This window comes from Herminiimonas contaminans (assembly GCF_015645465.1).
GTDB lineage: Bacteria > Pseudomonadota > Gammaproteobacteria > Burkholderiales > Burkholderiaceae_D > Oxalicibacterium > Oxalicibacterium contaminans.
In genome coordinates, this window is the sequence record NZ_JADOEL010000003.1 from 285750 (window position 1) to 339678 (window position 53929).

The window sequence follows — 53929 nt, forward strand, 5'->3', positions numbered from 1 at the left end:
TTGCGTCCGGATAGTCGTATCGGCACTGAAGAAAGCTGGGATATCGCCGAGGAATCGCTGCGTTCCGCGCTGCGTGCCTGTGGTGTTGCCTGGACTGAGTTGCCGGGCGAGGGCGCGTTCTACGGTCCGAAAATCGAATATCACCTGAAGGACAGCCTGGGTCGCGCATGGCAAGTGGGTACGGTGCAAATTGATCCGTCGATGCCGGGTCGCCTGGGTGCCGAGTATGTCGCAGTTGATAACAGCCGTAAAACGCCGATTATGTTGCACCGGGCCATCGTTGGTTCGCTCGAGCGTTTCATTGGTATTTTGATCGAACATTACGCTGGTGCATTGCCATTATGGCTAGCTCCGGTGCAAATTGCCGTGCTGAACATCTCTGACGCACAGGCCGAATATGCACAGGCTGTTGCACAAAACCTGAAAAAACAAGGGTTTAGGGTGCACCTGGATTTGCGTAATGAGAAAATTACCTATAAAATACGCGAGCATTCCGTTCAGAAGCTGCCGTACATCATCGTAATTGGCGATAAAGAACGGGACGCAGGTACAGTGGCCGTGCGAGCGCGAGGCAATGTCGATCTGGGTGTAATGCCTGTCGATTTATTGGTGGAACGTCTCAAAAACGAGATGGATACCAAAGCCTAAGGGGCAACCCATAGCGCAAGAGCACGGCTTAATTATTTGATTTTAAAAGGAAATTGCAATAGCTACTGACAAGTCGCATCGGATCAACGGTGAAATTACAGCGCCTGAGCTACGTTTAACTGGTGTAGAAAACGAGCCGCTCGGTATCGTCACTCTGGCAGAAGCCTTCCGCCTGGCGGAAGAGGCTAATGTCGATCTGGTTGAGATTGCGCCAACTGCGCAACCACCAGTCGCACGCCTGATGGACTACGGCAAGTTCAAGTACCAGGAACAAAAGAAGGCGCACGAAGCCAAGCTGAAACAGAAGGTTATTCTGGTGAAGGAAGTCAAATTCCGGCCTGGTACCGATGATGGTGATTACAACATCAAGCTGCGCAACCTGATCAAATTCCTGGAAGACGGCGATAAAACCAAAATCACACTGCGTTTCCGCGGTCGTGAAATGGCGCATCAGGATATCGGCGTAAGAATGCTGGAACGTCTGAAACAAGATCTCGAACCATACGGCCAGGTTGAACAATGGCCGAAGATGGAAGGTCGTCAGATGATCATGGTTCTGTCGCCGAAGAAAAAGAAATAAGAATTTCGTGCGAATCGTCCGGCAACGGACGATTTACACAAAATAGCAGTGGACTTGATTCCGCTGCATAACAAGTGAAAGCAGGCATCCAAGCGTAACGAAATTGTTGCCACCTGCAATCATATAAAATGGAACTGTCCCTTAAAAGGACAGAGTGTGTCATGCCTAAAATGAAAACGAAAAGCAGCGCCAAAAAGCGCTTTCGTGTACGTCCGGGTGGTACCGTTAAACGCGGTCAAGCGTTCAAACGTCACATCCTGACCAAAAAAACCACCAAAAACAAACGTCAATTGCGCGGTGCTGTCGGTGTCCATGACACCAACATGAATTCCGTACGCGCAATGATGCCTACCGCTTAACCTCACACTCAATTATTAAGGAGTAATCATGCCTAGAGTAAAACGTGGGGTCACAGCACGGGCCCGTCATAAGAAAGTCCTCGACCAAGCCAAAGGCTACCGTGGTCGTCGCAGCAAGGTTTACCGTATTGCCAAGCAAGCAGTTATGCGCGCTGGCCAATATGCATACCGCGATCGTCGTAACAAAAAACGCGTTTTCCGCGCTCTGTGGATCACCCGTATCAATGCAGCAGCACGTGAACATGGCGTTACATACAGCGTGTTCATGAACGGTCTGAAACGCGCATCCATCGAACTGGACCGTAAGGTCCTGGCCGACATGGCTGTGATGGACAAACCGGCATTCGCTGCAATTGTGAATCAGGTGAAAGCAAACATCGCTGCTTAAGTGTTGTGATCGTATGCACCGTCTGCGGACGGTGCAGCAATATCCGAGCGGGGCAGGGTTCCATACCTATGCCCCGTTTTATTTTTGCTTTCCTTTTCGGCTTCCTTGCAAAGGACGAGAACAAACCGCATGAATCACCTCGAACAATTAGTCACCCAAGCCCAGACCGATTTCGCCGCCGCAGAAGATGCCGCCGCGCTGGAAAACGCGAAAGCGAAGTACCTCGGTAAAACGGGACAGATCACCGAACAAATGAAGAGCCTGGGCAAGCTCGCGCCGGAAGAGCGCAAGGCCCAGGGCGCTGTCATTAATTCCGCCAAAGAAAAGATAGAAGCAGCACTGACTGCGCGCCGCGATGCATTATCGAATGCACAGATGGAAGCGCGTCTGAACGCAGAAGCTATCGACATCACCCTGCCAGGTCGCGGTCGCGGCACCGGCGGCATCCACCCGGTCATGCGCTCATGGCAGCGCGTGGAAGAAATCTTCGGTTCCATCGGCTTTGACGTTGCCGACGGCCCGGAAATTGAAAATGACTGGACCAATTTCACCGCATTGAACAGCCCGGAAAACCATCCTGCGCGTTCGATGCAAGACACCTTCTACATCGAAGGCAAAGACACGCTCGGCAAGCCTTTGCTGCTGCGTACGCATACCAGCCCGATGCAAGTGCGCTATGCGCGCATGAACAAGCCACCAATCAAAGTCATCGCGCCGGGTCGTACCTACCGTGTCGATAGCGATGCTACCCATTCGCCTATGTTCCATCAGGTCGAAGGCTTGTGGATCGATGAAAACATCAGCTTCGCTGACCTCAAGGGCGTCTACCTCAACTTCGTCAAAGCATTCTTTGAAACCGACGATTTGCAAGTACGTTTCCGTCCATCGTACTTCCCGTTCACCGAACCATCGGCTGAGATCGATATCGCTTTCGGTAGCGGACCGCTGAAAGGTCGCTGGCTGGAAGTATCTGGTGCGGGTCAGGTTCATCCTACCGTGCTGCGCAATATGGGTTTTGATCCGGAACAATTCATTGGCTTCGCGTTTGGCTCCGGCCTCGAACGCCTGACCATGCTGCGTTACGGCATCAATGATCTGCGCCTGTTCTACGAAGGCGATTTGCGGTTTCTCAAACAATTCAACTAAAAGCAGTGACAAGCCGGAGCGTGCATGGGATGTGCGCTCTGATTCTTTCTGTATTTTTGTGACGTCTGTGGCAAAAGGTTTTAATCATGCAATTTTCCGAAAGCTGGCTCCGTACGATGGTCGATCCGAACATGACTTCGGACGAATTGGCACACTTGTTGACGATGTCCGGCCTCGAGGTCGAAGAAGTCGAACCAGTCGCGCCGCCATTTTCGAATGTGGTAGTGGCAGAAGTATTGGAAGTCGCCAAGCATCCGAATGCTGATCGCTTGAATGTATGCCAGGTCAATGTCGGTACCGGCACCATGCTCAACATCGTCTGCGGTGCGCCTAATGTGCGCGCTGGCATGAAGGTGGTCTGTGCGATGGCTGGCGCTATCCTGCCGCCTGGTGAAGACGGCAAGCCATTCGAAATCAAGGTCGGCGCATTGCGCGGCGTTGAATCGCAGGGCATGTTGTGCTCGGCACGTGAACTGAAACTGTCGGACGAGCAGGGCGGCCTGATGGACTTGCCTGCTGATGCACCAGTCGGACAAAATTTCCGTGATTACTATCAACTGAACGACCTCAAGTTCACCATCAAGCTGACCCCGAACAAGGCAGACTGTCTGTCGGTTTTGGGCGTGGCACGTGAAGTGTCGGCCCTGACCGGTACCGCGTTGAAAGTACCGACCTTCCAGCCGGTTGCAGCGACGATTACCGATGTATTGCCAGTCAAAGTATCGGCACCTGATTTGTGCGGTCGTTTTGCTGGTCGAATCATACGCGGCCTGAATGCCAAGGCGCAGACCCCGGACTGGATGAAGCAGCGCCTTGAGCGCAGCGGCCAGCGTCCGATCTCGGCACTGGTAGATATCTCCAACTATGTCATGCTGGAACTCGGCCGTCCTACGCACGTATTCGACCTGAGCAAAATCCACGGCGGACTGGATGTACGCTGGGGCAAAAAAGGTGAGTCGCTGAAACTGTTGAATGGCAATACGGTTGTCATCGATGAGTGGATAGGCGTCATCGCGGACGACAAAGAAATCGAATCGCTGGCCGGCATCATGGGTGGTGATGCCACCGCCGTATCGCTGGATACGCAAGACATCTACCTCGAAGCTGCATTCTGGTACCCGAATGCAATCCAGGGCCGTGGCCGTCGCTTTAACTTCTCTACCGATGCAGCCCATCGTTTTGAACGTGGTGTCGACTTCGCGACCATCGTTGAGCACATGGAGCGCATCACCGCGCTGATCGTCGAAATCTGCGGTCAGAAAGAGCAGACCCAAGTCGGTCCTATCGATGACCACGTAGTGAACCTGCCTAAACGTGAGGCCGTCAGTGTGCGTACTGCACGTGCAGTCAAAGTCATAGGTGTACCGCTGACAGATGAGCAGATCGCTGACATCTTCACACGCCTCGGCCTCAGCTTCACGCACAAGGATGGCGTGTTCTCAGTAACGCCGCCGTCATATCGCTTCGATATCGAAATCGAAGAAGACCTGATTGAAGAGATCGCACGCGTCTACGGTTTTGAAAACATTCCGGCCTTGCCACCAGTTGCGGCCAGTGCCATGCGCATCCCGCCGGAAAACACCCGCTCGCTGTTCACGATCCGTCGTCAACTGGCTGATGCGGATTACCAGGAAGTGGTCAACTTCAGTTTCGTCGAACAGGAATGGGAAGCGGATTTCGCCGGCAATACCAATCCGATCAAATTGCTGAATCCTATCGCCAGCCAGATGAGCGTCATGCGCTCTTCGATGATAGGCAGCCTGATCGCCAACGTGCGTTACAACCTGAATCGCAAAGTCAGCCGCATCCGCCTGTTTGAAATCGGTGCGATCTACCTGCGCAACAACGTTGAGCAAGATGGTCCATTGTCGGTGGCCGGTTTCGACCAGCCTAAACGTGTGGCCGCGATTGCATACGGTTCGGTGGCTGAAGAGCAGTGGGGCATGGCCTCGCGCAACGTCGACTACTTCGATGTGAAGGCGGATCTGGAAGCCTTGTTTGCGCCGCAAACCTTAACATTTGTCAAAGTTGAGCATCCGGCATTGCATCCGGGACGCTCTGCCAGTATTTTGCTTAATGGTGAAGTAATTGGCTTTATCGGTGAATTGCATCCGCGCTGGCAGCAAAAATATGACCTGCCATTGGCGCCGGTATTGTTCGAAGTTAACGCCAGCGCATTGCAAAGTGTGGGCGTACCTTCCTACAAGGAAATTTCGAAATTCCCTGCGGTAACACGCGACCTTGCGCTGGTGGTCAAACAAGCGGTCCCCATGCAAGACCTGATGGATGCTTTTATTTCCGAAAAGAAATACAATCCAGTTTGCAATATTCTGCAAGTGGTTGTTTTATTTGATGAATATCGCGGGAAAGGTCTGGAGTCGGATGAAAAAAGCCTTGCTTTCCGCTTCACCTTACAAGATACTCAATTAACCCTGCAAGACGATTTGGTTGATGCCGCAATGGCCGCATTTGTTGCTGCCGCCACTACGAAGCATGGGGCCAAATTGCGTGCATAAACAGGCAGGGACTAACGATATGAATGACGTGAATTCAGCCGAACTCCAATCCGTATTAGCTGCTGATCTCAACCGTGCGATGTTGGAGGCACAAGTACGCTCACAAGCGGAAAAAAACCTCCCTACATTGACCAAGGCTGAGCTGGCGGAATTGCTGTTTGAACAAGTCGGTTTGAACAAACGCGAGGCCAAGGATATGGTCGAGACTTTCTTCGACGAAATCCGTAACGCACTGGAACGTGGCGAATCGGTCAAATTGTCCGGTTTCGGCAATTTCCAGTTGCGTGACAAGCCACAGCGTCCTGGTCGCAATCCGAAGACCGGGGAAGAAATCCCGATTACCGCACGCCGGGTCGTGACTTTCCACGCCAGCCAGAAGCTCAAGGGCATGGTGGAAGATTCCAGCCAACAGCCGCTCGTGCAAACAGCCTGATTAGATGAACGAACGGATCCAGAAACCAGAATTGGTTGCGTTGCCGCCAATTCCCGCCAAGCGTTACTTCACCATCGGTGAAGTCAGCGAATTGTGCGGGGTGAAGCCACACGTCCTGCGCTATTGGGAGCAGGAATTCACGCAACTGAAACCAGTCAAGCGTCGTGGTAACCGTCGCTATTACCAGCATCATGAAGTGCTGTTGATACGTCGCATACGTGAACTCTTGTACGAACAAGGTTTCACCATCAGCGGTGCACGTAACAAACTCGATAGCCGCATCCTGGAAGCAGGTGGCGATGATGATGTGGTGCCGGACAGCGGACCTACGGTAGATGCGGATGAACTCAGCGCTATTCGTAATGAGCTGGTTGAGATACTGGCGCTGCTGAAATAAGGCGGATGGAAGAATAAAACGGCTCGTGTATAACTGAGCCGGAAATGAAAAAGGGTTGTCAGCGAAATGCTGCAACCCTTTTTGTTTTTTGGTCGGGACGGTGTGATTCGAACACACGACCCCTTGCACCCCATGCAGGGCTTTTTCGCGCTAAGAGCCTTTGTTTTCAACGCTCTTTCTGTTCACTGTCTAATATACAGTGGTTTATAAACGATGCTGCAACCCGCATGGCAGCGTGTTGCATATTTCGATATTAGACAGTTTTTTTGCTATCCAGCCAGGGTAATGGCAGGTCAATTGCTGACCTTTCTGGTACCGATTCTTTGATGTAAATCTCGGAAGTTTTGCCGGACGTGTGAGCAAGCCTGGTTTGAATGGCTTTCATATTTTCGCCAGCTTTGGCTGCATCGGTTGCACCCAATGCGCGCAGGTCGCGGAACTGGATCCGTTCGTCTGGAGATGAATCCTTGTCGATTCCAATGCGATCGCGTGCCCGGTCCCACATCGAGAACAAGCCGCTTTTCGTGTATGGCTTGCCGTCACGCGTAGGGAACAGATAAGGCGTAATCAGGGGTTGCCCCTTGACCTTGTATTCCTTTTTAATTTCCCGCGCTCTATCAAGCACCTCGGCGATCTGGGGCGTAATGAAAATATCCACCGTCTTACCGCTGGACTTCATCGTCTTGCTTGGCTTGAAGCGGATATAGTCGCCGTCAATCTGTTGTTCTTTCAGCGTCCGGACATCGATCGCACGTTGCCACAGCAGGTAAGCAATATCGACCAGGCAGCCAAACATAGGGCCGCTTGCAATGGCAAAGCTTTTGCCGGTGTTCTTGTTTGGCATACTCATCATGCCGGCGGCTCTAATACGCTTCACCTGGTCATGAGTGGGCAGCACTTCGCGTCTGGTGGTCTGATAGCCGGAAAGGTCGATCTGATCTATCGGGTTGTCCTGACGCAGACCAAGCTCGGAAATGATGAACTTGAATAATCGGCGTGCCAGTGCGGTGTACTTTTGAGCGGTGTTCTGCTTGTCCGCGAAATTGTCGCGCAGGAATTCAGCCCATGACTTAGTTGTCACCTGGGCCGCGCTGAAATCCTCGAATGCCGTGGCGATTGTGTCTAGGTAGTTACGATATGTCGCTTGTGTCTCTGTGCTGTAGCGCCCGAGTTTGATCAGTTTGAACTGGTTGCACACGTCCGGCATGCTACCCGCTATTGATTTCTTGTCTTGCAGAAGCTGGCCCAGCACCTGCAGCATTGCCGGTTCACCGTCGGCAACTGACCCGAGCCTGATCCACTTGCGCGGGGTGCCGTCTTTGGGGTCGGGAATCGGTTCAGGCGAGACGAAGTGATACGCGCCGTGCTTAATGTACACGCGGCGCGGCAATCCTTTTCCGGTCTTTCTGGCTCGGTTCATTTGCGTATTGGCTTGAGTTTTGGTTCGTCTGCAGCCGCTACTGTAGTAGGGTGCACCATGTGCATACGCAGCACCAGGACGCTGTTATCTGGCCTGCGGCGTGCCGGTATGCCTAAACTCTTCAAGACTTCCAGCTGCTTGGTAGGGCGCGCGTAGCCGGTAATTTCGTGAATTTCGATGTCTGAAAGGGCAAGGTCTGTCATGATTTTTCCTCGAAAAGATCGCCAATCGCCTTGCGTTCTCGCCTTGTAGCGCGTGCGTTCATAGCATGGTGTGCTGCGTCGTAACGCAGATGGCAGCGCTGGCACCAGGCGCGCAAGTTTTCCGGTTCGCAGTTCTCTGGAGTGTGGTCAAGGTGTGCAATCGTGAGGACGATGTCCACGCCTTTCCAGTCTGTTTCGTAGTCGGTCATGTGGCATCTGCCGAGCGCTTCGCCCGTATCTGCACAAAATACTCTGCCATCTCCGAGCATGTATGTGTCGGCGTCATCACCTTTGCCGCGCACAATTCGTTCGCCGTTCTTGACGAAACAATTTTCGCAGCAGTGACCGGCACGCTCAAGGATGCTAGCGCGAATCTCCTTCCAGTTGGCCGGGTACCGCGCTTTGTTTTCTGGTTTGATCGGCATGGTTATACCTCCGTGGACGCTTCAATTCTCTGTGCTGCTTTCTTGATCATGCTGTTGAACCAGCGTCGTATGCAGTACGAACGGGCAATCGATATTGCCGTGTATATCAATCCGAGTTTCAGGTTTGTGGCTGCAGATAGCTGCCAACCGAACAAAGGGAAAATCAGGGCATTCGCCGAAAAGTTGATTGCGAAACCGATCAGTACATTAATAATCGCCTCGATCAAAGAACCTCGTTTCGTCTGGCTCATGGCTTCACCCCATCGGCTTGCGGTTGCGCGGTAGGGGCGGCAGACTTCAGGGCGCGGATGTCTTCAGCAAGTTCAGTCATTTCCCCGACATAAATTTCGCCATCGCCCGGGAACTCCACTGCCCCCGTGTCGCGATCATAAATTCCATGGTCGTCAACATAGTCTTGAACCTTTTGCTCAATCAGCTTCGCAGCTTTCTCGATGCCTTCTTCCAGCGCAGCATCACGCACTGCCGCCACATCAGCCTGTGCCGATGGTTGCGAGGCGAGTAGGGCGCGGGCTTGCCATGCTTCCCAGCAGCTCAAAGTGTAGCCATCAACATATACAGACCCATCGCCATGCCATTTATTGGTGCTGTAGCCTTTGCGAACGCACCATTGTTCAAACGCTGCGCGCTCATCCGTCAGCGCCTTGGCTTGTACTGGCTGATTGGTGGATGCGTAGCGACGACCAGCAAGCCACCCATGACGCGCCATATCTATTTCAGAAACCTCGCCTTCAACTGGCGCTTCTTTTTCGTACCACTCAGCAAAGGCTTCGTATTCGTCTTGCGCTGGCGTCAAATCTTTCAGCGCCTTGGCTTGTACTGGCTGATCGACCGGCACTGAATAGAGGGTATTCAGCCCCGGGCGCAGTAACGTGTCATCCGGCACGGTGCCAGATATTTCCCAGCACTTACGACCACGGTTCATGTAGACCTGAACCTGCTCGACTGGCTCACTACTGGCGGCTACCTCCTGTTGAGGGGTTGCGGCCAGCAGTTCAGTGATCTGCATGATCAGCGCGCGCTCTGGCCGTCCTGGTATCTTCTTCCAACGGTTCGCCAGGTATTCAAGGCAATCGTCCAGCGTCATGTCGTCGCGCTCATGGCGGTGATAGGTCAGCTTTTCGAGGATGTCTGGACGTGCTGCCTGGTCGGTCTGTATGGTGGTCATGTTAGGATGCCTTTCTCACTACTTTGGAGGCTGAAATGTCAAATGAAATTCGCGAAATTTGGACAAGATTCGACGAGTTGATCGCAAAGTCGGCAAATCCCGATACCAGTGCGGTCGTACAGGCGATCAAGCTGCAAACCGAGTTTATGAACATTCGCCTTGCGCAGATGGAGCAGTCACTGGCATCGATAGCAAGAGGCGTAGGAAAGTAGCTCTTCATACGACCCTCGCAATCTCTTGAATGATGTCCCGAGCCACCAGCGGCACGACTGCGTTGCCGAGCATGTGCATGGCTGTGCGCTTGTTTTCTGGCAGCTTGTAGTCGGTTGGGAAGCCCATTGCCGCACGGGCTTCCTGCACTGACAGCATGCGCATACGGTCACCATCGACTATTGCGTGTCGGTCGCGGGTAGTGATTGTCCCGATAGGGCGGTGGAGCGATCTGCCGCCTTTTTCATTCCCGTAGTAGCTGCTGATGAATCTGTCACCGTGTACACGACGACCGGCGGCAATGCGTGAAAGTGTGGCCGTAGCGCGCCCAGGCTTTTCGATTGGCTGCCAATTACCAGCATTGAAATCCACGAAGCTGCTTGCCGGAACGTGTTCCCGCTTTTGCAAATTCAAGACGAGCGGGTGCTTAGCCCTAACCATCACAATAAACAGCCGTTCCCTATGCTGTGGCGCGCCTTGGTCGGCCGCATCGACAATGGTAGGGGTGAGGCAGTAGCCCATTGATTCCATTGCCTGGCGCCACGCGGGAAATAGCGTCCAGCGCATGAACTCTGGCACGTTCTCAACCACAGACAAGTACGGACGATGAAATTCCGCCGACGAAACCACCGACCAAGCTGTAGACCGGCTTGCATCGTGCTGCGGGTTGCCGTCTTCTTTGCCACGCGCCCGGCTATGTCCCTGGCAGCACGGCGAGGCAAGCATAATGTCGTGCGCCGGTACTTGCTCCCATCGGGCTTGATGCAAGTCCTGGCAAACGTGCTGCGCGCCCGGATGGTTTAAAGCGTGGGTATTGACCGCATCCTGCCAGTGGTTTGCAGCCCATACGACTTTGCATCCGGCCATTGTCGCGCCGGTGCTGAAACCGCCTGCGCCTGCGAATAAGTCAATGGCATTCATGCTACGATCCCTCCCAAAATAGGGAGAGAAGAATGAAGAAGTCGTTTTACGAAACTGCGTTCGGTATTGGCATAGCAGCAGCCCTTTTTGTTTCCGGTGTCGTCTGCGCATACATATTCCGCGCACCAGTTCCTACCGACTGGTGGTCGCCTGTTGCTGCGCTTTCCACCACTGGCGCAGTTTTTGTGGCGTTGTGGACTACGAATCGACAAAGTGCCGACACGATCAAAAGAGAAGTAGATGCCGACGCGGCAATCTTGCTGGGCTTTCAGCAACTGTCGAAGGAACTGACTAGGGCCTGCTTTTTGGCTGGCTATCAGACCGATTCGGAAGAGAACGAGACTCTCTATGCAGACATTTCTGCAGAATTCGCTGAGATTGCAAAAATGCTGTCTGATTTGCCTATGGAGATACTGGCAAAACACGGGCAGATTCCCCGATGCATGCACTTGCGTCGGATCGCAAATGAGAGTTGCCTCTTGTGGAAAGGCGTGACAAAACGTGATGGTTCGTTCTATATGAATAATCGAACAAAGCTCACTGATCTCGAGCGCCGGGCGCGCAAAGAGAATATTGCGATTGCTGAGTATCTTGAAAAACTGTCCCCGACTCTTTATCAGCGGCATAAAGATTTGATTGAGAAAATGTAGTTTCACGCTGATTCCTTCTGCTGTTGCTCACTCAATTGGCGCTTGAGTTCCACAATCTCGGCCTTCAGGCGGTCTATCTCTGGCTGTCTAAAGGCTTTGCCTTCTTCGTACGCCTGGCGAATTTTTCGGGCTTCGGTTGTCATTGTCTCAAGCGGCTGTTGTAGGGTTGCCGGTTACGTCTCCGGCGCGGGCTTTCACCGCCGTGTTGCACTCCAATGCATGGCTTTGCTTTTACGCGGAACTGTGTTGCTCCATGCTTACCCGCGTGTTGGTGGCCGGTACTGACTTCTTCCGGCCTGCTGGTAACACATGCTTGAGTTCTTGAACCCGCTACACTTTGCGGCGGCTGGACTATCCAGTTACAAGCATTCGCGCATCAGCCTGCGCATTCACCAACACAGAAACGGTCTCGACATGCAGGTGCGCGTCACCCATCAAGACCTTGCTACGCGCTTCTGTTTTGGTGCTGGCCTTTAACGTCGCCAGCGCGGACGGTGCAGGGTTTAGCTATCACCAATCCCCGGATGTCCAGCCCTGCAAAGCTCTCCGGTTAAGCCATCCTCATTGGCTCCCTGTTGGCATGGATGACCTACCAACAGTTCAACGCCCTCTGGGGTATTCTTGCCGTCTGGATCACCGCCCGGCCACGGAATATGAAGAGACCCCGGTCCAGTGGGGAATTTTGTTACTCGACCGGTGCAGGCTTTCCGCTGAACTCCGCTTCAGCTTCGGCGCGGGTGGTTTTCTTGCTGCTCTTCGCACCTTTCAACAGGTCGTCTTGTTCCTGCGGCTTCGGTGGTTCGATAACCAGGTCGATGTTTTGCTGGATGCGATCACACAACAGGCCGACGTGCGCGGTTTCCGGATGGACGATGGCACGGAACATGACCAGGACTGTGCCGCCGTTCTGTGGCATGAAGCTGAACTTGTCCAGCTTGGTATCGGACAAGGTGATGTTGCTTTCACCGCCGAGGCCGTAATCAATCACCAGCTTGTTGCCGGTGGTTTCATAGTCCCATTTGAAACCGGACATTTTCGGAAAGCGTGGCGATGTGGCTGCGTCTGGATCCGCTTGCTCGGCCAGGTCAGGGTCGTCCGGCTTTTTGTAGAGCAGAGCGGCCAGATCCGGGTCGAAGTGGGCCAGCACGGAAGCTGGACATTGCGCTTCAAACTTGAGGTCAAATGCGGCTTTGCGTTCCTCGCCGTGAATCTCTGCGCGCGGATTGACCGACGCGAGTTTTACTTGCTGGTTGATTTTAAAAGGTTGCATCTTTGGTTTCCTTATCGGTCAGGTAGTTGGTGTACGGCAGGCGAATCATTTGGTGGAACAGGTGTTCTGCTACTTTGCTGGTGTCGATTTCTCGGCGGGATTGCACGTCGCACATGGCTCTGACGGCGCGAACTGCAGTGCGCTCGTCAGATACCCCCAGAAACTGTTGGAATGCAACTTCCTTGCAGCGGAGGGCAAGCCATGTGCTTATGCGCTTCATTAGGCGGCGATCTCGAAACGGAACTCGCTGGCAACCGCTGAAATGTGTTTGCTGATCGCCAGGCAGATGCTGCCGAAGTCGTCTTCGTGGTACAGCTTTGCGCCTTTCTCGATCGTGGCTGTAAAGCCCAGCCCGGCCAGAAATTCGGCATTGACGGTGAAGCCGAGGCGTTCACAGATCTGGCCGAGGCGCAGAGTCGGTGGGGTGGCTATCGCTGTGGCTTGTGTCGGCTGTTTCACAGGCTCCGACTTGACCGCAGCGGAAACCGGTACCGGCGTGGCCACTGGTTCTGGTTGCGCCGCAGCTGCTTTGGCCTCTGCCTTGACACGTTCTTCTTCCGCAATGCGTTCACGTTCAGCAGCAAGGCGCTTTTCTTCGGCTTGTTTGTGTTCGCTGATACGGGCAGTGATTACCGCCTGGCAGTCATCTGCAGCCTTCAGCACCAGCTGGGCGGTATCGGAAAACAGGAATGCATAGTCCTTGGCCTGGTCGCGCAACGCTTTCAGGTTGATTTCGATCTTGTCTGCAGTGGCGTTGGCTTCGATCTTGGCTGTCGCAAGTGTGGTGCTGACGGCATCGCGCAGGCTGGTGACGGTTTTCTTGCCGCGCATAGCGCCAGCAAAGTCTGCCTGTACCGTGGGCATGTAAGGCTTACCCAGGCGGTCATTCAGGTGCGCAATATGGTCGCGCAAGGCATTCACACCTTCGTTATAGATGTCGGTGCGTACCTGTTCCTTACGGGCTTTGACCAGCTTGTCCAGTTCAAGACGCGTGTTGCGTGCTTCGGCGGTGATGTCGTCGATCGCCTTGAACAGCACATCAATCGATTCCGTTTGGCTCAGTGCGTGCGCCTTGGCAGCTTTCAGACGGTCTTCGACATCGCCGCACCATTTGACGGTTTTCTCAGCATCGGCAAAGTCCTGATCTGTTTTCAGGTCGCGATTGATACCGGCGAACACTTCCAGCGCGTGTTCCTTGAACTGCGCCAGGTTACTGGCGGTGACCATGCCGGTAACTTCGATGCGCAGGGACGGCAGCGATTCAGGTGTGCGGCCTACAGATTCGGCTTTCACATCTGGCGGCGTGTATGTTTCAAGGTCTTTTTCGAATTGCTCCCAGCCTGTGCGGATTCGTTCGAACCAATCAGGCGACGGCTCAACTGCTGTCAAAGCGCATTTATCTGGTGTGCCATCCGACACGACAAAGAACACTTTTGTGCAGCCGGTGACCATCATGATTTGCTGGCACTGCGGCATGTATTCGTCTGGCACGATTCCACGTGTTACAGAGTCGCCCAGTTCTTCATTCCATAACTTGTGCTCAAATGCGATGTCTTCGCCCATCGTCAGGCCGTCACACGATGCCGATAAGATGCCTTCCGAGCAAGTGACTGGGAACAGATCTTCACCGAGCAAAGATTCAACGTGCGGACGTGCGGCGGCTTCGACTTCGTGGCCTTTGTCCAGAATTCTTTCCTGAACAAATTTGCTGAATTCCTTTGCATTGCCTGTCCACTTCATGTGCAGCAGTTCCGAACGTTTCACCTTTGGCGACAGGCCGAGCATGGCAGCGGCTTCACTGGCACCAAAGTGATTCAGTCGGAATTCGTCCCACTCTTGGGAGCCTTGTACGAGGTCGTGCGTGATCATGGGTTTAGCCTTTCGTGAGTCGTTCGAGGTTTGCTTTATAGACTTCGGTCAGAAATTTGACGTCGTCAGGGTCGTTAATGCCGCGGATCTGGTCAGCCAGCGCATGCAGGTCATCTTCGTTTTCCGCGTTATCCATCTGGGCTTCCAGTGGATGCTTTTCATGCGTTTGCTCGGCTTCGTTCTCAATGACAGTGGCTGGCTTGATGTTGAGAATCTGCCGCTTTTGGTCGTCCGACAGAGTCGCTTTGCTCTGGACGGTTGCGATGATCTGGTCGGGCGTTTTCTTGCCATCGGTGATCAGCTTCGTCCAAGCCGGGAGATTCTTTGCAAACTGGTCGGCTGCATAGGCTGGCCGCTCCGTGCGTGCCGCGCTAACTTCCTGAGCGGTACCCATTTCACGCGTGACCGGGCCAGCGTCGACCAGCTCATCGTCGGTATAGACCCCGAGGATTGCACCAGGGCAGTACAGGCGCGCCCAGTTCTTGACCTGCAGATAACCCAACTGCTGTTTAGGATTTGATTTCCACAGCGGTGAGTTTTGGGTTGTAACGTCGATTTTTCTCAGCCATTCGCCCCAGGTGACTTCGGTGTTACCGTGAAGGACGGCACCGACGCGGCATTCCAGGTTATTGGCTTCGCCCTTGTATTCGTACTGAAAGGCTCCTTTGATCGCGCCGGAGGATTGAATAACCGCATTCACCAGCTGCGCTTCGTAGCCCAGCACTCCATTAACCAAGTGCGTTTTCTGCGCGACGGCAAAAGGATTCATGCCCCATTGCGCGGCCTGCATCGAGATTGCCAGGCAGTCGGCTGGCTTACCTTGCAGGTGCTTAGGGACGGTGACGGCAGATTTAGCCATCATTTCCGAGAACGAAACCAGCGCGCGCATATGCTCTGGATTCATCATCATTGCCGCTGAAGCAACGGCAATCGGGTTTTCTTGAGTGGTGGTAGTAAGTTGACTCATTGCTTTTTGCTCCAGTTGTTGACGATGTTTTGAACGGAAGCCAGCTTTTCCTGCTGCTGGCAGTGTTTGCAGTTGCACGTTTGCGAGATACGCAGCCGTGCGGCCGATGCCGTCTGACGCGCAAGCTCGAGCGGACTCAGCGGCGGGAAGCCGAATTGATTGCGGCTGATCTCGGACATGGTTCGGGTGGTTTTCATGCTGGCCTCAGAAGGTAGAAGAAATGAGCAGCAGCACCAGCAGGCCGGCGAGCGGAATCCACTGGTGACGATCGAGCAGGGCGGTTAGGCGGGTCATTGGGCACCATGATTGGTAAGTGCCGCTTGGCTGTAAGTACGTGCCCAGAGAATCCGGCGTTGAACCAGATCCTTGAGGCGTTCGTCCTGAGACTCGGCAAGTACGTCAACAAGTCCTTCGATATACGCCGCTTCGAAACACATATCGGCTTGCCGGTGCTGCTCGACCAAGTTTGCGATCTGGTCTTCCAGCGTGGCAATGCGCGCCTGCTCACCGTAATGCGCGAGAGTTTGCGATTTTGCGCAAGTTGCGGCGCGCGCTTCCAGCATGGCGTCGGCGATCTCGAAGCAGAGTTTTGCCGTGAGTTGGGCGTTTGGCGTTTCACCACCGACGAACGAAGCCAGCCAGCCTTGCAGCGCGCTCTGCGCAAACGTATCCCGCAGCTGCACGCGCTCCAGTTCGATCAGTTCCTCGATCTCGGCAGCGGCCTGCGCCTGGGTCAGGCTCCCGTGTTTCAGGGACATCAGGATGTTCAGGACGGCGCTCATGCTGTACCGCCTTTCAGTTCTGACGGGTACCAGCCAAAGCGCATCGCGGTGTACGTCGCGTTCTTCGCCCACTGCCAGAAGACTGGGCCAATGGTGTCGCCAACCGATGCGACGTCCTTGACCCATTGCTGCGCCACAGCCACGTGCATCGCGTATTCAGTCGAAGCCGAGCGCGGCAGGGCACCCAGATTGTTTTCGAGGAAGATGTCTTTATTAGGGGCTGCTACCAGTTCAGCGATGAAGCGCTCGACCTGCTGATCCGCTGCGTAAGTAGTAGGGAAACGGCTGGTGTGCGTTTCTTTGTCGAATTCGATTTCGTCCTTGCGGAAGAAGATCGCTGCGTCGCCTGGTTCCTGGCGGTCGTACTTGCTTTGTTCGGTGGCTAGTGCGCTCATGGTTGCCCTTATTTATTAGCAATGCTATGAACATAATTATTAGCTACGCTTTTTAATAAGTCAAGAGCAATGCTAATAAAAAATTCTAAATAATTTCAAAGGGCGAAAAAAAACCCGCCGAAGCGGGTTGTTTCTGCAAAGAGCGGCTATTTCACGTTCGGCCAGCGCTTATAGGAGAATATCCAAAACGCGATGATATTCACAAGAGGGACAAGCAATAAAAAAGACCACCATCCAGAATGCCCAGTGCGCGTCAAAATGCGCCAGGTGGGTACGCCGAAAATCACAAAATAGATGATTAATACTAGCCAATGCCAAATTGAAAAAGACCCCATATTTAACTCTCCCCAAAAAAGATTGATTGTTCTGTGGATCAAGAAGCGGCGATGGCACCAATTGCAGACAAGTGGTTTTTACTTGAGTGCTACGTTTTTTGTAATGATTTTGCCTTCGCGAAGTAATTCCATTGATATCTTTTCGCCGGTCTGGGCCCGTGCTATATCCATGAATTGTTGTGCTGAATAGATCGGCGATTGGTTTATTGCGGTGAGAATATCGCCTTTGAAAATGTCGCTATAGAAAGCCGGTGAATCTTTGACTACCGCCGAAATCATCACGCCTTTATTTGTACCGATTTCACGTCGCATTTCACCTTTGATCTCGTCTACATATATTCCGAGCCGTGGTGGCTTCGTCTTTGAATAATAAACTGCCAAATGATCGCTACGATCTACCGAGTAAGGGACATATGTCGTCTGGGTACCGTAAGTCGTGGTCTGCGCAACTCCGCTAAAAGGGCGGCCATAAGAGTTTCCGTTTACATATGTGTTTGATGTCGACGTGGTCGGCGTAACCATGGGCATCGCGCCAGATACAGTATTTGTGTAGCGCGAATAGAGAAGCACCACCGCAGCATTCACCTTCTTAGCTTGCACTACCGCACCGTTTTCATTCACTTTTCCAGCGTTGAAACTGGATTCGCCAATCTTGTCGAAGCCGTTTTCTCTCATCCGGACAAGATCTTCCAAAGGAACGCCTCCTCTTTGGACGACTGGGTCTCCGTTGTACGGCACAAATCGAGGATTATTGACAACGCCGACTCCGCCAGTGCTGTCTCTATAGAATTCTGAATAAGGTGCCGCGCAACCAGTAAGAGCCAACGTGAATAACGCGGAAACAAGAATTTTCAATTTACTTCCTCCGGTATTTTTTTCGGTGTTCAACCATCACCCCAATGATGTATAGCGGCTGTGTGTCACTACGTAAAGTTGGGTAATCCTCGTTAAGCGGAGCCAGTTCAAATATTTCATTGCCAGCAGCATCTATTCCTCGCGGACGGTACTTTTTAAATGTCGCTTCTTGTTCACCATTCTTTGCGGCCACAAAATCACCTGGCTGAGGACGCAAATCCGGCTCAATGATCACACGATCGCCGGGGCGGAAATCGGGCAGCATTGAATCGCCGTTGATTTCAAGAGCAAAAGCCCATTTCGATAAATCGTCGTCAGAGTAAATGATGTCGGTGCCTGCGCCTGGTGGATATGGATCTGAGATCTCTTTTAATGCTCCGGCCTGGATAGCCGAAATAACCGGAATTGCTTTGAGTCCTATCGGCGCCGGTTTCACATTCGGCTCATACGACATCGCACTATCAATTTTCTCGGTCAACCTTGGGCTTATGGTTTTCGGATCGGCTTGAATGACGCGACAGACTGCGAGAAGGGCATCAAGATTTAGCGGTATTACAGCCCTCAAATACTGGCCAACTGCGCCTTGAGTACCTAACCCTGCTTCAGCAGCAAGCCAAGTTTGATTTGCGCCTTTGTTTTCACCCTTGAAGGCAAGCCAAGCTGCGCTTAAACGCTCAGCCTCTGCTTTTTCTTCCCTGCTTAATTGTCGTCTGGTAGCCATACCGAATTCTATTAGCTTGCCTATTTTATGTTGAAACTACTTGAAAAGCACTGCTTCTAATGTAGAATAAGAGCATTGCTAATTAAAAAGGTGTCCCATGCACTTACAGCCGTTCCTCAAGGAAACAGGTATCTCGCAAGGCGATTTCGGCAAAAAGCTGGTGCCAACCGCCTCGCAAGGACTTGTTAGCCAGTGGATCCGAGGAATTACTCGGATCACTCTGGACTACGCACTTCAGATCAATTCAGTAACTGATGAAAAAGTGACGCCCCAAGACTGCGCCGATATGTATAAGGCCCCTGAATCTGAGCAGGTCGCGTCATGAATATCCGAAAATTTATTCTGGCTTTAGTCGGCTCATCAGATCGCGCCAAGCGTGGTGCGCAACTCCATCCGGTGTCTGGTGGCCCTTTAAGTGTCCTTTCAGCTCTGCGCAGTGATCAACCAGCGCAGCAGTTGCGAGATCACTCCTATCCGAACCTAGCATCTGCGCTTGAGCGGCGGATAGCTGCAAATCAAAGTGGGCTTCAAAAGCTTCCGGATCAGGGTGCGTCCGAATTAGCGCCGACAGTGCGCAATAGTGAGCTTCCATGAGACCGAAGAGAACATCAATTTGCCATTCGACCGGCGGTTTGGTTGGTTTTGGTTTTTCATTTTCCATGCGCATTCCTTTCTTTTCTACAGTTGATAGGGGTCAGATTCTCGATTGTGGCATGACTGCGAATGCGCACCAATTTTCAGAGGTACTGCCGTGAGCACAGAAACAGTTTCGCCCGAACAGATCGCAAGCACACGCAAGATCGCTGCATCTATTGAAAGCGACATATTGCGTCGGCTTGCAGAGGTAACGCAGGACCGTGCAGCGGCTTTCATGGACGTTTCACCCAGCACGGTGAGTCGCATGCGTGAACGCATCAGCGAGATCGCTTTGTTGATGGCTGCGATTGGTTGCCAGACTACCGGCGCGGATTCGATGGTGGTGAGTCAGAACGAACTCGCCGCGTTGAAGCTCCTCGGCTACAAGTATCTGCAGACGCAGATCGAACTCGACCGGCTGCGGGGGTAGAACTCATGGCACGCATACGCACGATTAAACCTGAATTCTGGACCAGTGAGCAGATCATGGAATGCTCGCCGCTGGCTCGACTGCTTTTCATCGGTATGTGGAATTTCTGCGATGACGACGGTAACCATCCGGCAAGTGCAAAGCGTTTGAAGGCTCAAATCTTTCCTTCAGACGATATTGCCTCGACAGATGTTCAGGTACTACTCGACGAGTTATCGTCGAATTCCTTAATCGTCTTGTACACCGCACTGGGTAACGATTATTGGCATGTGACTGGCTGGGTTCACCAGAAAATTGACAAGCCAACCTACAAATATCCCCGCTTTTCTGACGCTCTTGTGAAACCAGCTAGCGGAGGCCTCGACGACTCCTCACCCCCGGAAGGGAAGGGAATGGAAGGGATAGGTAAAGGAAAGGATGGGGAAGGGAATGGAAAAGAAAGGTCGTCTCATGCCTCAACCTCAGTAGGCGCGAGCGCGACCGAAAAAACTGACGACGACGGCCAAAATCAAAACGGCGAAAAGCCAAAATCTCGCAACGTCGCTGTGGCAATCCTGCTGCGATCGCTCGACGTCAAGCCCATGACTTCCATGCATCCGAACTGCATCGAATGGGCTGAGAACCCGCGCATTACCGATGAAGTGCTGACGGCTGCTGTCGAGACAGCACGGCAGTACAAGCCAACCGGCGATATCCATCCGAACTACCTGGCACCCATCGTCACCGAACTGCTGCAGCCAAAGCGCGACGACAACAGCTGGAAGCGCAGCAACGAAGGCATTGAGCGCAAAGGGCGTGAGCTCGGCCTGTTCGCCACCCGGAACGAGGATTACAAGGGCTTTGCTGATCGCATCAGCAAGGAAATCGACAAGCGAAAACGTGATGGAGGTGCACCAGCATGAACGATCACACCGTAGACCCAAGCCGTTGCGCTGCATACGGCTGTCCATGCCTCGGAACCACCACCAACAGCACCGGCGGTAGCGACAAGTGGTTTTGCGGCTATCACGCCGGTACCGATGCCATCTCTTGGGCACGCATAAGCAACGAATTGAACCGCCTTTCGTTCATCGTCCTGGCAATGGAAAAGATCAATACCTACCGCAGCCGCTACGAGTGGACAAAGGTCTATCGCGAGATCCAGAACGAATTGCGTTTGAACCAGCGTGGTGATCTGTTGCTGGTCGAGGGTGAGAGCGTATCTGCCTGGTATAGCCGCCTGGATGCCGAACTCGAAAAGGTCTGCAAGGGCAATAAACCACAGCCTGAACTGCCTTTGCAAACGGTACCGACCGCTGAGGCCGACCATTTCAAGCGCGTGCAATTGGCAGTGCCGGAACACGCCTAACGCCGCCACATATACGCGCGCGTGCGCGCATTTGAAGTTTTTCAACGCAGTACCAACCAGGAGAATTTGATGAACACCGGAGCAGAACCGAACAAAGTGCAGGCGGCAACAAATTGCGAACAGGCTGTTTCGTACAGCAAAGAAGTTAGCCCACAGCGCAGTTGCATGAGCAGCGATGTATTGCGCGCTGCGGTGAAGGGATTGCACGCATCGGAGCAGGGATCTGGAACTTACGCGACCGCATCGTTTGCGGTCTATCACGCTCTGTCTGGTGCGCATCGCGAAGCATTGTCGCAACTGGTGAAACAAGGTCCGGTGTACGACGGCGATGTCATTTCGAAGAGCCTGCGCGACGACTTGATGCAACTCGGTTTGGCGACTCGCGTTTGCTACAAGGGTGAGCAGGGCTATACCGCTTCGAACTATGCAGGATGGGACGTTTTACGCTCGGTAGAACGCTAAGCATTGACCGCCCGGGCTTCGGCTCGGGCAAGCAGGGAGAGAACATGACCACATTCAAAACCACAATGGATGCCGAGTCCCAGAAACGCGCCGAATACCTGGCCGCAATTGGCCGCGCGCTGCCGGACGATGACGACGGACTTGAGTCTTTCGACGTGCAGGATCAATTCGGCGAGGTCATGGCCTGGGTATTTGGCACGGCCATATTGCTGGCGATCATCGGCGTTGCTGCCTTCGTGGTGGGGATGACTCGGCCATGAATATCCTTTCGATCGATATCGGCACGACTACTGGCTGGGCTTTGGCCACTAGCGATGGAAAAGTGCGCGGTGGCAGCGTCAAAACTGCACCAACACGGATGGAAGGCCCAGGCGCACGCTGGTTGAAGTTCCGGGCATTCTTAGCCGAAACGCAGCGCAGCGTAGACCAGATCCACGTCGTGTACTACGAACGCGTGCTGCGCCACACCGCTGTGCAAGCTGCTCACGTCTATGGTGGTTTTGAGGCCATGTTGCAGGTCTGGTGTGAATCAAACCGCGTCCGAATGGTGGCGGTGCCCGTGCCGGTGATCAAGAAATCGTGGACGGGTAAGGGCAATGCGGACAAGGTCGCTATGGTCGCTATGGCCAAGTCGCGCGGCTTCAACCCGGTAGATGACAACCACGCAGATGCGCTTGCGCTGCTGGCTTATGCGCTGGGTATTGAGTGGCGTGCGCCGAGAACTGATCACTCTTTGATGGAGCCGCCTGCAGCGCCGTTGTTTGATGAGGTGACCGGATGATCGATTCAATCACCCGGCCTGTAGGTGTGGATCAGCGACTAGCTTGGCTTTTCGCCCAAGCAATGGCAGACCGTAAGCGTTCAACAAGTGATTGCTTTAAGGGTTCCGGGACTGTCGGGTCCGCAAGCGTGCCATTGGACAGTTCACGTGCGATGTCATCGATGTCGTCCAGGTACTTTTGCGGATTGCCACTCGCTTTTGCCTGCTTAAGCAGTATCGCGTTGATAAGAATTAAGTCGCCGGACGATGCTCCGTATGCTGCATTGCGCAGTTTGTCTATCTCGATTCTCAACGCGTCGAATTCTTGTTGCGATGCCATTTTCACTCCTTTTAAGTTGGGACAGCAACCATACCACGGTGGCTTGGTTGTACCCCAGTAAGGACAAACAGCGTTCTCATGACCCAAGCAAACCGAGGGGATATATCGGAAGCAGTACAGGCGCGGAGCCTTTCGCGATGCTGTTCCTTATTCGCGTGACTGTATCGGTGGCTGATAAGTGATCCCACTCACTTCCGAAAGGATAGGCCGCTGGTTGTTCCCCTTGTTTTGTTGTCGTGTATGGAGGAAATCGCCATGAGTGAAATTTTAACCACCAATCAGAAGCGCCGGGACTGGTTCAAGATCATCCGGGTGGACTTGATCAATGCCGGTGTGTCGATGGCAAAGGTGGCTAGCGCTTGCGGCCGTGATCCGAAGACGATCGAGCACTGGACCATAGACGGCGAACCGAAAGACAGTGACGCCCGCGTCGTCCTAGCGCTTTACCAGAAGTTTTGCCCCCAGAAGTACGTCGAACACATGAAATCTCACGACGCAAACTACACGCCGCCAGAGCACATATTTGCCCGGCCACCCGCGCCGCCAGTCAAGAAGCGCGAACAGCCGAAGACTCAAACGAATGATATGCAACACGAACTATTTCAAGGCCTGAAGACATGAAGAAGCCAGTAACACCGGGCAAGAAAGTGGCAGCGAAGAAACCAGCGGTCAAACGAGCTGCGCCGAGGCCGAAAGCGACTCAGCACCCGCTGATGGTCGACGGCAGTGCATTTGACCGTCAGAAGGTCATGGACCACGTTTGCAATGAAACGGTGAGCAGCAACAAATCGGTGGTGAAGATTCTCGCTGCTGGATACCAGACTGGCGAAAAGACATGGCCGCTGCCCGATTATTCGAACTTCCACCGCTGGATGCGTGGCGACAAGGAACTGCGCACCCAGTACGAGGAGGCCAAGATGGAGCAGGCTGACTTTCTGGGGGAAGAGCTGCTGGAAATCTCGGACAAGGAACTGAAGACCGCCGTGGATGTGCAAGCAGCACGTCTGCAGTCCGACAACCGCAAATGGCTGATGTCGAAGATGAAGCCTCGGAAGTTTGGCGACAAGATGGCGCTCACGGATGGGGACGGTAAGCCATTGCCGTCAGCGCAGATCAATCCTGTTTTCAATCTCACGCTGACGCCAGATACCGAGGAATAACATGCTGTACTTCGGGTTTTCATTCCTGTTCAACTGGCTGCAATGCAACTTGGTCACCCCAAGTGCTGCCGGTTCTGGTCCGTCCTTTGATGTTAAATTCACCGCCAAGCAGAGCAAAGCACTGCGCTCGACTGCTACCGAAATACTCTATGGTGGCGCAGCCGGTGGCGGCAAATCTTTTTTCATGCGCGCGCTGGCGTGTATTCTATGCGGACTGATCCCCGGCCTGCAGGTGTATCTGTTCCGTCGGATATCTGGCGATTTGATCAAGAACCATATGGAAGGGCCGAAATCGTTCCATGTGTTACTTGCACCGTTCGTTGCTGTCGGCTTGGTAAAGATCGTTGAGTCCGAAATTCGATTCTGGAATGGCGCGAAGATCTACCTTTGTCACTGCCAATACGAATCTGACCTGAGCAAGTATCAAGGTGCAGAGATTCACGTTTTGCTGATGGATGAGCTGACCCACTTTACCGAATCGATGTACCGATATCTACGCCAGCGTGTCCGTGCACCCGGACTGGTGTTCCCGCCGAGTGCCTGCGAACAATTTATGTCTATGTTTGGCATTGATTTGCGCGCCAAAATCCCGCTGATCCTGTGTGGCAGCAATCCTGGCAGCATCGGCCACCAGTGGGTAAAGAATTCGTTTGTCGACATGTTGGATGAAATGGAAGTGAAGCGCATGTCTAGGGAAGAGGGCGGTATGCTGCGGCAATACATCCCCGCTCGACTGGAGGACAATCCTCAGCTCTTGATTGATGACCCAGGTTACGAAGACCGACTGTACGGTTTAGGCAGCAAGGAACTAGTCAAAGCATTTCGTTTCGGAGACTGGAGCATCGTTGCTGGCGCTTTCTTCGACAACATCAGCGAAATGAAGCACAAGCTGCCGAGCTTCACACCGCCAGCGCACTGGACGCGATTCCGTTCTATGGACTGGGGCAGCGCAAAGCCGTTCTCCGTAGGCTGGTGGTGTATTGCTGAGGCTGAGTGGGTTAAGTTCAACGACGGCACCGAGCGCATGCTGCCGCAGGGCGCGATTATCCGGTACCGAGAATGGTACGGCTGCAAGCGTACTGAAGACGGCCGACCTATGCCAAACGTCGGTCTGCGCCTGAGCGTTGAGGCGGTAGGGCGCGGCATCATGGAACGAGAACGCGGCGAGAAGATTGACGAACAATTGAGCCGGGCCGATCCGTCTATGTGGAAAGAGGACGGTGGCCCATCCTTCATTGAGCGCATGATCAAGTGTGACTCGAAAAATCCAAATGCGATGGTGGGGCCACGTTTTGCGTCTGCTGACAATTCCCGTCCTCAGGGTTGGCAGCAGATGTATTCACGACTGGCGTGGGAAGATGTGGACGATGGAGATCCTATGCTTTTTGTTACTGCTGACTGTAAGGACTGGTGGCGCACCGTTCCCGCTTTGCTACACGATGACAAGCGAATGGAAGACGTCGACACGAAACTTGAGGATCATGCCGGTGACGAGACACGGTATGCCTGCATGGCACGTCCAGTCTCACGTGTGCCGAAACCGAGGACTCAATCTGGCCCAGCGCCTTGGTCGCTCGACTGGGTGAACGCCAACGGGTAGCCCTAAATCGGGAAAAAAGTTCTATCGGCATGCGTTGAAATAGCGCCATGTCAATTCAAACCGCCAACGTAGTTCCAAACTTCCTGACGCGTCGCAAAATCGACGCGCAAGACCTTCGTCGCTTGCAAGAACCGGTCGTGCTTTTCGAATATGAAGGACTCGACAGCGATGGCGAACGTTTCTACGTCTATACGGTGGCAGGCTTCCTCGACGGCAAAAACATCTGCACGGCACAAGGCGGCGCAACAGTAGGCGGCGACGTCATCACTATCCACGCCGACACCCGCGAGAACGCTGACGCGATCGCCTGCCTTGGCCTGTACGACACCATCAATGCGCTTGATCAAGAAGATCAACTGATGCTTGACGCGCTGGCGGCAAAAGCGCGTCTGGGCACCATCGGCGCACTCGATCGTATGGATCTGGCCAATCGCAAGGACAAGCCGGATGCGTTCGTGGAAGACATGGACAAACTGACCGTGCTGCGAGGCGACGACATCATTGTCGCCTCCGGCCATTGAGGTCTGTCATGCCATATACCCTCGACGAATTAAAGGCTCACTGCGCAATCATCGATCACGTATTGAATGGACGTCACACGCCAGAGCAAGGCGAGAAGCTGCTTGGTGAATTGAAGGCTGAAATGCGCTCAAAGCGGGCGCAAGAAAAGGTGTTGATTGGCAGTTTCAAGGGAATGCCAGTTTATGCGAACCAAAGTTTTGCTGTAACGGCCGGTACTGGCCGTCGCTGAGTACCCGGATCGCAGGGCTGTTCTCTGCGGAAAACTTGGAGTAAATCATGTCGTCAAAAATTCTTTCTTTGGGTTCCGCTGGTTCTGCAGTGCAGGGCATTCTGATCTCGGGTGCGACAAACGCAACCCCGATCGTCCTCACTTTGGCTGCTGGTCATGGCCTGAAAAACGGTGACCGCCTGGCTGTGGCTGGCATTACCGGCAACACCGGAGCTAATGGTGAATTCACACTCGCCAACGTGACCGGTACCACCGCTACTTTGCTGGGTTCCGCTGGTAATGGCACTTATGGCGGCACTCCGCGTGCAGCAGTGATCTGCGACGTGACACCACATATGAAAGATCACAGCGCTGCACTGGTGTTGCAGGGCAACCTGGTCGGCACATTGGATATCGAGTCCTATGCGTCCTATGCGGACTTCGCCGCCGGCGTGAACACTTCGCCAGGTGCCATTGCTCCGGTCGTGTCGCCATCGATCGGTACAAACTCGGCGGGTTCTGGATCTGCACCAGCTAAAACCACCATCACAGCAGCAGCTACCAACGCTGCATTGTGCTGCGAAGTGAAGCTGGCCAAGTACATGCGCGCCGTCGTGACCGCATACACCTCTGGCACCGTTATCGCGGCATTGGAAGCCTAAATGAGCGAAGCCGTCCTCGATCCTGTTCCAGGTGCTGATCCTGTCAAACCGGCGGACCGCGTGGTCGATGCGCAGGAGAAGGCGCTTGTTGCCGATTGGAACAAACGGATCGAGGCGGCGTTAAAGCGGGTTGAAAAAGAGTTCAAGAAATTCACCGAAAACCGGAAATTGATGGCCGGTAAGCAGGGCACTGACGAGCAGAAGAAAATGCGCGCCAACCTGCACTACGCAAACATGGCATCCATGCTGCCGCAGGTATATGCCAAGGATCCGGAGTTCTCCGTTCAGCCGACTCTGGGTGTCGGGCCGGATAATCAGGAAGCGACACGTAAATTCGCCGCGACCAGTGAAATCGTTCTCAAGGAATGCCTGGTCAAGGAAGCAAATCTCAAGAAACACGCTAAAAAGCAACTCCGATCCACGTACACCACGTCCATCGGCTGGTTGAAATGCAGCTGGCAGGAAGACCGTAAAAAGGATCCGCTGATTCTGAACCAGATCAAGGATACCCAAGACAACATTAATCGCTTGGAAATGCTTCTCAAGGAGCTAGATGACCCGAGTGCAGCGGCATCCCACGAGCTGCAGGTAGCGCAGTTAAAACAGACCATGGCTGGGCTCGAAACTCAGCAAGAAGTGACAATCGCGCGCGGTTTGGCGCTGGACTTCCTCATGTCCGAGGACGTAGTGATCATTGATGAATCAGTGCGCTCAATTACAGATTATCCTCGCGCCTCGGCCATTGCGCACCGCGTTTGGATGACTGTCGACCAATACAAAATGCGCTTTGGCTGCGAGCCCAAAAAAGCGAAATCATTCTGCGAGACCAATGGCGTCATGGGCGATGCTGCTGGAAACCTTGACGCCACCCTTGTGTGTGTATGGGAGATCTGGTCTCAGGATGACAATCGCATCTACTACCTTTGTACCGGCGAAGAAGGCTTCTGCGAAAATCCGAAATCACCAGAATGGACTGGTAAACGCTGGTTTCCGTTCTTCTTGTGCGCCTTTAACGAGATTGACGGTGCTTTCTACCCAATGTCCGACGTTGAGCTTACCGCGCAGCTGGTTGAGGAATACAACAAGAACCGAGAGGACTTCGTACGCGATCGCAAAGGCTGCTTGCCGGTCAATATCGCGCGCAAGGGCGGCTCGTTAAAAGACGAAGATCTGAACAATATTAAGAATCGGGAAGGCAGCGACCTGATCATGGTCGAAGGCGTGCCAGGCACAAAGCTTTCAGACGAAATATTCGTCGGGCAACTGGGCAATCTGCAAGCCCAAAACTACGACACGACTCCATCCCGCCAGGACATGGAGCAGATGCTGGGCGGCGGTGACGCGGCACGCGGCTCTGTCTTGAAGGCAAAGACAGCCACCGAGGCAGAAATCGTATCTCAAGGCTTGCGTGGTCGTTCTGCTGAGCGCCAGGACGTTATCGAGGACATGCTCAATGAGCTGGGCCCGTATGCGCTGGAAATCTGCTTGCGCAAGATGAGTGTTGAAGAAGTCCGGTTGATCGCCGGTAAGGATGCCGAATGGCCGTCCATGTCGATAGACGGAATTTTCAACCTGGTCAAAGTCGAAGTGCGTGGTGGCTCCACGGGCAAGCCAGATCGCCTACAGGAACAGGACCGCTGGACAAAGCTGCTGCCGGTGATCAAGGAAGCGGTAGAGCAGGTCGCAAAGCTGCGTGAAGCTGGCCAGGATCAGATGGCAAACGTTGTCATAGAGCTGACCCGCGAAACCCTACGCCGCTTTGATGAACGCATAGACATTGAACAGTTCTTGCCGCCGCCAGCAACCGGCGACGACGATCCAGCCGTACTCAAGCAGCAGCTTGTCACCATGCAGCAGCAACTCAAGATGGCGATGGATGCTGCCAAGGAAGCGAACGACAAGCTTCAAAAGGGATATGTCGAGGCTGCTACCCAGATCGCAACCAGCGCGGACCCTTTGGTTGCAGCGGCGGCATTTACCAGCGCCTTGCAACAAGTCACCGGAGAGGGCATTCAGCCTGCCGGCCCAGATTTAAACATAGCACCAGCCACGCCATCGGAAATGCAGCCGCCAGCTGCCCCTATGGTTTCCCCTGAACCTTCTCAACTGCAATGACCATGACAATCGAAAATACAGAAGCACCAGACAATTCCGGCCTGCCAGCATCAGGAGCAGCAACAGAAACCAATTTGCCAGACGCCGCAGGGTCAACTGCGGCACCTGCGCAGACAGCACCGGTCGATGACAATGCGCCGAAATCGATGCTGGAAGCGATCGAGGCTGCGGTACCTGGTGCCTCATCTGAAGGAGCAAAACCGGAAGTGGCAGCGGTAGATAAGCCTCCAGTTGATCCGAATGCGCCACCGAAAGATGACGCGGCCGAAGATATAACCAAGATGCCTGAAGGTCTGTCGAAAGGCGCGCAGGAACGTTTCCAGCGCTTGGCCAACGACAATAAGGAAGTGAAGCAGCGCCTCGAAGAAGTGCAGTCCGCAGTAGAACCGTTTCGCCAGGCATTGCAGGAAAACGGCGTACGCCAAGAGCAGTTCGAAATGGCGACGGGATACATCGGCTTGATCAACAAAGGCGACTATCGTGGCGCTTTGGCCATCATGGACAAAGAACGCCAGCAACTCGCATTGATGATAGGCGAACCGCTGGAAGGCGTTGATGCTTTGTCTGACCATCCGGATTTGCGTGAAGCGGTCGATTCCTTTCAGATTACCGAGCCACATGCCCTGGAGCTTGCGCGCCAACGCAGTCAGCAACAGATGCAGCAACAGCGCCAGCAGGAACAACAGCAGACACAGCAGTTTCATCTACAACAGCAGCAAGCCACTCAACAGGGCACCCAGGCGGTTGACGCGTTCTGCAAGCAGATGATGAAAAGTGACCTGGACTACGCAAAAGTCGAAGCCATTCTGCTGCCACAGATTCAAAGCGGTTTGTTGAAAGACGTTCCACCAAGCCGCTGGGCTGCTGTAGTCGAATCGACATACAAAATGATCAAAGCATCGGCGGGTGCAGGTAAGCAAACACCTTCTACGCCTCCACTGCGTGGCAATGGTCTGGATTCACCAGGTAACGCTCCCAAAACAATGCACGAAGCAATGTGGGGCGGCACCTAGGCGTTACGCGGGCCTCGCCAGCCGCATCGAACAAACCAGCGTTACCCGAAGTCGCTGCCGGGAGTAGTAGAACCACTGTTTTACCAGTTTTGAATGGTGTGAGCCTGATTCACCACAGGCAAGCGTGACGTATTTCCGTGTCGTCCCCGGAGTCGAGTTTTTATAAAACGTTTGCCTTTTTGGAGAATTATCATGCCTTTCACAAGTGATGAAATCATCAATGCCGGTAAAGCCGGTTTGGACTTCTACCTGGCTAATAAGCCGGTAGATCAGATCGCACTGGAACGACCGCTGCTCAAGGCTTTTCAAGCCAAGAAAAAGTCCGCGCCTGGTGCAAAGCAGTACATCGTGGAGCAACTGCGCAAATCGTATAACTCCAATTTCCAGTGGTACAACGGTTCGGCCATCGTGACGTACAACAAACGTCAAACGCTGGAGCAAGCCAACTATCAATGGCGCTCATGCCATGACGGTCTGGCTTTGAACGAAGACCAACTCGCGCAGAACGGCATCATGATCACCGATGACTCCGGTCCATCGAATGCATCACAAGCCGAGAAAATCCAGCTTACCAACCTGTTCGAAGAACAATCCGAAGTCTTGCGCCTCGGCTTCCAGGAACAATTCAGCTATCAGTTGCATCTGGACGGCACTCAAAGTCCAGACGCGATCGCTGGTCTGGACGCATTGATCTCGTTGACACCTACCTCCGGCGTTGTCGGCGGTATCGATCGCGGCCAAGCTGGTAATGCGTACTGGCGCAATAACTTCGCGACCGGCCTGACCACAACCAAAGACACCGGCACCATCTTGAACCAAATGGAAATTGGTTACCGCAATTGCATGCGCAATGGTGGTCGTCCAGATCTGATGGTCGGTGGTTCGAATTTCGTCGACGGCTATCGCAATTTCCTGACGACTACATTCGGTCGCATGGATTATGGCCCGGCCGGTTTCAAACGCGTTGAAGCCGGTACCCAGGTAATGACGTTCCAAGGAACTGACATTCAGTGGTCTCCTGAATTTCAGGAGCTGGATTCGCGTTATGCACCAGCTACCCCATGGGAAAAACGTTTGTACATGCTGAACACGCAAACGATCACCCTGCGCCCACTGCAAGGCCATGACATGAAGACACGCAAGCCACCGCGTGCCTATGACCGCTACGAGTATTACTGGGGTCTGACATGGAAGGGCGCGCTGACCCTGAATCGTTCGAATGCAAACGGCGTTTTTGCGATTGCATAGAGCCGCACACTCGGGCTAACGCCCGGGTGGTTAATGAGCAGTTGAAGTTCTGTCCCTGGCGGTGACAGAGACTTTTTGGGCAGGAAGCTCTGCCCTTTTTTGCAAAAACCGCCATATAAAAGGAGAACTACCATGTCTCAAGCCGCCGCAGCACAGAAAGAAAGCAACGCCTATTCAAAACGTATTTATGTCGTCATCGATCGCGACATGACCGCGAAGACGTCGAAAATCATCTGGTCTCACGAAAAGCCAATTCTGGAAGAAATATTTGGTGAAGGTCGCATCATTGACACCGATCCCTCAGCAATGGATGAAGGCTTCAGCACCAAGATTCGGCCAGATCTGCTGCCACACAACAAATCGCAAGATGCCATCTTGCCGCCGACGGAATCGTCAGGTCTCGGGCACCTGTTTATTGGCGACCCTGAAACCGAATACATGCGCCTGGCTGAGGCATACGGAAAACACGCTGAGATCAACCAGCTGATAGTCGAAAAATGCTATGGGCGCTTCAGCGATGGCCGATTTCAGAAGCTGCTCAAAAAGCCAAAGTTGTCGGATCTGCCCGTAGCTCAGTTGGCAGGGCTTCTCCAAGCGTTCGGCGTCGAAATTCCCAAAAACGCCACTCAAAAAGACATGTTGGCGCTGGCAAGCGAATACAGCGTCGAACTGTAACGGCACGTAAGCGGCCAACCACCCTCAACAAAATAGGAGTTTCAAAATGCTGATCCTGATTGAAAAAGACAGTGCTACACGTATTCCGAAGGAAGTGGAGCCTGCAGAAGCAGAAGCGTTGGCCGCGAGTTTTCCCGTGCTGGTGGTCAATGAAGACGGCAGCAACACACCATTTGCCGACTGGAAAGCTGGCCAAGCCGATGGTGGAAGCCAGGACGATGATGCCCGTAAGGAAGCGACTGCAAAGGCTTTCGAGAAAAGCGGCCTCAGCCAGTCCAAATGGAACAAGATGCCAGCCGCAGAGCGCAATGCGTTGATTGACGCTGAACTGGTGGTCTGATCATGGCCTATCGCACCCTGGACAGCCTGCGCGCGACACTGCTTGCCCGTCTCGGCATGGCCGGAATGGGTGCGTCAGGCGGTGCAAATCAGGCGATTTTTGACTCTTTCCTCAGTAATGGCCAGTCGCAGCTGTATTGGATGCAGGACTGGAAAAAACTTGTCTGGTATGAAGAAAAGACACTCGGCGTAGGCCAGAATCAACTGGATTACCCACGTGATTGCGAGCTCAACAACCGCATTCTGAAGATCGAAACGGTTTACAACGGCCAATGGCGTGAACTGAGCGAGGGTATCCGCACAGAAGACTGGAACACGATGGATACGCCATCGTTTCCATATCGGTACGAGCGATATGCGCAAATCCTGATCTACCCGAAAGCCGATCAGGTCTACACAGTCCGTATTTGGTACGTCAAGGATCTGGGGCGCTTCTCCGAGAATGGTGACCGTGCCACGCTGGACGATGAAATGGTGTTCTTGCATGCGCTGGCGAACGCCAAAGCGCATTACCGCCATCCGGATGCTCAAACATACCAGGGACAACTCAATACGATGCTTGGTGCCATTCGCGGCCAATCGCTCAGCTTCAATGGCGTATATCGCCGTGACCAGGTCGCACCGGCTGCGCAGCGTCCTCATGTTGAAGGGCGAGATACCTAATGGCAGCGATAACGTATATGGATTTCTCCGGCGGTCTCGACCGCCGTTTGCCTATCTCAGTCCAAGACGCTAACAAACTGTGGACGCTACGCAATGCCTATGTGACGCTGGGCAAGCGACTCAAGAAACGCCCATGCCTGCGTAAGCGTGCTGAAGGCCTTACCGGTTCGTTCGGTCTCAAGGCAATAAACGGTCGCTTGAATGTGTTCTGTGATGCTACGTCTGGATACTTCCCACCTATTGAGGTCGATAGCATCGAATTGGGTGCACCGTCATGGGCAAACGGCACTGCTTTGCGTGATGTCCACTATGCCGATATCTTCAACGGTTTCCCTTACATCGTGGCGCAGTATGAAAACGGCGCCATCGCGCACCATTACGTCGATGTAACCGCAAAGACATTCACGATCACCGTTGCCAGTCCGGCGGTAGTGACTCTCACAGATCACGGTTATGTAGCTGGGCAGGAGATTGTTTTCTCTACCACCGGTGCGCTGCCAACCGGTTTGACTGCAGGTACCGTCTACTACGTTTTGCCGCTGACTCCGACGCCATCGGCCAGCAGCTTCCAAGTAAGTGCCACGCCTGGCGGTCCTGCGATCAACACAACCGGCACGCAGTCTGGCGTACACACTTCAACGACCAGGACGCCGATCACGGACCCGAATAATCCTCGCAGCATCAGCGTGACGAAGGCCGCAAGCCGTGTCTTCGCGATCGGCGGTGAAGTGGTCAGATACTGCGCTGCCGGTGGTCCGCGCGACTGGACAACAGCCAGCGATGCAGGTTTCTTGCCGGTAGCACTGCAGCAGGATACGAAAAGCGGCTGTACGGCTGTTGGAACCTTTCAGGATTCACTGGTGGTGTTTTTCAGTGAGAACGCTCAAATCTGGAATGTCGCGGTTGACCCATCGGCAAATACCATTAGCAAGCGAAATGCCGGAGCAGGGTGTGAAGCGCCTTTGTCGCTGGCATCCTTCGCCAACGATCTGATGTTCCTCAGTCCTTACGGCTTCCGATCAATGACTGTGCAGGCTGTCAATAGCCGAATTGATGATGCCGATGTAGGCGTGCCTATTGACACACTTGTTCAACCAGATGTGGATTTCACCGGAAATCTGACTGATGGGAACCAGATATTCGGTGGTTGGATTCACCAGCTTGGCCAGTACTGGGCGGTTTTCGACATGGAAACCTACTCAAAGGCGTGGGTGTACACCTATTCGAAGTCGTCGAAATTGGCATGCTGGAGTGAATACATCTTCCCAATCAAGATCGAAGCGATCACCACACTGGCAGGCAAGGTCTATTTGCGCTCAGAAGATGTGCTTTATGACGTAGTCGATGACAGCACCAGCGACGACGGCGCGCTAGTGAACGTCGAGATTCAAATGGCATTCCAAGACGCAAAATCCCCAGGTGTAGCCAAGCAGGTTTATGGCGCTGATCTGGTGGTAGCTGGCTCGCCTGATCTTTCCTACAAATACGATCCGCGCGACTTGGGCAAGGAAAGCATCCCGCAACGAATCACTGGCGATACTAGACCCGATGACATCGTGCCGGTTGAAATCCAATGTCCAGCCATTGCTCCGGTATTTCGTCACGCGCTGGATGAAGCGTTCGAACTGGATGCTTTGACGCTTTACTACAACCCGCTAGGGACGCTGTGATGTTCGACACGCTCTCACTCGAGGCATCGCTCCACATCTGCAAAAACATGCGTGCTACTGACCTTGCGTGTCTGCAGGCTGTGATGGGAGACATTTCCGTGGAATCGTTCGCTATTGATCGATATCAGACTCACGGCGCAGCGTGGGCTTTCTATCAAGACGGTGTACCAGTGGTCATGGCGGGAATAACTTCTTCCGTGCCGTGGTTAGGCGTCGCATGGATGGTTTCCACGGACGCTGTCAGTGCAGATTCATGGAAAAAAATTATCCGCTTCTCACGTAATGTGTTTCGCAACGCTAGCCGCAAGTATCAGCGGATTGACGCCTACGTTCTCGAAACCTGGCCTCAAGCGAAACGATACGCGGAGAAAGTCGGATTCAAGCAGGTCAACGTTCGGGAGCGGGTCGGCAGAGAAGGTCAAAACGTTCTCGATTTCGCAATCATAGGAGCCATAGAATGAAAAAAATCATATTCTCGTTGTTGGCGCTGTCGTTCGCCTGTTTTGCAAATGCCCAGACCGCTTATTACCTCGGACTGCAGCAGCGTAATCCAACAGATACTGGCTGGAGCACCCGGATGGTTGCGCCGCCTTTAGCGCCAAACAATGGGATTTTGATCTACAACCGCACAACCAACCTTCCAGAATTCGTTACGGTCGGCAGCGGCTTGACGATTATCAGCGGTTCTCTGCGTACTGATGGGTTGTCTCCGGCTGCTTTCAGTGGCAGCTATCTCGACCTGACCAACACGCCAACTATCCCAGCAGCACAAGTCAACGCCGACTGGAACGCGATATCCGGCGTTGAAGCGATTCAGAACAAACCGACTCTGTTTGACGGCGCCTACAGTTCCTTGTCCGGTACACCCACACTGTTTGATGGCGCTTGGTCGTCATTGACTGGTAAGCCAACCGACTTATCAGCTTTTGCAAACGGACCTGGCTACGTTACCAGCTCCGCATTGTCTGGTTTGGTGTCCTCGGCATCCCTGAGCACAACACTCGGCAGCTATGCGACAAGTTCGGCACTGGCCTCTGGTTTGGCCGGAAAGGAAGCCGCTGGTTCTGCTGCGGTAGCTCAATCGTATGCGGTTCAACGTGCAAATCACACTGGAACTCAGTCGGTGACGACCATTACCAGCAATGCCTACGTTGAAACCACGGCGAAGAACAAGGCTATCCAGATATTCAAATCGGCCACAGTAGCAAGCGGTATTGCCGTGTTCCATTTGACTACGGATGGCTCGTCCGGCGGCACTGCGCTCTGCAGTGAGGTGTTCACAGATAGCGTCCAGGTCACGGTCAACGATGCTGCTGCGTCATTCCAATACGGCTGGGCATTCTCCAATGGCAATAAGACTCTGACCGTAACAGTCAACAAATTCACGACCGCGAACATCCTGTCAGGAATTCTTGGTCAATCTGCGGCAAATGGTTCGGTTGCAAAACTGAGCATTTCCTGCGCATCGGTTTAAACAGCAGGGGGAAATATGGGCGGTGGCGGCGGTGATGGCGGCGCAGCAGCGCGTACAGCTGAGATAGAGGCTCAAAAGGCTGCTGCACGTCAGCAGCTTAATTATTTGTTTGGTGAGGGTGACGATAGCAATCCGAACAAGTTGGCGCGTGAAGAGCTCTATACCGGTGTGCGCGAGAATGCGTTCAACTCCGGAAAACGGGCATTGGATGAAGCCAATGAGAAAGCTACTCGCCAAAACAAGTTCGCATTGTTTGCCCAAGGCTTGAACGGAGGTTCTGAGGATATTGACCAGAACGCCTTGATGCGGCGCACCTATGACCAGGGACTACTGGATCTTGGCTCAAAAGCCGATGCTGCGAAATCACAATTCAAGACGAACGACGAAACTACACGGCTTGGCTTGCTCCAGTCGATTGACGCCGGCATGGATCAAAGCAGCGCAGTTAGCTCTGCAATGAACCAGATGAAAAACAATTCCGACATGGCCGCAGCAAACGCGCAAAGCACAAATCTGGGCGATCTTTTCTCGACCTCTGGTGCGCTGTATACCCAAAGCCAGGCCGCGAAGGGCAAGCAGGCGGCAACCGACTGGTGGAACAACTTTACCCGCAGTGGCGGCAGCGGAGCCAGCAATAACGCACGCACTGGCGTTGCGTCAAATACATACTAAGGCCAAGATCATGACAGCAGCTGCTCTCCCATACCTTCTCGCTGGTGCAGGCACATTGGCACAGATGAAGTCGACCGCTGACGCGAATGATAAGCGCCGGTCTATCCTCAATGCGCAGCTCGATCGTGATGACGCTGCAGCCAAAAAATCAAATGCCTTGATTCTCAATGAATCCGAGAAGTTCGCACCAGAGGTGCGCAAAGAGGCGATGATCGCAAACGAAGAAAAGCTATTCGGCCAACAGCAAGCGGATCTGCGGTCTGGTGCTGGCGGTGGTGAACTCGGTGCCATTACGACCGCTGGTGGCGCGGGAAATGTATCTGACGATTTCTTGCGCGCGAAAGCAGATCGTGCTGTGACAGAGGGCAATCGCCTAACTTCAATCGCTCGGGAGCTGGCAAAGACTCGCGCACCTGGACAGCTGGCAATAGATGAGGGCTATTCACGCGGCAATCTTTCCAGCGAACTGAGCAACATCGCAGGTACCAACCAGAATTATGCGCGCGCTGCGAGTAACGACGCCGGGGCAGTGCAGGAGGGCAATCTGGGCGCGTTCGGGAAGATTGCAAGTGCTATCGGTATGGGCATGGCTGCAGGAGGTGCAGCGAAGGCTGCGGGCGCTGCTGCCGGTGGTGGCACGGGTATCGGATTCAAAGTACCGTCTTCGATGTGGGGTTAAAGACATGGCGACCGTAAAAATCCCAGTAAATGGCCTGAGCCAGCTTGCCTATGCAGTATCTGGCGGAGGCAATAGCGCCTATCAGGACGCTTTCAATAACGAAGCCGCTTTCCAGAGCAAAATTGCACAGGCTATGGCCTCGACACGCAAGGCAAATGCTGAAGCCGATGCCGAGATAGAAGCAGCCAATAGTCGCCGCCCTGAAGCAATTCGCAGCAATGCCATGACAGGTCTCGGTATCCCTCAGGATGCAGTGCCAGACGTGGAGAACTTCCAGAACTCAGGCTATATCGGTAAATACCAACTTCCTGCGAACACAGCTGGCCCGACAATGGATCAGCCAGAATGGGTTGGAAAACTTGGCAATCTCGGTCGGATGATTGCGGCCACGCAGAATGCTGTGACGCTTGGCGATAAGAACAGCGAAAACGTGGCAAAGAGCTACGGTGTGTATGACAACATCAACAAGCAGGATCGAGTTATCTCCGGCGATTTAGCTGCATCAAAGCTTGGCCAGGCTGTGGCCGCAGCGGCAGGTAAGCCACTAGTTACAGGGAATGAATATGGCGTGGTCGATAACTTCACGGGCACTGTTGACGACACCAATCCTGTCGCTAAACGTTTCGGAACTTACCGGGACGCTCAAACTGGTGCTTCACGCGCATCTGCTGCTAACAGCTACGCCAGTGCTGATCAACACCGTGCCACTACCGACTACACTCGCAGCAAGATTGGACAAGGGCAGACGACCACGCTTCCGGATGGTACCGTCATAACTACAGGTGGTACGCCTCCAAAGCTCACGGAACTACAAGGAAAGGCAATGCTGTTCGGCTCACGTGCAGCAGAGGCAGATGCAATCCTGAATGATGTCGGAGATAAATACTCGCCAGCCGCGATCAACACGAAAGCTTACGCAGAAGGCGTGCCAATAGTTGGCGGTGGATTGGCGGCGGCTGGAAACACTTTCCTATCCAAGAATTCACAGAAGGTGGAGCAAGCACAGCGAGATTTCATCAATGCGATTTTGCGTCTTGAATCCGGCGCAGCTATTGCTGAGAGCGAATTCCAGAATGCCAAGAAGCAGTACTTCCCGCAACCCGGTGACTCTAAAGACGTTATCTCCCAGAAGGCGCGTAACCGCCAAACGGCAATTAGTGGACTGCGCACTATGGCCGGTCCCGCCGCTGGTTCTGTTCAGCCTCGCCAAGGCGCAGCACGCAACGTAACCGTGGATTACTGACATGGCCTACTCAATCACTACCAAAGACGGAATCACGATCGACAATATTCCGGACGGTATCGCGCCAGATGCACCGGAACTGAAGCAGCGTGTAGCAGACCTGCGCGCTTCCGGCGGTCAACCGGCCACACCGAAACCATCCTTGTCAAATCCAGAAACCAAAGCGCCGACAAGCGGCTATGTAATGGGCTTGCGGGATCCTGTTGATGCTGGCGCTCAAATGCTGCGACGTGCGGTACCAGAAGGGGTGGCCAAGGCAATCGATAATTTCGGTAACTGGCTGTCTGAAAAAGGACTGCCGGTTGCGAGATCAAATGGCGTTGAAGGCGTCGACCAGATTGTCACAGATGTGAACAAGCAATATGACAAGCAGCGCGGCGATGCTGGCGTAGACGTGGGGCGTATTGCCGGAAATATCGTCAATCCTGTAAATATGGCTCCCGGCATGGCCCTTATGCGTGGAGCAAACACATTGGGTAGTTTGGCATTACGCGGCGCTGCCGCTGGTGCAATGGGCGGTGCATTGCAGCCCGTTGTTGATCCAGGTGATGACTTCGCGGCCAAGAAAGCTGTACAGGCGGGAATAGGTGCGGTTGCTGGCGGTGTCTTGACTCCTGCAGTATCAAAAGTCGCAGAACGTGTCGTCCGAGGCGGACAGTCTGCTTCTGGATCCCGGGTGGCACCTGATATCGATGTCGCTATGAATAACCTGTTTGCGCGGCAGGGCATCAATCCTGCAGACCTCAATGACAGCATCCGGAATTCGGTGCGCTCCCAGATTGACGAGGCGTTCCGTACACGCACCCGCATTGATCCAGCCGCAATCATTCGCCGTGCCGAATTTGAAGCTGTAGGACTTTCAGGTGATGCAGCCCCGACCCTCGGCCAAGTAACGCGAGATCCGATGCAGTTCGCCAAGGAAAAGAATCTCTCCGGCATCAATATGGATGGCCAGAATGAGCTGTCCGCACGTTTCCAGAATCAGAATCAACGGCTTGCAGGCGTATTTGATCGGGCAGGTGCGACTAGTGCGACTGATCGCGGTACGGCTGGCGACACATTAATTAATGCGCTTCGCCAGGCAGATGAACCGGTGAAGCAGGGCGTTGACGACCTCTATACGGCGGCGCGTAACATGTCGAACGGCCGTGTTGCAGATCTTGATCGTGCCGCATTCTCCGATGCCGCCAACACCGCTCTGGATGACGGAATGCTGAATGCATTTGTCCCGTCAAATGTACGCGGCTTACTCAACGATATCACCGCAGGAAAAGGCCCATTCAATGTCGAGTCCGCTGTACAAATCGACAGTCTGCTCTCCAAAGCGCAGCGTCAAGCAGATCGCTCTGGTGACAGTGCAGGCGCATTTGCGATCGGCAAGATTCGTACTGCCTTACACGATGCGCCATTGGTCGGCTCCGGACCAGGTGCCGCTGCAGCACGATCAGCAGACGATGCAGGGATGTCGGCCGCAGCGAATGCGGCGCGCACCGTCGACGAAGGGATAAGCGATGTTCCATTTCGTGAGGTGCCGACACGCCCAGAGCTACCGTCTCCTGGCGTGAATGCGGTTGAGGCGGCAAAAACACCTCAGTTTTCACAGATAAATAGCGACTTGGCAACTGCAGCGCCGCCTGCAGCTGCTCCAATTGATGAAGGCCAACTAGCCCGTGATGCCTTTGATCAAGCTCGGCGCGCAGCACGAAACCGGTTCGCGACGATCGAGGATACGCCAGCACTGAAGGCTGCACTTGATGAGGTGGCACCGGACAATTTCGTCAAGAAGTTTGTTTTGGCGGCAGATGCTCGAGACGTTGCAGCGCTGCGGCGCGTGTTGGCCAACAGTCCACAGGCTCAAGAACAGGCGCGAGCCCAGGTCGCTGATCACCTGAAGCGTGCAGCATTTGGTGAGAATCCATCCGGTGATAAAGCGTTCTCGGCTGATCGCTATCTCAAGACCTTGCAGTCATTCGGTCGGCAAAAGCTGGAATTGTTCTTTTCGCCAGATGAAGTTGTCCGCTTGAACCTGGCCGGAAAGGTTGCGAGCGATATCAATAGCATACCCGTAGGCGCGCGATATGGCACCAATACGTCGGGGACTGCAGCAGCAGCTGTAAATGCGATAACAGGGATTTTGAGCAAGGTGCCGGGCGGCTCACTGTTGGGCGCACCGTTGAATTTCCTGAAAAATGAAGCAGGCACGTTGCGTAACCAGCAGGCCATTCGCCAGGCCTTACGCGCGGCTCCGGAACAGATCGCGCAACCACTTCCCGCAAACGTAGCCAACGCGCTGCAACTGTTCGCCACGGGCAGTGGAGCGGGTGGCGGTGCTGCGCTGGCGCCAACGTTCGAGTAAAACGAGCATGCAGACCCCGAACAAGGGTCCTAGTGTTGAAGCCAGTATAAGTCTGATGGTTTCGTTGCTCATGCCGTTTTATGGAAAATATTTCTAATCGGTGGTGATTAAATCCGTCTATGCAAGCATCTAAATATATACCAACGACGGACTTTTCCGATGACGAAGCCAATAACACTGGCGGTCGGTCGACTGTTCGCACGGATCGCGTTGATGCTGAATACCAGAATATATCGAAAAGTATAAATGCGCTAGTAGATAACCTGGCGCTCATTCAGCGCGATGACGGGAAGCTGGCTGATGCAGCCGTAGAGCCATACAACCTTAGTTCGGCAACAAAAGCGTATGTAATGGCGACCAAGTGGAATGCCAGAGGTCTGTGGGCAACGGGCGTTACGTATGCGGTCAATGACATGGTTGATGTTGGTGGCGCTGCATATGTTTGTGCCGTGGCGCACATGTCTACAAACTTCGCTGCCGACTATGCTGCAGGACGCTGGCAAGTATTTGCAACCGCAGCAACTGCTGCTGCAATTGGCTTCGCACAGACGTCAGAAATTCAAGCTAACAATGTTCAATCCGCGATAGTCGAATCAGACGCAAAGAGCCGCGCCGGATATCTACCAACGCTATCCGCACTTTTCGGAGGTTTCTAAATGGCTAGCGCCCCTTCTTTTATCAGCGTTCCAAAAACACCTACTGCGTCTTTTGCAAATGCTGACGCTACGGCATTCAAGCCGATCTATACAGGTGGTGCTTTGGGTTCTCGTATTGATACCTTGTTCGCATCGAACAGCGATCCAGCTAACGCGTATGTGTTGCAGCTGGCTCTTACTAAATCTAGTGTCGACTATGTAATCGGCGAGGTTGCGGTGCCCATGGGAGCTGGGACAAACGGCTCTGCCAAATCAGTAGCCGTTTTGAATCAGACAGACATTCCTGGCCTGGCATATACAGAAAATGGAGCGCTCTACTTGGAGGTTGACATTATTCTTCGGGCCCGCGTTAAAAGCACCGTGGCGGGATCAAATACTGTACAAGTGTGCGGCGTAGGCGGGGACTACTGAGATGTTGCCGGGATTTGATGCCGTGCCCCTAAAGCGGGAATTTTTGAATTTAATGAAAAGAGTTGGTTTTACTCCGCTCAATCCTGCAAATCTCGTGCACCGGACTGGGAATGAATCAATAGCAGGTATCAAGGATTTTTCTGATTCGCCAACCGTGCCAACGCCAACGTTGCCTGCGCAAGCGGTCAGCAAAGCATACGCAGATCAATTCATTGCACTGTTGCCGATAATTGGTTTGCTTTTCTCTACAGCTGGCGCCTCAAATGCAATGACTCTATCGGCTGGACGAGCAGCTGATTCGACTGGTTCCGTAGTCATGTCGCTTGCGTCATCGATCACTAAGACTACTGCGGCATGGGCCGTTGGCAACGCAGGCGGGTTGGACACCGGCACGATCGCAAACAGCACCTGGTATCACTTCTATGAGATTCGCCGCCCGGATACTGGCGTGGTGGACTGGATATTTTCTCTTAGCCCCACAGTACCCACATTGCCGACCAACTATACGCAGTACCGGCACATTGGTTTCGGATTTATCAATGCAAGTACGCAGTGGCGTCGTTTCTTTCATGATGGCGACGATTGGACGTGGGATGCACCTACGCTTGATATTGATGTAACAGGACCGGGCGCCACAGCCGTTTCGCGTGTGCTGGCTGTGCCAACTGGAATCTCCGTAATTGCTAAGTTTAATTACGCTGCGTATGACCCGACAAACGCCAACGGCATTGTCGGTTATTTCAGTGATTTAAGAGCGCAGGACTTGGCGCCATCTAATGTGAGCGCACCATTAAGTGCTTCGTCATCAGCATCTCAAAGTAGTGTCGGTGGTTTGTCAACACAGGAAGTTAGAACCAACATTAGCGCTCAAATTCGATCTCGAATAAATGCCGTATCGGGCACCGCAGTTTTGAAAATGTCCACCATTGGCTGGACATACAAGCGGGGAGGATAGGCAATGCCGTATGTTCAACGACATGCAGGAAAAGTGGTCGGTCTATTTGAGTTTCCACAGCCTGGATATGCAGAGGAATTTCTCAACGATAGCGATCCGAAAGTGATTGCGTATCGCAATCCGATTGTCATCCAGCAGACCGTGACCCGCTTTCAGGCTCGTGCTGCGCTGCTGAATACGCCAAGCCTGCATGACGGATTTAAAAACATGCTGGAAGAAGTGGAAGCGTTCATGGTTTCCGACCAGGTTGATCCACTGGCACGACTGGCATGGACTGACGCACTGGAATTCAAGCGCACCAGCCCGACCATTCAAGCCCTTGCGCCATTGCTCGACTTGAGTGGCGATGATCTTGATCAGCTGTTTATTGCCGCCGCAGGAATCGACGCATGAGATCAACCGACCAACCGGGCGAACGTCGTGCATCGGATCCAATACTGCGTTCGCTCAATGGCCTGCAACGCACCCTTGATCATCGGCATACCGAAAGCGTGAACCAAATGACAGTCTTAAATGAGAAGGTCGATCGCGTACTGGCTGGATTTCCGGACGGCGACCCCGATGGACACCGACGATTTCATGAGGCGTTGATTCGCAAGGCCGAAGCTCGCGAAAAGTTCTGGAATGACATGCGCGCCAAGCTGATAGAGCGCGGCGTCTGGGCGACATTGCTGGCGTTGGGCGGTGCCGTCTTGTTTGCAACAAAGGAGTATTTGCACAAATGAACTTTGACCAGGCATTCGACCGGCTGATAGGACATGAGGCCGGATTCAGCAACGATCCTAAAGATCCGGGGAACTGGACCGGCGGTAAGCCTGGTGTCGGCATCCTCAAGGGTACGAAGTTCGGTATTGCTGCAAACACATATCCTGATCTGGACATAGCAAACCTCACACTCGCGACAGCCAAGGCGATTTATAAGCGCGACTGGTGGCTGAAAGTCGGGGCCGATGAAATTGACGGCGCGATCATCTTCCAACTTTGGGACTTCGCAGTTAATGCTGGCATGGGCAACGCAAAACGTGCACTGCAACGCGCCGTCAAGGTGGCAGACGACGGGAAGATTGGCCCTATGACAATCGCCGCTGTGAAGGCTATGTCTGTAACTGACGTACTCATGCGCTTCAACGCGCAACGCCTTCGCCATTACACATCATTGTCGACGTGGCCGACATTCGGGAAGGGCTGGACAAACCGGGTAGCTGGGAATCTCGACTACGCTGCCGACGACTCATAGGGGAAATCATGGATCCGCTCACCATTGCACTATCACTCGCTGCCCAGTTCGCGCCTGGCATCATCAAGTATTTAACCGGGAGCGATACAGCTGGTACCGTCGCTGGCCAAGTTGTGGACATTGCCAAGACGGTGACCGGCAAGACAGATCCCGAGGAAGTGATTAAAGCCCTGCAGGTTGACCCAGGTCTTGTCCTGCAGTTTCAAACGGCTGTACTGAATAGCGAAGCCGATCTGGAAAAGGCATATTTGGCTGATCGGGAAAGCGCCAGATCGCGGGATGTCGAACTGGCCAAGCTGGGACGTAAGAACGTCCGTGCTGACATCATGGTGGCATTAGATGTAATCGGCTTAATCGCCTGCCTGGTGGTGTTGTGCCTGTTCCGTGATGCTATTCCAGGTGAAACGGTCGGCTTGATCTCGACCATCGCGTCAATCTTTGGCCTGTGTCTACGCGACGCTCACCAGTTTGAGTTCGGATCGAGCCGCAGCTCATTGTCAAAAGACGACACCATCAAGAATCTGACGAAATAGGCTTCACCATCTCCGGGCCGTCGTTCCTGTAGCTGCCGACGGCCTTGGTTACCTGGTACCACTCAAACGCATCTGACGGCAGCGCCGCCGTTCTTGCAAGGTTCTCGGCGTACTCTGCCGAATTCGACATATCCACCCATTCCATAGCGTCCCTTGCCGTCAGCACGATCGGGCGTCTGTCGTGCACGTCGACCATGCCGCCCATCGATGCCGATGTGACGATCGCAAAGCCCGCATCTTCCGCGCGCTCTGCTGGATCCGGTTTCCAGTTGGATACCGCTGCAATAAACATCGGGGCTTGATCCTTTGGCCGAATGAACCAAGGCTGCTTGTTCGGTTTCTCGCCCGTCCACTCATACCAGCCGTCGGCCGGCACGATCATGCGGCCATGCATCCAGAGTGATTTCCAATAGCGCCCCAGCGCCTTTTCTATGGTGGCGTTGATGTCAGCCGGTCTGCCTTCCGACTTTGCCCAGCCGCTGTGGTATCCCCAGCGCATTGGCTCTGCCGTATAGTGTTCGCCGTCCAGCATGTGTATGCCCAGCACCTTGGAGCCTGGTGCCACGTTAAACCGGCGGGGCGGGGGCATGATGTCGAATATTGCGTCCGGTGGCATGCCGATGCTTTCGGCATAGTCCATTAGGTCACGCGCCTGGGATATTCGTCCACACATGGCTACTCCTTTTCGCTGGGGTGCTTGTATCCGCTTACGCCTTTGCGATCGGCTTCCATTTCGGCGCTCAATCTCCGGCTATTTTCCAGACTTGGTTCGTTGGCAATCTGTTCTTTGAGAGCACCAACGATCATGCCGACCGAGCCCATTTCACCCGGTAGAGATCGTGCAAGCTGGTCGGCTCGGGCAACAATGGAGAATAAACGCCGGATTTCCCAAAGCAAAGCCCGGACGTCCGGATCGTCTGGATGACGGTCCTGAATGGCTTTGATTTGCTCAAGTGTGAGCGGCGGTTTGAAAAGGCTTTGAGATCGCATGACGGGAACCCCGACACAATAATATTAGACAGTGTCTAATATACAGCGCTGTGCGCACATACAGTTATGTGCGTAAGTCTTTGATTTTATTGGTCGGGACGGTGTGATTCGAACACACGACCCCTTGCACCCCATGCAAGTACGCTACCAGGCTGCGCTACGCCCCGACGAGCGAAAAATTATACCAGAGCCGTGATGTGTTTTCGCCATCTGCGAGTCTGAAATTCATCTGCGGCAAGTCGGTGCTCAGGATAATTTTGTCGATACGCGCCTAATTTTTGCAGGCGTACCTGCGATCTGCTTGGGCGTGCGTGATGGGGCCTGGCTGACTGCCGATGGCGCACGTGTTTGTGCAACCGGAGCCACCTCCGCTGAACTCGATCGGTAACCTATCCGGAAGCCGCCCCAATGCTTACCGTGTACATAAATCGGCACCGATAAGTCATGCATGACTTCACCGGTGTCGCGTTTATAGGTCTGCAATAAAAATGGTTTGGTATTCGAGCCGCAGCGCTTGCCGGTGCGATCGGTGAAGATGCGCTTGGTGCGATTATTCACCAGGTCGACATCATAGTCGCCGGTCAGCGGCTTGGAGAATTTTTTGTTATGGGTAGGGAAGTAGCCATTGTCATCGACTGCACCTGCGTAGGCCAGTTGTGGCATCGCGTCCAGTATCGGCTCCTGTATATCGGGTAATACCCGATCAGTGTAGGCGTCGAATTGCGTGCTGTGTTTGGGCGGCGATGTATTCGGTAAGAGCCGGTACTGGCGATCAAACAGGGCGGCTTCAGTGATGCTGCCGTTCGCGATTGCTTGCTCAAAGAGCTTGCCAATTTGTTGAGCTGCCGTACTGGCGACCATGCGAATTTGATCGTGCTGCGTCGCGGCACCGCTTTCGGCGATCGCGTCGTAGACGATTTCAGCGCGTTCCGATAAGGCCATAGCGGAAGCAGCGACGCGTGGCAACTCGGTATCCGTTTCCAGCATGCCGTCGCGTATCTTGAGGATGGCTGCGGCGATTTTGTGCGTGGTCTCTACATGTTCGCGTGAGGCGTGCGCGATTTGCTGTATCTCTTCTTCCGAAGTGCTGGCAGCGCGTTCTATATTGCTGAGAAAGCCATGCACACGCTCCACGTTTTGTGATGCTTCCATCACCTTGCTGCTGAGTGCCTGCATGCCACCAGCTGCGCGTTCGGCTTCCACGTTAATGGCTGTCACCATGGAGCCGATATCATCGGTAGCTTCCTTGGTACGCTGCGCTAGTTGTCGTACTTCACCCGCTACCACGGCAAAGCCGCGACCGTGCTCACCGGCGCGCGCTGCTTCGATCGCTGCATTTAATGCGAGCAGGTTGGTGCGTGCGGCGATTTCACTGATAACTTCAGTGATGCCATGTATGCGCCGTGATTTTTCCTGCAACACGCGCATCATTTCCGACGCGGTTTGCGCATCGTCGCGCGCCTTGCTGATTTGCTCCAGACCCTGGTTGACTTCCGTACGTCCGGCGACGCTTTCGGTACGTACTTCAGCCGCGATACTGGATGCGCGCTCTGCATTTGCGGCGATTTGCTCGGTGGTGCTGGCATTTTGCTCGGAACCGGCAACGATGGCATTTGCTGCCTGCACATCCTGTGCGATTTTGTTTTTGATGGAGTCGACGAAGAACGAAGTTTCGGCTGCACCTATCATGATGTGATCGATCTCACCGCCTACCTTGTTGCCAAAATCGGTATGCTTGCTGCCACCACCTGGGCGCAGCACGAGCAGCAAACTGGTACTCAGTAATGATGCGATCAGCAGCAGCCAGGGCAGGCCGAGTATTTCATTGCTTAGCTGTGTGCTTAGATGTGCGGCGACGTAGGCCAGGCCGCTGCCAAATGCAATTGCGACTAACAGCAGGGTACTTTGTTGCAACCATAGGGGAAAACTTTTGTTCCTGAACATATCGCGGTCTCCACGCAGATAATCTGCCGTGCCTTGATTTAGTTGAAGGTGGCACGTGCAGACAGAACATAAGAAAACAACAAGTTTTGATGCTGCTATGTGACCACCGGGCGGTGGCTGCATGCAGTAAGTTTAATTCGTGTGATTTGATCTTACTCACGCTTGCTTACGCGCAGCTTATGCGGAGGCGGGAAATAGCCGAAGACACGAAAAGTCACATTTCAATTTCCCGGTTAATGTAAAAATGGAAACATGACTACATACTGGATGGTGTCCAAATGAAGAAATTGAAGGCTGGCGACAGCTGCGCCGGAAGTACACACTTGTTAATCGCTGCAAGGTGCGGCCAGAGCGGACGTCATGCAGATATATGCAGCAGCGCTCATATTGGTAATGCCGGCAATGCTGCGTACTATGTCTGTCTTTCTGTGATTGTCTGTAAATCATGACCTTTCCGGCGACCCGACTTATTTCAGCTGCGAGCCAGGTACCACGATTATTTGCGGCCGGGAGCCTGCGTGGTGCCATGGAGGAAATCATGGCGGCCTATCAGCAGCAGGGTGGCACTGCATTTCATACGCAGTATGGACCGTCAGGCAAGCTGAGGCAGGAAATAGAAGCAGGTGTGCAGGCAGATGTGTTTGCTTCGGCTTCGGTGGGACATACCGAAGCGCTGGCGCAGCAGAATCTGCTCGGTACATCTACACTGTTCACGCACAATGATTTATGTGTGCTGGCGCGGCCTGATCTGGATTTGCATGGCGATGATTTGCTGGCGCTGCTGGCTGATCCGGCGGTGCGTATAGCGACCTCGACCCCGGTGAGCGATCCGATGGGCGACTATACCTGGCAGTTCTTTCGCAATGCAGACAAGCGGCAAGCCGGGTTTTATGCAGCCATGAATGCAAAAGCGATCAGGCTATCGGGAGCGCATATTCCCGCAGCAGATGAGCGCCTGCCTTATATCACTGCATTTGAAGCAGATAAGGCAGATGCATATATCATGTACTGCACGAATGCGATTTCGACGCGCATAGTGTTGCCGCAGCTGCAGGTGATCGCTATCCCGGATGAGCTGAACGTACGCAGCGCCTATGGAATCGCCGCAGGCAAGCAATCCGAGCAGGGGCAACGCTTCGTGCACTTTGTATTGTCGGCTGCGGGCCAGGCCATACTGAAGAAGCATGGCTTCGGTTCGTGCTGAAAGACAGGAAACAGAATACGACCCGCAACATGGCGGGCAGATAAATTTGTTATGAATGAAGTCGTTTAATCATGCAGGGGCTTTTCGAATTTGAACAGGATGGACGCTATCCCTTGCGTCGCATTCCTATGATCATGCGTTTCAATCTGGATACTTGCGGTATCCGCATTTCCCTGACCGCGTGGATTACACTCAGCCGTGATGAGCGCGAAGAGCTGGTCGCCTTGCCATGTGTATCGCCTGCAGAGCAGCAGGCTTATCGTGAGCGACTCGCAGCCTTGCTGGCAGTGCACGCGGATAATCCGGATGCGGTGATAGAAACGGTAGAGATCGATCCGTCGCCTGTATGGGCTGACTTAAGCGCAGTGCCGGATGTGGTAGCGCAGGGATTGGCTGAATTGTCACTGCCTGTGCCTGCGCATGAACAATGGACAGGCTTGAATGATTTACAGCGCTTTGCGCTGACCAAGCTGACGCGTTCGGGACACAAGAATGCCAATTTGCTGCCCGCACTGAAAGAGTTCGGACTGGTGTGAGTTGGCAGCAGCAAACAAACAGGATAGCGTGATGACGATCAAAATTAGTACGAACTTCGATGCCGGTGCGATAGAGGTAGTGCGCGCAGAGAGCGCTGCCGCGATAGAGCTGAATTTGCGCAAAGATAGCCACGCCGATATCGCGCAATGGTTTTACTTCCGCTTGCAAGGTGTACGTGGTGAACGCTGCAGCATGCGCATCCTGAATGCGTCGGAAGCGACTTATCCGGATGGCTGGCAGAACTACCAGACAGTCGCCAGCTACGACAGAAAGCATTGGTTTCGCGTACCGACTTCGTACGACGGCAAAGTGATGACGATAGCGCATACGCCACAGTACGACAGTGTGTATTACGCCTACTTCGAGCCTTACTCATGGGAGCGCCATCTGGATTTGCTGGCGCGTGCGCAAATGTCCGCCAGCGCGCAGGTGCAGGATCTGGGCAATACAGTGCAAGGGCGCGATTTGAATGTGGTGGTCATTGGCGATCCGGCTGCACAGAAAAAAGTGTGGGTGATTGCGCGCCAGCATCCGGGTGAGAGCATGGCTGAGTGGTTCGCCGAAGGCATGATAGATGCGTTGCTGGAGTCCACAAATCCTCTGGTGCAGAAGCTGCTCAGGCATGCGGTCTTTTACATCGTGCCGAATATGAATCCGGATGGCGCCTACCTGGGCAACCTGCGCACCAATGCTGCAGGCGCCAACCTGAATCGTGAATGGATGACGCCATCGCTGCAAAGCAGCCCGGAAGTCTGGCATGTCAAAAACAAGATACACGAGACCGGCTGCGATCTCTTCCTCGATATCCATGGCGACGAAGGCTTGCCCTATGTCTTCGTTGCAGGCAGCGAAATGCTGGAAGGATTCTCCCAGCAACAGGCAGATGAACAGCAGCGTTTCATAGAGCAATTCCTGCGTGCCAGCGAAGACTTCCAGACCGAGTTTGGTTATGCCGCCGGTAAGTATCGGGCCGATATGCTGAAGCTGGCTTCCAAATACATAGGCCATACCTTCAAATGCGTTTCGCTGACACTGGAAATGCCATTCAAGGATAACGCGCATAGTCCGGAGCCCAAGCTGGGCTGGAATGGCGCGCGCAGTGCCAAGCTGGGGCAGGAAATGCTGCAACCCATCCTGCATCATCTGGAACGGAGTGCACGATGAGCCTGGAGATAGAACGCAAATTCCTGGTGCTGGGTGACACTTGGAAGAAGCTGGGATCACCGCAGGCTATACGCCAGGGTTATTTGTCTTCGCAGCGCGATCGCGTAGTGCGCGTGCGGATAGAAGATCAGACTGCAACGCTGACCATCAAGGGGCGTGTGACTGGCATCACGCGTGGTGAGTGGGAGTACGAAATCCCGCTGGCCGAAGCGGATGAATTGCTGAATGGCCTGTGTGAGCGCCCATTGATAGAGAAAAACCGTACCCGTATCGTGCACCAAGGTATGGTGTGGGAGGTGGATGAATTCTTCGGTGAGAACCAGGGGCTGGTGGTGGCAGAGATCGAACTGGAAAGCGAAAACCAGGTGTTTGCCAAACCGGACTGGGTCGGCGTCGAAGTGACAGATGATGCACGTTACTTCAACGCCAATTTGCTACGCCATCCCTTTACCGCCTGGTGAGGTAGGGCTCAGTGCAGGTGGGTCGATCCCACCGGCGCATCTTCCGGCATTTCTGCATGTACCAGTTCGGCATTCATGTCCGGATACAGCGGCGTGCCGCAGTCATCGCAGAATTCCATAGGGAAGCATTCGAGATGACGCTTCACATTCACGATGCCGCATTCTTCCAGCAGGGCGAGGATTTCCTCTATCGGTGATTTACGCTCGACGTCGGCCGAGATCACAGGATCGCTTGGTACCTCGACGCTGCGATATTCCAGCTCTGCATCGTCTTCTTCACCGTACAGCGGCCATACCGTGCCATACACCACATCCGTGTCATTAAGACGGGTAAAGCTGATGCGATATTCATCAACCCGGCCATCGGTCGATTCCTCGCCAAAGCTGCCTATGATGGCTTGCAATTCGGATGCTTCGACATTCAGTGTATGCGTCAGGTAATGCACGGCAGCGCGTATCGAAGCGGGGCGGATTTGTTTGTCGCCTTCGCGGCAGGCAACAAAGTAGGCTTCCGGTAACAGCAATTCGATGCCGCAACCCGGCAGCAGGTGCGCAATATTCGGTAACGCCTGCGCACTCCATTGCGTCAGTGCATTATCGCGTTCATTCGGATTGGTCGATACTTGCCAGCGGAACAGCGGCTCACCTGCAACTGCAGTAACTACGGCCAGCAGGTAACGTGTGTCAGCCAGGAAGGGCGCCGTTTCTGGTGCCTGGCCTGGTGGTTTGAGCGTGACGTCTTTCAGCGCAGATTGCGCCATGCGATGCGTGAAGGCAAAGGTTTCTGCATGCGTGCGCGGCAGCTGATCGATAGAGAATAGGGCAGAGGCCATCACCATCTTTGTATTCGGGGCCAGTATATGCGCCTGGAAGTGTGCTGATAGGGTCGCGGCCATCTCGGCTGGTATCGCTCCCGATGCAATCGAGAAACGTGTCCAGGCAAGTATCGGCATGGCGACCAGCAAGGCATCGTGGAGCACACCTTCGTGTTCGACTTGGCAGGATTCGCTGGCGGCTTCCACGCATTCCATCAGGCCATCGTAAGCATCCGATTCCTGTTTGAATAAATGATCGAGTGCGGCATCGATAGTGTCTTGATGATCATTCTTCAGCAGTTTGCGCAGCACGACATCCAGCTGGCGCTCCCAGTTGCGTTCTTCCAGACGGCTGGCCGCCTGTATAAGCGCCTGGGCGAGCGTCGCCAGGCGCTGGCTGTCGGCGGATAGTTTGTGACTGGTATTTTTATTCGGACGACGCATGTCAGGACAATCTGAAGTAGGGCGATGAAGGTATTGTAGTGGATTACGCTGACACCGCACGTTTGTGCAGGGAAAGTATGCTGATTCTTATGAGTTGATGGTGGCTGGCACGCTTTCGTATGCGTACGGCATAAAAAAAGCCGCATGCAAGCATGCGGCTTTTTTGCAGATGTTGTTTCCATTCATCACTGAACGGAAACAACAGGCATTACGCGGCCAGCAATTGACGCAAGACGAATGGCAGGATGCCACCGTGCTTGTAGTAATCAACTTCGATAGGAGTATCGATACGCAGCAGTACTTTGACGTCACGGCTTTCGCCATTCGCGCGGTGGATGACCAGGGTCACTTCCTGTTGCGGACGCAGATTGCCTTCCAGGCCTTTCAGGTCGAAGGTTTCATCGCCGGTGATGCCGAGCGTGGTGACGCTGTCATCGCCGAGGAATTGCAGAGGCAAGACGCCCATGCCGACCAGGTTGGAACGGTGGATACGTTCGTACGAACGTGCGATCACTGCCTTGACGCCCAGCAATTGCGTGCCTTTGGCTGCCCAGTCACGCGACGAACCGGTACCGTACTCTTCACCAGCGAAGACCATGGTTGGTGTGCCTTCTGCAACGTAGCGCATTGCTGCATCGTAGATCGACATTTGTTCGCCGCTAGGCTGGAACAGGGTAACGCCGCCTTCAACACGCGAACCGTCCGGTTTGGCCGGGATCATCAGGTTTTTGATACGCACGTTGGCGAAGGTGCCGCGCATCATGATTTCGTGATTGCCGCGACGTGAACCGTAGGAGTTGAAATCGGATTTCATCACGCCTTTTTCGCTCAGGTATTTACCAGCCGGGCTGCTGTCCTTGATCGCGCCTGCAGGCGAGATGTGATCAGTCGTGATCGAATCACCAAACACGCCGAGTGCACGTGCTGCGGTGATACCGGTCGCTGCTGCTTTCGGCTCCATCGCGAAGTCGCTGAAGAACGGTGGTTCCGCGATATAGGTCGAGGTTGGCCAATCGTAGACCTGACCTTCAGCCACGCCCTTGATTTGCTCCCACAGCTTGCCTGGTGCGGTTTTGACTTGTGCGTAGTTGTCCTTGAAGGTCTTCGCATTCATCGCAAACTTCATCAGCTTGGCCACTTCCTGGCTGCTCGGCCAGATGTCACCCAGGTAGATGTCACGGGTTTTGCCATCAGCACCTTTGCCGCGGCCGACAGGCTCGGTCATCAGGTCGCGTGTCATGTTACCGGCAATCGCGTAAGCGACGACCAGTGGTGGCGAGGCGAGGAAGTTGGAGCGGATGTTCGGGTGGATACGCGCTTCAAAGTTACGGTTACCAGACAGGACGGCCGAGGCGACGATATCGTGCTGCACGATCGCTTCGTTCATCGCTGGTGTCAGGTCGCCGGCATTACCGATACAGGTGGTGCAGCCGTAGGCGGTGACGCCGAAGCCGAGTTTTTCCAGGTAGGGCAGCAAGCCTGCTGCTTCCAGGTACTCGGTCACAACGCGCGAGCCAGGGGCCAGCGAAGTTTTGATATGTGGCGATACTTTCAGGCCAGCTTCAACGGCTTTCTTCGCGAGCAAGCCTGCGGTCAGCAAGACGCTAGGGTTGGAAGTGTTGGTGCA

The 53929-nt window shown here is 53.9% G+C and carries 68 protein-coding genes, 1 tRNA gene and 1 pseudogene (2 of these 70 only partly in view); 47 read left to right on the forward strand and 23 right to left on the reverse strand.

Annotated elements, in window-relative coordinates; genetic code table 11:
• The 8 genes from thrS to IXC47_RS05900 form a co-directional block, all read left to right on the forward strand.
• Positions 1 to 648, forward strand: the 3' portion of a protein-coding gene (gene thrS / locus IXC47_RS05865; protein ID WP_195874962.1) for a threonine--tRNA ligase. The gene continues 1260 nt to the left of window position 1, outside the view; 648 of the gene's 1908 nt are visible here — the last part of the coding sequence; its start codon lies beyond the left edge, outside the window; its stop codon occupies positions 646 to 648.
• Between the two features lie 58 nt (positions 649 to 706).
• Positions 707 to 1228 (forward strand): translation initiation factor IF-3, encoded by a 522-nt coding sequence (gene infC, locus IXC47_RS05870; RefSeq protein ID WP_124574983.1) that lies wholly within the window; start codon positions 707 to 709, stop codon positions 1226 to 1228.
• A 161-nt stretch (positions 1229 to 1389) separates the two neighbouring features.
• Positions 1390 to 1587: a 50S ribosomal protein L35 gene (gene rpmI / locus IXC47_RS05875; protein WP_124574982.1), complete on the forward strand. Its 198-nt coding sequence runs from the start codon at positions 1390 to 1392 to the stop codon at positions 1585 to 1587.
• 28 nt (positions 1588 to 1615) lie between these two features.
• Positions 1616 to 1975: a 50S ribosomal protein L20 gene (gene rplT / locus IXC47_RS05880; protein WP_175626727.1), complete on the forward strand. Its 360-nt coding sequence runs from the start codon at positions 1616 to 1618 to the stop codon at positions 1973 to 1975.
• Positions 1976 to 2104: 129 nt separating this feature from the next.
• On the forward strand, positions 2105 to 3121 hold the full coding sequence (pheS, locus tag IXC47_RS05885) for a phenylalanine--tRNA ligase subunit alpha (protein WP_175626728.1): 1017 nt from the start codon (positions 2105 to 2107) through the stop codon (positions 3119 to 3121).
• A gap of 86 nt (positions 3122 to 3207) precedes the next feature.
• Positions 3208 to 5637, forward strand: a complete 2430-nt coding sequence (pheT, locus tag IXC47_RS05890; RefSeq protein ID WP_195874963.1) for a phenylalanine--tRNA ligase subunit beta — start codon at positions 3208 to 3210, stop codon at positions 5635 to 5637.
• Between the two features lie 79 nt (positions 5638 to 5716).
• Positions 5717 to 6070: an integration host factor subunit alpha gene (locus IXC47_RS05895; protein WP_456077645.1), complete on the forward strand. Its 354-nt coding sequence runs from the start codon at positions 5717 to 5719 to the stop codon at positions 6068 to 6070.
• Positions 6071 to 6074: 4 nt separating this feature from the next.
• Positions 6075 to 6467, forward strand: a complete 393-nt coding sequence (locus tag IXC47_RS05900; RefSeq protein WP_175626730.1) for a MerR family transcriptional regulator — start codon at positions 6075 to 6077, stop codon at positions 6465 to 6467.
• Between the two features lie 253 nt (positions 6468 to 6720).
• On the opposite strand, the gene IXC47_RS05905 is transcribed toward IXC47_RS05900, so the two are convergent.
• The 5 genes from IXC47_RS05905 to IXC47_RS05925 are packed head-to-tail and all read right to left on the reverse strand — an operon-like array spanning position 6721 to position 9701.
• On the reverse strand, positions 6721 to 7887 hold the full coding sequence (locus tag IXC47_RS05905) for a tyrosine-type recombinase/integrase (RefSeq protein ID WP_195874964.1): 1167 nt from the start codon (positions 7885 to 7887) through the stop codon (positions 6721 to 6723).
• Positions 7884 to 8090: a DUF4224 domain-containing protein gene (locus IXC47_RS05910; protein WP_195874965.1), complete on the reverse strand. Its 207-nt coding sequence runs from the start codon at positions 8088 to 8090 to the stop codon at positions 7884 to 7886. Before IXC47_RS05910 ends, IXC47_RS05905 begins: the two co-directional genes overlap by 4 nt.
• The gene (locus IXC47_RS05915; RefSeq protein ID WP_195874966.1) at positions 8087 to 8515 is read right to left on the reverse strand and encodes a hypothetical protein; all 429 of its coding nucleotides are present in this window, start codon (positions 8513 to 8515) and stop codon (positions 8087 to 8089) included. Before IXC47_RS05915 ends, IXC47_RS05910 begins: the two co-directional genes overlap by 4 nt.
• 2 nt (positions 8516 to 8517) lie before the next feature.
• On the reverse strand, positions 8518 to 8766 hold the full coding sequence (locus IXC47_RS05920) for a DUF7220 family protein (RefSeq protein WP_195874967.1): 249 nt from the start codon (positions 8764 to 8766) through the stop codon (positions 8518 to 8520).
• A complete protein-coding gene (locus tag IXC47_RS05925; RefSeq protein ID WP_195874968.1) occupies positions 8763 to 9701 on the reverse strand; it encodes a hypothetical protein in 939 nt (312 codons plus the stop codon). Before IXC47_RS05925 ends, IXC47_RS05920 begins: the two co-directional genes overlap by 4 nt.
• 35 nt (positions 9702 to 9736) lie before the next feature.
• Here IXC47_RS05925 and IXC47_RS05930 point away from each other — a divergent pair, with 35 nt between their 5' ends.
• Positions 9737 to 9913 carry a hypothetical protein gene (locus IXC47_RS05930; protein ID WP_195874969.1) on the forward strand — a complete coding sequence of 59 codons (177 nt, stop codon included), beginning with the start codon at positions 9737 to 9739 and terminating at the stop codon, positions 9911 to 9913.
• A 4-nt stretch (positions 9914 to 9917) separates the two neighbouring features.
• On the opposite strand, the gene IXC47_RS05935 is transcribed toward IXC47_RS05930, so the two are convergent.
• A complete protein-coding gene (locus tag IXC47_RS05935; RefSeq protein WP_195874970.1) occupies positions 9918 to 10832 on the reverse strand; it encodes a DNA cytosine methyltransferase in 915 nt (304 codons plus the stop codon).
• Between the two features lie 32 nt (positions 10833 to 10864).
• Between IXC47_RS05935 and IXC47_RS05940 the strand changes: the two genes are divergently transcribed.
• Positions 10865 to 11482, forward strand: coding sequence for a hypothetical protein (locus tag IXC47_RS05940; RefSeq protein ID WP_195874971.1), 618 nt, complete (start codon positions 10865 to 10867; stop codon positions 11480 to 11482).
• Between the two features lie 2 nt (positions 11483 to 11484).
• Here IXC47_RS05940 and IXC47_RS05945 read toward each other — a convergent pair whose 3' ends face one another.
• The 9 genes and pseudogenes from IXC47_RS05945 to IXC47_RS19330 form a co-directional block, all read right to left on the reverse strand.
• A complete protein-coding gene (locus IXC47_RS05945; protein WP_195874972.1) occupies positions 11485 to 11625 on the reverse strand; it encodes a hypothetical protein in 141 nt (46 codons plus the stop codon).
• Between the two features lie 542 nt (positions 11626 to 12167).
• Positions 12168 to 12752 carry a hypothetical protein gene (locus IXC47_RS05950; RefSeq protein WP_195874973.1) on the reverse strand — a complete coding sequence of 195 codons (585 nt, stop codon included), beginning with the start codon at positions 12750 to 12752 and terminating at the stop codon, positions 12168 to 12170.
• Between the two features lie 219 nt (positions 12753 to 12971).
• Positions 12972 to 14621 (reverse strand): YqaJ viral recombinase family protein, encoded by a 1650-nt coding sequence (locus tag IXC47_RS05955; RefSeq protein ID WP_195874974.1) that lies wholly within the window; start codon positions 14619 to 14621, stop codon positions 12972 to 12974.
• 481 nt (positions 14622 to 15102) lie between these two features.
• Positions 15103 to 15588, reverse strand: a pseudogene (locus IXC47_RS19575) (recombinase RecT); the annotation flags it as partial.
• Complete coding sequence (locus IXC47_RS05965) at positions 15585 to 15785, reverse strand: hypothetical protein (protein ID WP_195874976.1); 201 nt, start codon at positions 15783 to 15785, stop codon at positions 15585 to 15587. The pseudogene IXC47_RS19575 and the gene IXC47_RS05965, both read right to left, overlap by 4 nt.
• 93 nt (positions 15786 to 15878) lie before the next feature.
• Complete coding sequence (locus tag IXC47_RS05970; RefSeq protein ID WP_195874977.1) at positions 15879 to 16370, reverse strand: hypothetical protein; 492 nt, start codon at positions 16368 to 16370, stop codon at positions 15879 to 15881.
• A complete protein-coding gene (locus IXC47_RS05975; RefSeq protein WP_195874978.1) occupies positions 16367 to 16765 on the reverse strand; it encodes a hypothetical protein in 399 nt (132 codons plus the stop codon). The genes IXC47_RS05970 and IXC47_RS05975 overlap by 4 nt, the downstream gene beginning before the upstream one ends.
• A gap of 413 nt (positions 16766 to 17178) precedes the next feature.
• A complete protein-coding gene (locus IXC47_RS05980) occupies positions 17179 to 17988 on the reverse strand; it encodes a PDZ domain-containing protein (protein ID WP_195874979.1) in 810 nt (269 codons plus the stop codon).
• On the reverse strand, positions 17957 to 18676 hold the full coding sequence (locus IXC47_RS19330; RefSeq protein WP_230089414.1) for a LexA family protein: 720 nt from the start codon (positions 18674 to 18676) through the stop codon (positions 17957 to 17959). Before IXC47_RS19330 ends, IXC47_RS05980 begins: the two co-directional genes overlap by 32 nt.
• Before the next feature lie 97 nt (positions 18677 to 18773).
• Between IXC47_RS19330 and IXC47_RS05990 the strand changes: the two genes are divergently transcribed.
• Positions 18774 to 19001, forward strand: a complete 228-nt coding sequence (locus IXC47_RS05990; RefSeq protein WP_195874980.1) for a helix-turn-helix domain-containing protein — start codon at positions 18774 to 18776, stop codon at positions 18999 to 19001.
• A gap of 12 nt (positions 19002 to 19013) precedes the next feature.
• On the opposite strand, the gene IXC47_RS05995 is transcribed toward IXC47_RS05990, so the two are convergent.
• Entirely contained in the window at positions 19014 to 19337 is a 324-nt protein-coding gene (locus IXC47_RS05995; RefSeq protein ID WP_195874981.1) for a hypothetical protein, read from the reverse strand.
• 90 nt (positions 19338 to 19427) lie between these two features.
• Between IXC47_RS05995 and IXC47_RS06000 the strand changes: the two genes are divergently transcribed.
• The 6 genes from IXC47_RS06000 to IXC47_RS06025 all read left to right on the forward strand — a co-directional run bounded on the left by IXC47_RS06000 (position 19428) and on the right by IXC47_RS06025 (position 22333).
• A complete protein-coding gene (locus tag IXC47_RS06000) occupies positions 19428 to 19742 on the forward strand; it encodes a CII family transcriptional regulator (RefSeq protein WP_195874982.1) in 315 nt (104 codons plus the stop codon).
• A 5-nt stretch (positions 19743 to 19747) separates the two neighbouring features.
• Positions 19748 to 20644, forward strand: coding sequence for a hypothetical protein (locus tag IXC47_RS19335; protein WP_230089415.1), 897 nt, complete (start codon positions 19748 to 19750; stop codon positions 20642 to 20644).
• On the forward strand, positions 20641 to 21090 hold the full coding sequence (locus IXC47_RS06010) for a hypothetical protein (protein WP_195874983.1): 450 nt from the start codon (positions 20641 to 20643) through the stop codon (positions 21088 to 21090). The genes IXC47_RS19335 and IXC47_RS06010 overlap by 4 nt, the downstream gene beginning before the upstream one ends.
• 69 nt (positions 21091 to 21159) lie before the next feature.
• A complete protein-coding gene (locus IXC47_RS06015) occupies positions 21160 to 21552 on the forward strand; it encodes a hypothetical protein (RefSeq protein ID WP_195874984.1) in 393 nt (130 codons plus the stop codon).
• A gap of 44 nt (positions 21553 to 21596) precedes the next feature.
• Positions 21597 to 21812 carry a hypothetical protein gene (locus tag IXC47_RS06020; RefSeq protein ID WP_195874985.1) on the forward strand — a complete coding sequence of 72 codons (216 nt, stop codon included), beginning with the start codon at positions 21597 to 21599 and terminating at the stop codon, positions 21810 to 21812.
• Entirely contained in the window at positions 21809 to 22333 is a 525-nt protein-coding gene (locus IXC47_RS06025; protein WP_195874986.1) for a hypothetical protein, read from the forward strand. Before IXC47_RS06020 ends, IXC47_RS06025 begins: the two co-directional genes overlap by 4 nt.
• 31 nt (positions 22334 to 22364) lie before the next feature.
• Here IXC47_RS06025 and IXC47_RS06030 read toward each other — a convergent pair whose 3' ends face one another.
• Complete coding sequence (locus IXC47_RS06030; RefSeq protein WP_195874987.1) at positions 22365 to 22652, reverse strand: hypothetical protein; 288 nt, start codon at positions 22650 to 22652, stop codon at positions 22365 to 22367.
• A gap of 255 nt (positions 22653 to 22907) precedes the next feature.
• Here IXC47_RS06030 and IXC47_RS06035 point away from each other — a divergent pair, with 255 nt between their 5' ends.
• The 26 genes from IXC47_RS06035 to IXC47_RS06160 all read left to right on the forward strand — a co-directional run bounded on the left by IXC47_RS06035 (position 22908) and on the right by IXC47_RS06160 (position 44743).
• Positions 22908 to 23273 carry a hypothetical protein gene (locus tag IXC47_RS06035; RefSeq protein WP_195874988.1) on the forward strand — a complete coding sequence of 122 codons (366 nt, stop codon included), beginning with the start codon at positions 22908 to 22910 and terminating at the stop codon, positions 23271 to 23273.
• Positions 23270 to 23812, forward strand: a complete 543-nt coding sequence (locus IXC47_RS06040) for a terminase small subunit-like protein (RefSeq protein ID WP_195874989.1) — start codon at positions 23270 to 23272, stop codon at positions 23810 to 23812. The genes IXC47_RS06035 and IXC47_RS06040 overlap by 4 nt, the downstream gene beginning before the upstream one ends.
• Before the next feature lies 1 nt (position 23813).
• Entirely contained in the window at positions 23814 to 25412 is a 1599-nt protein-coding gene (locus IXC47_RS06045; RefSeq protein ID WP_195874990.1) for a terminase large subunit domain-containing protein, read from the forward strand.
• A gap of 47 nt (positions 25413 to 25459) precedes the next feature.
• Positions 25460 to 25933: a hypothetical protein gene (locus tag IXC47_RS06050; RefSeq protein WP_195874991.1), complete on the forward strand. Its 474-nt coding sequence runs from the start codon at positions 25460 to 25462 to the stop codon at positions 25931 to 25933.
• 8 nt (positions 25934 to 25941) lie between these two features.
• Positions 25942 to 26163, forward strand: a complete 222-nt coding sequence (locus tag IXC47_RS06055; RefSeq protein ID WP_195874992.1) for a hypothetical protein — start codon at positions 25942 to 25944, stop codon at positions 26161 to 26163.
• A gap of 47 nt (positions 26164 to 26210) precedes the next feature.
• Positions 26211 to 26804: a hypothetical protein gene (locus IXC47_RS06060; protein ID WP_195874993.1), complete on the forward strand. Its 594-nt coding sequence runs from the start codon at positions 26211 to 26213 to the stop codon at positions 26802 to 26804.
• Positions 26805 to 28919, forward strand: coding sequence for a hypothetical protein (locus tag IXC47_RS06065; RefSeq protein WP_195874994.1), 2115 nt, complete (start codon positions 26805 to 26807; stop codon positions 28917 to 28919). It begins immediately after the preceding gene.
• 2 nt (positions 28920 to 28921) lie between these two features.
• Positions 28922 to 29932, forward strand: a complete 1011-nt coding sequence (locus IXC47_RS06070) for a hypothetical protein (protein WP_195874995.1) — start codon at positions 28922 to 28924, stop codon at positions 29930 to 29932.
• A 192-nt stretch (positions 29933 to 30124) separates the two neighbouring features.
• Positions 30125 to 31180: a phage major capsid protein gene (locus tag IXC47_RS06075; protein WP_195874996.1), complete on the forward strand. Its 1056-nt coding sequence runs from the start codon at positions 30125 to 30127 to the stop codon at positions 31178 to 31180.
• A 132-nt stretch (positions 31181 to 31312) separates the two neighbouring features.
• Complete coding sequence (locus IXC47_RS06080; RefSeq protein WP_195874997.1) at positions 31313 to 31855, forward strand: hypothetical protein; 543 nt, start codon at positions 31313 to 31315, stop codon at positions 31853 to 31855.
• 46 nt (positions 31856 to 31901) lie between these two features.
• The gene (locus IXC47_RS06085) at positions 31902 to 32195 is read left to right on the forward strand and encodes a C-type lectin-like domain-containing protein (RefSeq protein ID WP_195874998.1); all 294 of its coding nucleotides are present in this window, start codon (positions 31902 to 31904) and stop codon (positions 32193 to 32195) included.
• A gap of 2 nt (positions 32196 to 32197) precedes the next feature.
• A complete protein-coding gene (locus IXC47_RS06090) occupies positions 32198 to 32857 on the forward strand; it encodes a phage adaptor protein (RefSeq protein WP_195874999.1) in 660 nt (219 codons plus the stop codon).
• Positions 32857 to 34527, forward strand: a complete 1671-nt coding sequence (locus IXC47_RS06095) for a hypothetical protein (RefSeq protein ID WP_195875000.1) — start codon at positions 32857 to 32859, stop codon at positions 34525 to 34527. The genes IXC47_RS06090 and IXC47_RS06095 overlap by 1 nt, the downstream gene beginning before the upstream one ends.
• Positions 34527 to 34988 (forward strand): hypothetical protein, encoded by a 462-nt coding sequence (locus tag IXC47_RS06100; protein ID WP_195875001.1) that lies wholly within the window; start codon positions 34527 to 34529, stop codon positions 34986 to 34988. Before IXC47_RS06095 ends, IXC47_RS06100 begins: the two co-directional genes overlap by 1 nt.
• Positions 34985 to 36001, forward strand: coding sequence for a hypothetical protein (locus tag IXC47_RS06105; RefSeq protein WP_195875002.1), 1017 nt, complete (start codon positions 34985 to 34987; stop codon positions 35999 to 36001). Before IXC47_RS06100 ends, IXC47_RS06105 begins: the two co-directional genes overlap by 4 nt.
• 15 nt (positions 36002 to 36016) lie before the next feature.
• Positions 36017 to 36673: a hypothetical protein gene (locus tag IXC47_RS06110; protein ID WP_195875003.1), complete on the forward strand. Its 657-nt coding sequence runs from the start codon at positions 36017 to 36019 to the stop codon at positions 36671 to 36673.
• Positions 36674 to 36683: 10 nt separating this feature from the next.
• The gene (locus tag IXC47_RS06115; protein WP_195875004.1) at positions 36684 to 37352 is read left to right on the forward strand and encodes a hypothetical protein; all 669 of its coding nucleotides are present in this window, start codon (positions 36684 to 36686) and stop codon (positions 37350 to 37352) included.
• 4 nt (positions 37353 to 37356) lie between these two features.
• A complete protein-coding gene (locus IXC47_RS06120) occupies positions 37357 to 38595 on the forward strand; it encodes a hypothetical protein (protein WP_195875005.1) in 1239 nt (412 codons plus the stop codon).
• Between the two features lies 1 nt (position 38596).
• A complete protein-coding gene (locus IXC47_RS06125) occupies positions 38597 to 40951 on the forward strand; it encodes a hypothetical protein (RefSeq protein ID WP_195875006.1) in 2355 nt (784 codons plus the stop codon).
• A 119-nt stretch (positions 40952 to 41070) separates the two neighbouring features.
• Positions 41071 to 41607, forward strand: a complete 537-nt coding sequence (locus IXC47_RS06130) for a hypothetical protein (RefSeq protein ID WP_195875007.1) — start codon at positions 41071 to 41073, stop codon at positions 41605 to 41607.
• Positions 41608 to 42018 carry a hypothetical protein gene (locus tag IXC47_RS06135; protein ID WP_195875008.1) on the forward strand — a complete coding sequence of 137 codons (411 nt, stop codon included), beginning with the start codon at positions 41608 to 41610 and terminating at the stop codon, positions 42016 to 42018.
• 1 nt (position 42019) lies between these two features.
• Entirely contained in the window at positions 42020 to 42973 is a 954-nt protein-coding gene (locus IXC47_RS06140) for a hypothetical protein (protein WP_195875009.1), read from the forward strand.
• Between the two features lie 3 nt (positions 42974 to 42976).
• On the forward strand, positions 42977 to 43366 hold the full coding sequence (locus IXC47_RS06145; protein ID WP_195875010.1) for a hypothetical protein: 390 nt from the start codon (positions 42977 to 42979) through the stop codon (positions 43364 to 43366).
• Positions 43363 to 43698, forward strand: a complete 336-nt coding sequence (locus IXC47_RS06150; protein WP_195875011.1) for a hypothetical protein — start codon at positions 43363 to 43365, stop codon at positions 43696 to 43698. Before IXC47_RS06145 ends, IXC47_RS06150 begins: the two co-directional genes overlap by 4 nt.
• Positions 43695 to 44210 carry a glycoside hydrolase family 108 protein gene (locus IXC47_RS06155; protein WP_195875012.1) on the forward strand — a complete coding sequence of 172 codons (516 nt, stop codon included), beginning with the start codon at positions 43695 to 43697 and terminating at the stop codon, positions 44208 to 44210. Before IXC47_RS06150 ends, IXC47_RS06155 begins: the two co-directional genes overlap by 4 nt.
• A gap of 8 nt (positions 44211 to 44218) precedes the next feature.
• On the forward strand, positions 44219 to 44743 hold the full coding sequence (locus IXC47_RS06160; protein ID WP_195875013.1) for a hypothetical protein: 525 nt from the start codon (positions 44219 to 44221) through the stop codon (positions 44741 to 44743).
• Here the strand turns inward: IXC47_RS06160 and IXC47_RS06165 are convergent.
• The 4 genes from IXC47_RS06165 to IXC47_RS06180 all read right to left on the reverse strand — a co-directional run bounded on the left by IXC47_RS06165 (position 44724) and on the right by IXC47_RS06180 (position 47677).
• Positions 44724 to 45416, reverse strand: coding sequence for an SOS response-associated peptidase (locus tag IXC47_RS06165; RefSeq protein ID WP_195875014.1), 693 nt, complete (start codon positions 45414 to 45416; stop codon positions 44724 to 44726). The two genes, IXC47_RS06160 and IXC47_RS06165, sit on opposite strands and share 20 nt — an antisense overlap.
• A gap of 2 nt (positions 45417 to 45418) precedes the next feature.
• Positions 45419 to 45733 (reverse strand): hypothetical protein, encoded by a 315-nt coding sequence (locus IXC47_RS06170; RefSeq protein ID WP_195875015.1) that lies wholly within the window; start codon positions 45731 to 45733, stop codon positions 45419 to 45421.
• Positions 45734 to 45823: 90 nt separating this feature from the next.
• Positions 45824 to 45900 (reverse strand) — tRNA-Pro (locus IXC47_RS06175).
• A 79-nt stretch (positions 45901 to 45979) separates the two neighbouring features.
• Positions 45980 to 47677: a methyl-accepting chemotaxis protein gene (locus IXC47_RS06180; protein WP_195875016.1), complete on the reverse strand. Its 1698-nt coding sequence runs from the start codon at positions 47675 to 47677 to the stop codon at positions 45980 to 45982.
• A 445-nt stretch (positions 47678 to 48122) separates the two neighbouring features.
• Between IXC47_RS06180 and modA the strand changes: the two genes are divergently transcribed.
• The 4 genes from modA (at position 48123) to IXC47_RS06200 (ending at position 51043) form a co-directional block, all read left to right on the forward strand.
• Positions 48123 to 48881 (forward strand): molybdate ABC transporter substrate-binding protein, encoded by a 759-nt coding sequence (gene modA, locus IXC47_RS06185; RefSeq protein ID WP_195875017.1) that lies wholly within the window; start codon positions 48123 to 48125, stop codon positions 48879 to 48881.
• A gap of 71 nt (positions 48882 to 48952) precedes the next feature.
• On the forward strand, positions 48953 to 49417 hold the full coding sequence (locus tag IXC47_RS06190) for a nitrate reductase associated protein (protein WP_175626735.1): 465 nt from the start codon (positions 48953 to 48955) through the stop codon (positions 49415 to 49417).
• A 31-nt stretch (positions 49418 to 49448) separates the two neighbouring features.
• On the forward strand, positions 49449 to 50582 hold the full coding sequence (locus IXC47_RS06195; RefSeq protein ID WP_195875018.1) for a M14 family metallopeptidase: 1134 nt from the start codon (positions 49449 to 49451) through the stop codon (positions 50580 to 50582).
• Complete coding sequence (locus IXC47_RS06200; RefSeq protein WP_195875019.1) at positions 50579 to 51043, forward strand: CYTH domain-containing protein; 465 nt, start codon at positions 50579 to 50581, stop codon at positions 51041 to 51043. The genes IXC47_RS06195 and IXC47_RS06200 overlap by 4 nt, the downstream gene beginning before the upstream one ends.
• A gap of 8 nt (positions 51044 to 51051) precedes the next feature.
• Here the strand turns inward: IXC47_RS06200 and IXC47_RS06205 are convergent, their stop codons facing one another.
• Entirely contained in the window at positions 51052 to 52302 is a 1251-nt protein-coding gene (locus IXC47_RS06205; RefSeq protein WP_195875020.1) for a DUF2863 family protein, read from the reverse strand.
• Between the two features lie 208 nt (positions 52303 to 52510).
• Positions 52511 to 53929: the 3' portion of an aconitate hydratase AcnA gene (gene acnA / locus IXC47_RS06210; protein ID WP_195875021.1), read on the reverse strand. The gene runs 1305 nt beyond the window's last position; only the last 1419 of its 2724 coding nucleotides appear in the window; its start codon lies beyond the right edge, outside the window; its stop codon occupies positions 52511 to 52513.

Excerpts from the sequence above, each read along its gene's own strand:
- IXC47_RS05950 (WP_195874973.1), bottom strand. The coding sequence starts at position 12,752 with ATGCAACCTTTTAAAATCAACCAGCAAGTAAAACTCGCGTCGGTCAAT.
- IXC47_RS06040 (WP_195874989.1), top strand. The coding sequence starts at position 23,270 with ATGAAGAAGCCAGTAACACCGGGCAAGAAAGTGGCAGCGAAGAAACCA.
- IXC47_RS06145 (WP_195875010.1), top strand. The coding sequence starts at position 42,977 with ATGCCGTATGTTCAACGACATGCAGGAAAAGTGGTCGGTCTATTTGAG.
- IXC47_RS06030 (WP_195874987.1), bottom strand. The coding sequence starts at position 22,652 with ATGGCATCGCAACAAGAATTCGACGCGTTGAGAATCGAGATAGACAAA.
- IXC47_RS05945 (WP_195874972.1), bottom strand. The coding sequence starts at position 11,625 with ATGACAACCGAAGCCCGAAAAATTCGCCAGGCGTACGAAGAAGGCAAA.
- IXC47_RS05970 (WP_195874977.1), bottom strand. The coding sequence starts at position 16,370 with ATGAGCGCCGTCCTGAACATCCTGATGTCCCTGAAACACGGGAGCCTG.
- IXC47_RS06180 (WP_195875016.1), bottom strand. The coding sequence starts at position 47,677 with ATGTTCAGGAACAAAAGTTTTCCCCTATGGTTGCAACAAAGTACCCTG.
- IXC47_RS05955 (WP_195874974.1), bottom strand. The coding sequence starts at position 14,621 with ATGATCACGCACGACCTCGTACAAGGCTCCCAAGAGTGGGACGAATTC.
- IXC47_RS06170 (WP_195875015.1), bottom strand. The coding sequence starts at position 45,733 with ATGCGATCTCAAAGCCTTTTCAAACCGCCGCTCACACTTGAGCAAATC.
- IXC47_RS05930 (WP_195874969.1), top strand. The coding sequence starts at position 9,737 with ATGTCAAATGAAATTCGCGAAATTTGGACAAGATTCGACGAGTTGATC.
- IXC47_RS06115 (WP_195875004.1), top strand. The coding sequence starts at position 36,684 with ATGACAGCAGCTGCTCTCCCATACCTTCTCGCTGGTGCAGGCACATTG.
- modA (WP_195875017.1), top strand. The coding sequence starts at position 48,123 with ATGACCTTTCCGGCGACCCGACTTATTTCAGCTGCGAGCCAGGTACCA.
- IXC47_RS05905 (WP_195874964.1), bottom strand. The coding sequence starts at position 7,887 with ATGAACCGAGCCAGAAAGACCGGAAAAGGATTGCCGCGCCGCGTGTAC.
- IXC47_RS06190 (WP_175626735.1), top strand. The coding sequence starts at position 48,953 with ATGCAGGGGCTTTTCGAATTTGAACAGGATGGACGCTATCCCTTGCGT.
- IXC47_RS06065 (WP_195874994.1), top strand. The coding sequence starts at position 26,805 with ATGAGCGAAGCCGTCCTCGATCCTGTTCCAGGTGCTGATCCTGTCAAA.
- IXC47_RS06025 (WP_195874986.1), top strand. The coding sequence starts at position 21,809 with ATGAATATCCTTTCGATCGATATCGGCACGACTACTGGCTGGGCTTTG.
- IXC47_RS05915 (WP_195874966.1), bottom strand. The coding sequence starts at position 8,515 with ATGCCGATCAAACCAGAAAACAAAGCGCGGTACCCGGCCAACTGGAAG.
- IXC47_RS05990 (WP_195874980.1), top strand. The coding sequence starts at position 18,774 with ATGCACTTACAGCCGTTCCTCAAGGAAACAGGTATCTCGCAAGGCGAT.
- IXC47_RS06020 (WP_195874985.1), top strand. The coding sequence starts at position 21,597 with ATGACCACATTCAAAACCACAATGGATGCCGAGTCCCAGAAACGCGCC.
- pheT (WP_195874963.1), top strand. The coding sequence starts at position 3,208 with ATGCAATTTTCCGAAAGCTGGCTCCGTACGATGGTCGATCCGAACATG.
- IXC47_RS06130 (WP_195875007.1), top strand. The coding sequence starts at position 41,071 with ATGCAAGCATCTAAATATATACCAACGACGGACTTTTCCGATGACGAA.
- rpmI (WP_124574982.1), top strand. The coding sequence starts at position 1,390 with ATGCCTAAAATGAAAACGAAAAGCAGCGCCAAAAAGCGCTTTCGTGTA.
- IXC47_RS06195 (WP_195875018.1), top strand. The coding sequence starts at position 49,449 with ATGACGATCAAAATTAGTACGAACTTCGATGCCGGTGCGATAGAGGTA.
- IXC47_RS06105 (WP_195875002.1), top strand. The coding sequence starts at position 34,985 with ATGAAAAAAATCATATTCTCGTTGTTGGCGCTGTCGTTCGCCTGTTTT.
- IXC47_RS06155 (WP_195875012.1), top strand. The coding sequence starts at position 43,695 with ATGAACTTTGACCAGGCATTCGACCGGCTGATAGGACATGAGGCCGGA.
- IXC47_RS05920 (WP_195874967.1), bottom strand. The coding sequence starts at position 8,766 with ATGAGCCAGACGAAACGAGGTTCTTTGATCGAGGCGATTATTAATGTA.
- IXC47_RS05925 (WP_195874968.1), bottom strand. The coding sequence starts at position 9,701 with ATGACCACCATACAGACCGACCAGGCAGCACGTCCAGACATCCTCGAA.
- IXC47_RS06135 (WP_195875008.1), top strand. The coding sequence starts at position 41,608 with ATGGCTAGCGCCCCTTCTTTTATCAGCGTTCCAAAAACACCTACTGCG.
- IXC47_RS06075 (WP_195874996.1), top strand. The coding sequence starts at position 30,125 with ATGCCTTTCACAAGTGATGAAATCATCAATGCCGGTAAAGCCGGTTTG.
- IXC47_RS06050 (WP_195874991.1), top strand. The coding sequence starts at position 25,460 with ATGTCAATTCAAACCGCCAACGTAGTTCCAAACTTCCTGACGCGTCGC.
- IXC47_RS05940 (WP_195874971.1), top strand. The coding sequence starts at position 10,865 with ATGAAGAAGTCGTTTTACGAAACTGCGTTCGGTATTGGCATAGCAGCA.
- IXC47_RS05910 (WP_195874965.1), bottom strand. The coding sequence starts at position 8,090 with ATGACAGACCTTGCCCTTTCAGACATCGAAATTCACGAAATTACCGGC.
- IXC47_RS06100 (WP_195875001.1), top strand. The coding sequence starts at position 34,527 with ATGTTCGACACGCTCTCACTCGAGGCATCGCTCCACATCTGCAAAAAC.
- IXC47_RS06035 (WP_195874988.1), top strand. The coding sequence starts at position 22,908 with ATGAGTGAAATTTTAACCACCAATCAGAAGCGCCGGGACTGGTTCAAG.
- IXC47_RS06095 (WP_195875000.1), top strand. The coding sequence starts at position 32,857 with ATGGCAGCGATAACGTATATGGATTTCTCCGGCGGTCTCGACCGCCGT.
- IXC47_RS06140 (WP_195875009.1), top strand. The coding sequence starts at position 42,020 with ATGTTGCCGGGATTTGATGCCGTGCCCCTAAAGCGGGAATTTTTGAAT.
- IXC47_RS06080 (WP_195874997.1), top strand. The coding sequence starts at position 31,313 with ATGTCTCAAGCCGCCGCAGCACAGAAAGAAAGCAACGCCTATTCAAAA.
- IXC47_RS05975 (WP_195874978.1), bottom strand. The coding sequence starts at position 16,765 with ATGAGCGCACTAGCCACCGAACAAAGCAAGTACGACCGCCAGGAACCA.
- IXC47_RS06010 (WP_195874983.1), top strand. The coding sequence starts at position 20,641 with ATGAACGATCACACCGTAGACCCAAGCCGTTGCGCTGCATACGGCTGT.
- IXC47_RS06110 (WP_195875003.1), top strand. The coding sequence starts at position 36,017 with ATGGGCGGTGGCGGCGGTGATGGCGGCGCAGCAGCGCGTACAGCTGAG.
- IXC47_RS06160 (WP_195875013.1), top strand. The coding sequence starts at position 44,219 with ATGGATCCGCTCACCATTGCACTATCACTCGCTGCCCAGTTCGCGCCT.
- IXC47_RS06090 (WP_195874999.1), top strand. The coding sequence starts at position 32,198 with ATGGCCTATCGCACCCTGGACAGCCTGCGCGCGACACTGCTTGCCCGT.
- IXC47_RS05895 (WP_456077645.1), top strand. The coding sequence starts at position 5,717 with ATGTTGGAGGCACAAGTACGCTCACAAGCGGAAAAAAACCTCCCTACA.
- IXC47_RS05965 (WP_195874976.1), bottom strand. The coding sequence starts at position 15,785 with ATGAAAACCACCCGAACCATGTCCGAGATCAGCCGCAATCAATTCGGC.
- IXC47_RS06150 (WP_195875011.1), top strand. The coding sequence starts at position 43,363 with ATGAGATCAACCGACCAACCGGGCGAACGTCGTGCATCGGATCCAATA.
- IXC47_RS06165 (WP_195875014.1), bottom strand. The coding sequence starts at position 45,416 with ATGTGTGGACGAATATCCCAGGCGCGTGACCTAATGGACTATGCCGAA.
- IXC47_RS06205 (WP_195875020.1), bottom strand. The coding sequence starts at position 52,302 with ATGCGTCGTCCGAATAAAAATACCAGTCACAAACTATCCGCCGACAGC.
- IXC47_RS06070 (WP_195874995.1), top strand. The coding sequence starts at position 28,922 with ATGACAATCGAAAATACAGAAGCACCAGACAATTCCGGCCTGCCAGCA.
- IXC47_RS05935 (WP_195874970.1), bottom strand. The coding sequence starts at position 10,832 with ATGAATGCCATTGACTTATTCGCAGGCGCAGGCGGTTTCAGCACCGGC.
- IXC47_RS06060 (WP_195874993.1), top strand. The coding sequence starts at position 26,211 with ATGTCGTCAAAAATTCTTTCTTTGGGTTCCGCTGGTTCTGCAGTGCAG.
- IXC47_RS06055 (WP_195874992.1), top strand. The coding sequence starts at position 25,942 with ATGCCATATACCCTCGACGAATTAAAGGCTCACTGCGCAATCATCGAT.
- IXC47_RS06015 (WP_195874984.1), top strand. The coding sequence starts at position 21,160 with ATGAACACCGGAGCAGAACCGAACAAAGTGCAGGCGGCAACAAATTGC.
- pheS (WP_175626728.1), top strand. The coding sequence starts at position 2,105 with ATGAATCACCTCGAACAATTAGTCACCCAAGCCCAGACCGATTTCGCC.
- IXC47_RS06125 (WP_195875006.1), top strand. The coding sequence starts at position 38,597 with ATGGCCTACTCAATCACTACCAAAGACGGAATCACGATCGACAATATT.
- IXC47_RS06200 (WP_195875019.1), top strand. The coding sequence starts at position 50,579 with ATGAGCCTGGAGATAGAACGCAAATTCCTGGTGCTGGGTGACACTTGG.
- IXC47_RS06120 (WP_195875005.1), top strand. The coding sequence starts at position 37,357 with ATGGCGACCGTAAAAATCCCAGTAAATGGCCTGAGCCAGCTTGCCTAT.
- IXC47_RS05995 (WP_195874981.1), bottom strand. The coding sequence starts at position 19,337 with ATGGAAAATGAAAAACCAAAACCAACCAAACCGCCGGTCGAATGGCAA.
- IXC47_RS19330 (WP_230089414.1), bottom strand. The coding sequence starts at position 18,676 with ATGGCTACCAGACGACAATTAAGCAGGGAAGAAAAAGCAGAGGCTGAG.
- IXC47_RS19335 (WP_230089415.1), top strand. The coding sequence starts at position 19,748 with ATGGCACGCATACGCACGATTAAACCTGAATTCTGGACCAGTGAGCAG.
- IXC47_RS06045 (WP_195874990.1), top strand. The coding sequence starts at position 23,814 with ATGCTGTACTTCGGGTTTTCATTCCTGTTCAACTGGCTGCAATGCAAC.
- IXC47_RS05900 (WP_175626730.1), top strand. The coding sequence starts at position 6,075 with ATGAACGAACGGATCCAGAAACCAGAATTGGTTGCGTTGCCGCCAATT.
- rplT (WP_175626727.1), top strand. The coding sequence starts at position 1,616 with ATGCCTAGAGTAAAACGTGGGGTCACAGCACGGGCCCGTCATAAGAAA.
- IXC47_RS06085 (WP_195874998.1), top strand. The coding sequence starts at position 31,902 with ATGCTGATCCTGATTGAAAAAGACAGTGCTACACGTATTCCGAAGGAA.